This window comes from Moorena sp. SIO4A1 (assembly GCF_010672065.1).
Classification (GTDB): domain Bacteria; phylum Cyanobacteriota; class Cyanobacteriia; order Cyanobacteriales; family Coleofasciculaceae; genus Moorena.
On sequence record NZ_JAAHHX010000057.1, the window covers coordinates 1 to 42,455 of the forward strand.

Sequence of the window (42,455 nt, forward strand, 5' to 3'; positions counted from 1 at the left end):
CCCTATCCAATTTAGGAATGTTTGGTGTAGACCGGTTTGATGCGATTTTGCCCCCAGGACAGGGTTCTATTTTGGCCATTGGTGCATCCCGTCCTACGGTAGTAGCTACCCCTGACGGCATGATGGGAGTAAAGCGTCAGATGCAAGTGAATATTACCTGTGACCACCGGATTATCTATGGTACTGATGCTGCAGCGTTCTTGCAAGACTTGGCGAAGTTGATTGAAACTGATCCGCAGTCGTTAACTCTATAAGCTTATCCCTTTGGGTTACACCTACTTGTTTTTCATATTATTTAATTACTGAGAGGGGCGCACAACGGTGCGCCCCTCTCAGTAAAATTGTTCACTATTTTGCTTAACAGTGAGATTTTCGCAGTTTCCGATACTTTTTAGCTACCAAAGTCTACCAATATCAACTTTAGCCCGCCAATGCCAGCTGATTGCTCAGCCAGGGGGTATCTCCGCGCTTCACGAAGAAATATTCCTCGTGCGCCATTAAAGTTCATTAACCAGATCCAATGTCACTACAAAACCCTTGGTTTTCGGGAAATTTATTTAATTGACACAAGGTCGTGGCACTAATATCATAGTTAAAGTATAGCAAATTACTTGAGGCTTTGGCAAGCTTTGTGATACTTTTGCCTACTGTCCACTAACCCTCCAGCAGTAAACAAACCACCCAAAGCGATTAGACCAAGCACTGTAGAGGATTCAGGCACATCTTGTGGGTTCGATAAATGCGGTGGAAGAGAGCCACCGAAGGCCAGTTGGTAGTTGCCTGTGTGAGAATACGTGTAATCGTTATTATCGTCAAGGCTGACCAGCCCAGAATCTGTGGCCTCGAAACCATAAAGGTATTGGGTTTTCCCATCGTATTCAACCTTGACCATTTCACTAGCCTGTATACTAGGTGGTAGGAAACCAGCGAAGGCTGGAGTAATTATCTCTGCCAACATATCTCTAGCATTAAAGTGACCTGCTAGCCCAATGGTAATTTGGCCTGTTGTGTCATCTTGGTTGACGTAGGAAATATTGGGATCACTAAATCGTTGCAATCCTCCATTGGCGAGGAATTGTCCATACAGCAAATTATCTAGACCTGACCCAATCAAAGATACAAGACCGTTTGCAGTTAAGGCATCACTGAACCACTTCTGAGCCAATCTGATGCCACCACCAACATCAGTAAACCAGTCAGCGAATGTCAGACTGCTCAAGGTGATGTCCTTACCACCGATTTGACCTGTTAGGCTAGTGACTTCGGTATGGGTAACAAAGTCGCTCAAGCTCAGGGTTTCACTGCTGGCAAATAGCTCTACGTTTCCACCAGGGTCACTAGCATCACCTTGCAAGATAGTTGACAAACTAGCAGTGTCATCTATCTGGGTATACATACCGTCAGATGCAATCTTGAGGTAGTCACTACCGATTAGGGTCGCTCCGGTGAGGCTTCCAGCAACAGCTGGGGTAGTGGCGATCGCACTCATACCGGCAAGAATTGAGGCACCGAGCCACATTTTAATTACTGTGCTTTTCATTGACATGTCTCCCTTTGAGTTTGTTCAGGTTGCTGGCAGCACTTGGTGTCTTTTTTTTAGTATCGGAGTGGGATGTTAGCGATCGCGTTTTTGATGGGGTTTAAGTTATGTTAATCTTTGACATAATCCTGATTGCGTCAGTTCCTCAGTCATGAATAGGGCAATATAGCGCTACGGGCAAGGCAAGAGGCAAAAGGCATGCATGCAAAAGTTTACTACAACAGCGCAGGTGCGCTTTCCGTATTAAGAATTAAATTCGCCACGGGTCGCACCTTTTTCAACTTGTATCAATGTGCTAACCTTAATCCGTAGTGCTATAAATTTTGATTCTTGTAGCGATTAGCGATTACCGATTAGCGATTAGCGATCACCCAAGACCTGATCAGATTATTCACCTGTTCTGGTATCTCATCATGGGGACAGTGTCCTGCTTGTAGATAATATTCCGTTAACTGAGGATAATATTCCCTAAACTTTGCTCCCCGTTCTCTGCTCTTGATCCAAGGATCCCCTTCTCCCCATAGCATTAATAATGGACAAGTCATCTGTTCCAACAACACATCGACTTTTTCCCCTTGGGGTGACTTGAACACAGAAGCAAATACCTGAGCCGCACCAGGATCACAAGACGGGCGATAAATCTCGTCTACTAACTGTTCCGTTACTGCATCCTGGTCAAGATAAACCTTCTGGAGGGTTTTGCGAATAATTGACGGTCGCCGCAGGTACTGGAATAACAGGAAACTTGCCCAAGGTTGTAGAAAAATTGATTTGGTTACCTGATTGAGCACTTTTTTAACAGGATTGACCTTAGTAGCAGGTTGAGTATCACTAAATGGTCCAGCACTATTGAGCAATACTAAACCTGCGGCGGAGCTAGGACGCTGTGCCGCCACACACAAAGCTGCATAACCCCCCAAGGAGTTTCCAGCTAAGACTACTGGTTGACCAATCACCTCTGTAATAAAATCATCCAACTGGTCTCGCCACAAATTGCCACTGTACTCCCCATCTGGTTTAGCAGAACGTCCAAACCCCAACAAGTCAATCGCCCAAACTTCAAAATCCTGACTCAATTGAGCAATGTTTTTGCGCCAGTGGTCTGTAGATGCCCCAAATCCGTGAATTAGTAGTAAGGGTGGGTATCCTGATGGCTTCTGTCCAGCCTGTACATAATATATAGATTCCCCCCGCCACTGCCAGTAAGTTCCAGGGATGGGAGTATTAGAAGGGGTAGCAATTACCTGGGTAGTCACGGTAAACTATTAAGTAATGTTAACTTTTTGATCATAGCGCTCCCTGCCACCTGTCTGATGTTATACTAATGGCAGTATATAATGGGGAGTTTGCGTAAACATATAAAAGAGAGAGGGACAAGCTTTGTCAGTCGAAACCATTGAGAAGCGTTCAACAGTTCGTAAACACGCGCCTCGCTATCGCGTATTGCTCCATAATGATGACTTCAATTCTATGGAGTATGTGGTTAAAACCTTGATGGAAACTGTGACGAGTCTGACTCAACCTCAAGCAGTCAATATTATGATGGAAGCCCATACATCCGGGCTGGCATTGGTGATTACCTGTGCTCAAGAGCATGCTGAGTTTTATTGCGAAACCCTGAAGAACCGGGGTCTGAGTAGTACAATTGAACCTGACGAATAACGGGCAATAGGAGAAATTCTTCCCTTTCCAAATCTTGAAATTATAAAACGTTTTACACCTAGGCTGGCTAGATTATCCCTATACCCAGCACCATTCAGGTTGGGGATGTTTATACTAGCTTTGCTGTTGCTTTGGTTACCCATAGCAGCACCGATATACTTAATTGGTAGCGACCCAAACTCAGTGACAATCCTGACTATGGGGCTAATGTTAGGGGTATTTCTGTACTTAGTCCGAGTTTGGGGAAGGAAGGTTTATCGCCAGCCAGGACTGTTAAAAAAATATGGTTTGCGGCTAACAGCCCAAAACGCTATTGAGTTAATCAGAGGACTAGGTCTAGGTCTGTTAATGACTCTTAGTCTGTTTGGATTACAAGGGTGGCTGGGTTGGGTAGCATTCCAAACCCCTGCACTGCCATGGTCACGGCTGATTGTAGAGGGATTAATCAGTGCTTTGGCCATAGGCTTCGCTGAAGAATTGGTGTTTCGGGGTTGGTTGCTTGATGAGTTGCAACGGGATTATAGTTTTAGGACATCACAGTGGATTGGTGCGATCGCATTTGCGCTGCTGCATTTCCTTAAACCAATTCCAGAGATGATTCGCGGCTTACCGAGATTTCCCAGTTTATTGCTGCTAGGGTTAATCTTGATTTGGGCCAAGGGATCAACTCAAGGACGGCTAGGTTTATCGATTGGTCTCCATGCTGGCTTAGTTTGGGGTTATTATATTATTGATGTTGGGCAATTAGTAGTCTATTCGGGCAAGGTTGCTCCCTGGATTACTGGCATTAATCGCGATCCTACTGCTGGGATAATGGGATTGCTATTTCTTGGTTTGGTTGCTTGGTGGATGAAGCGCAATCATAACAGTGATTAGTGATATAAGGGAACAGGGAACAGGGAACAGGGAACAGGGAACAGGGAACAGGGAACAGGGAATCGGGAATCGGGAATAGGGAATAGGGAATAGGGAATAGGGAATAGGGAATAGGGAATAAGGAATAGGGAATAAGGAATAGGGAATAGGGAATAGGGAATAGGGAATAGGGAATAGGGAATAGGGAATAGGGAATAGGTAGCAGGGCAAAAATTATGTGTACCTCATTAGTATAAAAACCGCTATAATTGGTGATTAGTAATTATTAATGATTGCTATTGAGACGTCCGGAATAGTTTTATCTTCGCTATATTCACTACTTAACCTTATATACCAATCCGTGTAGGAATTGTGAGAATTTTTGTTCCCTTTTCCCTAATCCCTGTTCCCTGTTCCCTGTTCCCTTTGGTATGGCAAAAATCCCTTGCCTTGTGTACCTCCCCTATGATGGAAGCAAAACAATTCGGAGCATAGGAGATAGCGGGTGAGTTTGGCAAGAATTTGGGCGATCGCAGCTAATGGTTTTCGGGAAGTGATACGCGATCGCGTTTTATATCTGATCGGCTTTTTTGCCCTAGCCCTAGGCATAGCCCTGAGGCTGTTACCGGAGGTAGCAGCAACCACAGAAGAGAAAATTTTTCTGGATTTGGGTCTAGCGGCGATGGGTATCCTGGGTGTAATCGTGTCAGTATTTGTTGGTACGGGGTTGATTAACAAGGAAATCGAAAAGCGTACTGTCTTAGTCTTAATTCCCAAGCCCCTAAACCGCGCTGAATTTATCATTGGCAAACACTTAGGGTTATCGGGTGTATTGGCTGTGCTGGTTGTGGCTATGACCGCCATTTATCTGCTGGGCTTACGTGCCTCTAGTATTGAATACCCTGTGGTTAGCATCCTGGTTTCGGTGGTTTACCAATTTCTAGAACTGTCTCTAATCACAGCAGTAGCGCTGATGTTTGGTGTATTTACTAGTTCACTGCTAGCAACCTTACTTACGTTTGGGGTTTATATGATGGGACACTTGAGCCGTGATTTAGTGGAGTTAAGCAAGTTGAGCGAGAATCCTGGCATTGAGCGGATGACTGAAACTCTATACTTGGTTATCCCGGATTTATCACGGCTCAATTTAAAGAATGATGCCGTGTATGGTGTCTTACCCCCGTTCCCAGAACTGTTTTTAAATGGACTTTATGGATTACTTTACATCGTGCTACTGCTAGCGATCGCTATCCTAATCTTCTGGCAACGGGAATTCTGAGTTATGCCAAGACCTATCAGCTATCAGCCCTGAGCATAATTTTTTTTCCCTGTTCCGGTGATCCGCTGTTCCCTATTCCCTGTTCCCTATTCCCTGTTCTCGACAACTACCACGAAGTCTAATCATGATAAATGGGGCATGATAGTAAATGGGGATAGTGCTAAAAATAGGGAAAATTATTTATCAAAACCATGCTAGAGCAGAAACTCAAGCAATTAAAAACTATATTTGCTGAGATGGAACGGGCTTTGATTGCCTATTCTGGGGGAGTCGATAGCACGCTAGTTGCTAAAATTGCTTACGATGTTTTAAGCGATCGCGCTTTAGCGGTCACTGCTGAATCCCCCTCACTATTACCAGAAGAATTAGAAGACGCTCGCATCCAAGCCGCTACCATTGGCATTACCCATGAGGTTGTCCAAACCCATGAGATGGATAATCCCAACTATACCTCTAACCCGGTCAATCGCTGTTATTTTTGCAAAAGTGAACTCCACGACACTCTCAAACCTCTAGCCCTGGAGCGAGGCTATCCTTATGTAGTCGATGGGGTGAATGGGGATGATTTAAGGGACTATCGTCCAGGGATTCAGGCGGCAAAGGAACGAGGTGCGCGATCGCCTTTAGCGGAAGTGGGGGTAACTAAGGCGGAAGTGCGCCAACTCTCGAAACAATTAGGACTGCCCTGGTGGGATAAACCTGCCCAACCTTGTCTGAGTTCTCGCTTTCCCTATGGGGAAATGATTACAGTAGCTAAGTTACAACGGGTAGGACGAGCAGAGATCTATTTACGGAAGTTAGGTTTCTCCAATTTGAGGGTTCGTTCAGAAGGAGATACTGCACGGATTGAGTTACTACCGGAAGAGATTAAGGAATTTGTGGTAACCACAGATTTACCGAAGTTAGTGGCAGAGTTTCAGGAGTTGGGTTTTGTCTATGTGACCTTGGATTTAGAAGGATATCGCAGTGGCAAATTAAATCAAGTTTTGGGCCAGGATGTGATTAGTATGAAAGCTTTATAAGTTTGGCTTTTTGTAAGCATTCAGTTATTAGCGAACAGCGATTAGCGCTACGCGCACGCGTGCGCGTTCAGCTATCAGCTATCAGCTATCAGCCTTTGTCTGACTGCTGACTGCTGACTGCTGACTGCTGACTGCTAAATGGTTACATTGCTCCAGCAATTGCTCAAAATTACGACAATATACCAATTGTTGGTAGTCATGCCATGCTTGTTTGTTACTGTAGGGAATTCGGTTCAATGTTGCTTGCTGAATCTTCTCCATTAAGGGACGACGAAGAGATTCGTAGTTAAGGCAAGCATTGGCGATTGCTTGGATATTATCAAGATTATTTTTCTGTACAATATTAGCGATCATGGTAGCTACAACCAGAGCATCTTCCAATCCTTGATTAGCCCCTTGAGCCATGAAAGGAGGCATCCCATGGGCGGCATCACCCACTAAGATAACTCTACCTGAACTCCAGGGATATAGAGTTTCTGCACGGTGAATGTAATAGGGACGGGATTTGATTTTGACAGGAGGAGATAAAGCCACTAATTGTGTGAGAGCTTTGGGAAAATTAGCGTTTTCCAACTCTCGCAATGCTAAAGCAATCAAGGCACTTCCAGATTTTTCTGTCAACTCTTCCTGGTTTAAAGGAAGATGGAGCAAATACCCAAACTGAGCATTGGGACGGCGAAATAGGAGCATCCGTGGGGATTCCATAGAAGCCGAATCCTCTGAGATTTGATCATTAGTGATGGTGAGAATCCGTTCCTGCTGAAAAAATTTGTTTTCAAGCTCTGTGCTTAGCTCTGGAGGAATATCCGTGATTTTCATACAGAATAGGGCGGCAAATCCGGAATAGTCAGGTCTGGCTAAACCACTGTAGGGACTATCCTTATAAAGAATCCGACGAATGGTAGAGTTGATACCATCTGCAGCAACAACTAGCCTAGCCCGGATTGATTTTTTTTTAAATTGTTGGCCACTATGCTCTGAATTGAAGGAGACTGTATCTTGATCGTTCTGTCTGTTTGACCAATGAGCATAGGGATTTGCTTCTATGGCTGCATCAGAAACAAAATCTAGCCGAACATATCCGGTGTTTCCTTCATCCACTACATTAATACAACGATGATTCGCTTTAACCTGTTCAACGGGAAGTTGGTTTCTGAGAGTGGTCTGTAAATCGTACCAAGATATAGAGACTCGACCCTCTCCATAATCATTGAACCAATCCTCATAGCTAAGAGGAAAAGAATGAATTTGCTCTCCCTTAAAATTTTTGTAAACCCATTTTTCATTGGGTTGCACTTTCTGAAAAAACTCCAGATCCGTTTTTTTAACTGCTTCGTAAGCAGAAGGGGCTATGTGCTTAAGCGCTTTTAATCCATTGGGCAGAAGGTCGATAACTTGACCCACTCGACGAAAGTCACGAGTTTGATCAAGGACTAGAAAATTAGAGATACCTCGCTGCTGTAAGCCAATGGCAGTGGCTAATCCCACTGGACCAGCACCAACCACAACAATATCATAAGTGTCGATCATAATTATATTTTTGCGATCGCGTAGCGTAGCCCTTCGGGCTAATCGTTTTTGCGATCAGCTTCCCTACTGCTGTTCGGACAATTATATTACCTTAACAACTATAGCAATTTTGTACTTAATTAAGTACAAAATTAGCTTTTTTAGGGAACAGGGAACAGGGAACAGGGAGCAGGGAAGAGGAACCCACCCCTACTGCTCCCAGGAGGGGAAGGGAAGAGGGAAGAGGTAAAAAATAATGTGTACCTCATGAGTCCTATGAACGCTATATCCGGGCTGAATGCTAGTTAAGCCAATTTTCTAAATCAGTTATGTTATTGAAATCTAAGAAGTCTTCTCCCAAATTTTCCAACTCTTCAATTGTTAAATTTTCTATTTTGCTAATGTTTTTTTGATCAATTTCCCCAAAACGCTTTTTCAGTTGACGCATTATTAAGGCTATCGCCTCATTTTTTCTTCCTATTTCTTCAGCATAAGTTAGTTTTCCTCTTTCATCTTGTAATGCCATAGCACGGCGATCGGCAATTTCTAATTCTTCTGGTGTCATACCAGCTTGATTAGCAAGATTTAACGCTGATTCTATCTCTGATACTTCTCCTAAAGAAGGAGGAATATTATCGAGACTAGAAGCTTCTTTGATGAAATAAATCCATTTATCGGCTAAAGTTTCTAATTCTGAGAGTCTTTTATGGAATTTCGGTAATTCTATAAATATTAACTGCAATTCCTCTTCCAGACATTCAAACTTTTCTGTTTTTTCTTGAAACACAAATTGATTAATAATTTGCTGAGTTTCGTCAAACAAAATAAAATCCGTAATTGTGACAGCTATAACAGGTTTAAGACGAATATAGTCCTCTGCTGTTTTTAACTGATTAACATATCCTTTCACCATATTATAAAGTACCCGTTTGCTAAAACCAGTGATGGATGAGACTTGCATTTCAATTAGGACAATTTCTCCATCCGCTAACACTGCTTTTACATCCAAATAAGTGTCTTTTAAAGTCAATACTTGACCGGGATTATAGGGATTAATAATGGTTAAAGATTTAATGATTGGTTCGCCATTGTAAATAATAGCATTAAGGAAACTAATTAATATAGTTTGACTTTCTTTGGAACCAAATATTTTTTTGAAGACATAATCTATTTTTGGGCTGATAAATCTCATAGTTTTGGCGTTCCTGAATTAAGGAATAAATGCGCGATAATCTGGTTTTATTAAAGCCCCCGTTGCTCCTCGAATTCTGAGGGACTTTGAAAGTTTTGTTACCCCCAGAATTGGGAAAACCATAGCCAGAATCAGCAATGCCCTTAGGATCAGACACTAGCGGGAAAACTACCACCAATGAAATGAACATCACTGAAGGTTTCGATCCATAGGCGAGCACCACAACGCAGTGGGTGATCGGGCTGATAAACAATCCGACATGGACCAAGAATTTCGATCTGGTTGCCGTATAGATTGTTGCCGCTTCGTTTTACCGAAATCACTGGCTGACGGTCTTCAGGAAGTTTACCATTGTTGCTGCCAATTCGATTACGGTTGACATTGATCGTGGCTAAAGCGGGAGGACGACTGGTACGCCATTTGCCCTTGGGTCCACGGGTACCTTTGGTGATTTGTGGTAGGTGGTTGAAAACAGGAATAATCCAGAATTTGCCGCTTTTAGAGCTGATTTCTAAAGGTAGTCTAAAGAAATGGACTACAACTGTGGTAGTCGAAGTAGATTATTACCTTGACTTCCTCTGGCATTTCTCCACGAGCCGCTTACCTAAGTACGCCGGGGTAAGGGTGGTAAGGATCGCTTGGTTTATTTACCAGAGAGTGCGATTTCTTTGGTAGTGAGTTGGCTTAAAGTTAGGGGTGATGCACCAGGGGCGCTACTATGTCCTATTAGGAAAGGCGGTGAGGTGCAACTGCGGCAGATGTGTCCTGATGCGGTACTCAAGATTGTTAGGAGAAGGGCTAAGCAAGCTGGTGTGGAGTCGTTTTCTCCCCATGATTTTAGAAGGACATTTTGTAGTGATTTATTAGATGTAGGAGTTGATATTGTGACGGTGCAAAAACTTGCTGGTCATGCAAGCCCTGTGACTACGGCTAAGTATGATCGTAGAGGGGAGGAGACTAAAAGGTTGGCGGTGCAGAAGCTGGGGTTTTGAGGGGTCAAAGGTGAAATTGTGCGGCGGTAGATGAGCTTGAATGCTTCACCAATATCTTTAATCCGTCCTTATAACAATCTGCTGCTGCCTAACGGTGTGGGTCACCGGCGCGATAGAAGGTCAAAAACACAACATGGCAGTGTGAGCCAAGGGTCCGGTGCAACCATGGGTTAGCTACCCTTACTCAAAAATAGACTGACAAGACCTAAAATGATTGTTACTGCAAGTAGTAAGGCCGCGTAGGCTCCCTTTGAGTACTCGACTACTCTCCATGCAAAGCCTCTCAGGACTAATAAGCAAGTCTCTAGCATAATGATTAGCACTACAAGCCACAAAATCAAGCCGACAGATTGTACGACAATCCAAAAATAAGTAAATGCTGGCCAAATCATCAATAGACCAACCACGTAAGTTAATTGCTGCCAAGATCCTGCTTGGAATAAGAACTCAAGCGAATTGAAAAACCCTCCTTGGCCAATAACTAATGAAATTAGAGATATCAACAGTAACAAAAATAATTGATATGCACCTCCTATCACGTATCCAAAGACAATAAGTCTAAGAAAACGACATAAAAATTGAAGTGGTCGTTCGTCTTGGAGAAGCCAAGACATTGTCTTAGGACCAGTCTTGAAAATAAAAGGTAAAGACAACCCACTTAAGACTAGGGCTAATAATTGGGTTAAAATAAGAGATAAACCAAAAATATTATCATCAACGGGATCAAGTCTCTGAAGAGTAAAAGCCACTACCATTACTATAACAAACTCAATAACTCCAACAACAATGATCCAGTGCTGTGCCTTTTGAGTTGTGAGAGGACGAAGCCAAGAAATAGGTCGAAGATCATCAAGATATATAGTTATGGATTCGCTAATATCTTGAACTTTCTGCTTTTGCGATTCCCTAAGGAATAAGTCTCCACCCTTGACAAGATTGGCAAGGATACCAATAACCAGTAAGGCATCAACAAATTCTTCCATAGAAGAAGATACTCATAAATTTTAAATGCAAGATTTATTTACAGCTAACTATTAAGAGCTGATTTCTAAACAGAACCTTAAACTGTTGCCAGTCGTTTTGTCATCAGGCGAATGAGAGAACCATAAATCATCGCCTCACTCATCTGTGTATACTGTTCATAGTCCGTGACTCAAACGGCGAAATCGATTCAACCACACAAACGTGCGTTCCACGATTCCTAGCTTTGGCAATATCTCAAACTCCAATGACAAAGCGTTCTATGACTTCTACTTGCACTGACTCACCACACACTTGTTTGACCGCATGGGCAAAATTCTTTCCCGAATAGCCGCACAGCCACCCAAACCACTTTCAACTTGGAGAGAGCTTCTTTCGACTCATTAAAAACAACAACAGATCCCAATCGCTCTGACATGTTTGCTTCGGTCACTAACATTCCCTACAGCAAACCTTGCGAATCTACGACGATATGGCGTTTACGGCCAAAAACCTTCTTGCCACCGTCATAGCCGTAGACATCCCCCTTTTTTCTGTGGTCTTCACCGATTGAGAATCGGCTATCGCCACCGTTGATTGTTCGTCACGTCCTGATTCGGTGCGTAACTGGCCTCGTAACAAGTCAATAATCCCTTGCCATATGCCAAAGCGGTTGCCACTTGCGAAAGTATTTATAGACAGTAGAATAGGGCGGTAAATCATGAGGCAACATTTCCCATTGACAGCCCGTGCCTTGTACGTAAAATATCCCGTTAAGAACAATACGAAGATTAACCGTTCTGGAATGACCGAACCCTTTAGGGCAAGGGTTTGTAGGGTTCAATGATGCTCCATTCCGCATCACTGAGGTCACGCTCGATAGTTTGGGCGATGGGGGTTAGCAATCTTAGGTAAGCGGCTCATGGAGAAATGCCAGAGGAAGTCAAGGTAATAATCTACTTCGACTACCACAGTTGTAGTCCATTTCTTTAGACTACCTTTAGAAATCAGCTCTTATAGGCACCCCTGACCCTACCCTTCTCCAGGAGTTGGCGCAATCGTCGAGAAGAAATACCTAATAAAGATGCAGCTTCGGTAGTACCAACGCAGTGGTTCATGTTCAAATTCCTTAACTATTCCTATAAAACTACTATAGCAAAAATTTATTTCTGGACGCCTTAATGTAAAGTTATGTAAAGTTTTGCCAAACTGACCAGACAACTAGGGGGAAATAATTTTTCATGATTGATATCTAATCAAAACGGATTTAGTATTACACAGGACTTACGCGGTGAAGTTTATTTCGCCCCCCTATCCCCCCAATTCTGGGGGGGAATGATGTCAAAGTCCCCCAGAATTGGGGGACCAACGGGGGCAAATGCGTAAGTCCTGTTACAGCCACCTAGCTCTGCCCTGTAAACCGCTATATGACTACCAACCAATTGTTAGAATCAAACCTTGAATCTCTAATCAATACAGCTGCTCAAAATCATCAATTAGGTAAATTAGATCAGGCTGAATCTATCTACAGACAGGTAATACAGATTCAGGGGGATAATCAGGGTGAGGAAAAGCTTTTATCGAAGCCCTATAACGTGATAGCCATTGCTAATCTGGCAAGTATATTTGAGGAAAAAAATAAGCTAGAGGAAGCGGTAGGGTTGTACCAACAAGCTTTAACCCTAAAACCTGACTTTGCTGAAGTTCATAACAATTTGGGAAATATCTTCTGGGCACAAGGAGAGTTAGACAAAGCGGTACAGTCTTACCAAGAAGCGATTAGGGTTAAACCTGACTATGCTCTGGCTCATAACAATTTAGGAAATTTACTTTATAGTCAGGGTAAGTTATCGGAAGCGGTACGGTGCTACCAAGAAGCGATTAGGGTTAAACCTGACTATGCTCAGGCTTATTGTAATCTGGGAAATGTACTGCAGGTACAGGGTAAGTTAGATGCTGCACGAGAGTCCTACCAGGAAGCGATTAAGCTTAAAGCAGATTGTTTTCAGGCTCATAACAATTTGGGGACTCTATTCCAAAAACAGGGCAAGTTAGATGCTGCAAGAGAGTCTTACCAAGAAGCAATTAGGCTTAAACCTGACTATGCTGACGCTCATAACAATTTGGGAACAATACTCCAAAAACAGGGCAAGTTAGAGGAAGCGCTACAGTCCTATCAGGAAGCGATTAGGCTGAAACCTGATTTTGCTGAGGTTTATAACAATTTAGGAAATACACTCCACGAACAGTGCAAGCTAGAAGAAGCCCTACAGTCTTACCAGCAAGCATTAAGTATTAACCCTAACTTGGCTGAAGCTAAACTGGCCATGTGCGTGTGTCAGATTCCGATCATTTATTCAAGTGTTGATGAAATCAAGGTAACGCGAAATAATTACCAAGCTAGTCTGAAAAAATTAGCGGATAGCTATACACAGAGCGATACAGAGCTAAGTCCAATGGAACTGCTAAGTGCTGCTAAGGCGGTGGGAGCGTTTCAGCCTTTTTATCTGGCCTATCAAGGGTTAAATAACCGAGAGTTACAGCAAATTTATGGAGCAATGATTTGCCAGATCATGTGGAAGTGCTATCCCCGGTGGAGCCAGAAAATTCCTCTACCAAATTTAGCACCTCATGAAAAAGTTCGGATTGGGGTTATTTCGGAATTCTTTTGGGATCATTCTAATTGGAAAATACCGATTAAGGGCTGGGTAGAAAATATAGATAGATCGAATTTTGAACTATTTGGTTATCACACCGGGTTAAAACAGGATAAGGAAACAGCAATAGCCGCGAAATCATTTGTCAAATTTGTTCAAGGTTCTTTGACTATGGAAGAATGGTGTGAGGTAATTACAAAAGATAAATTACACATCCTGATTTTTCCGGAATTCGGGATGTCCCCCACTACAGTTAAGTTGGGTTGTTTAAGACTGGCTCCGATTCAAATGACATCTTGGGGACATCCCGATACTAGTGGAATGCCGACGATTGACTATTACTTGAGTAGTGATTTAATGGAAGCAGAAAATGCTCAAGAGCATTATAGTGAGAGGTTAGTTAGATTACCGAATCTCTCTATCCATTACACCCCTTTGGAAATTACACCGGAAGCAATTAGTAAAAAGGACATAGGCTTAGAGGATGATGAGATTATGTTCTGGTGCTGCCAATCTTTATATAAGTATTTACCTCACTATGATGATGTTTTTCCTAGAATTGCTAAGGAGTTAGATTGTCGATGTAAGTTTGTATTTCTTAAATATGTTAAAAGTGACCAGGTTACTGAGATATTTACCCAGCGTTTAAGGGATGCTTTTAATAAATTTGGCCTCGATTATACAGACTACTGCATATTTTTGCCATTTCTGGATAACAGCAGGTTTGCTGGAACCTCAGCCATAGCGGATGTATTCTTGGATAGCATTGGTTGGTCTGGATGTAACTCTAGTTTGGAATCGATTGCCCATAATATTCCGATTGTGACATTGCCAGGAGATTTGATGCGTGGTCGGCATACGATGGCAATTCTAAAAATGATGGGTCTGGAAGAGACAATTGCTGGGAGTAAAGAGGATTATGTAAAAATTGCGGTACGGTTAGGTCAAGATGCTCAATATCGTCAATACATATCTAATCAAGTTGCTGAAAATAAGCATAAGTTATATGGTGAATTGAAACCGGTAAGAGCATTGGAAGATTTTCTATTAAATGTAGTCCATAAACCAAGACAATTTGCGATGGAAACTGTTTCTGAAGCACTACAACTTGCTGTTCAACATCGTCAAGCCAATCGCTTAAACAAGGCTGTACAGGTTTACTATAAGATTTTGGAACAACACCCTAATCATCCGGAAGCTTTATATGGCTTAGGGGTGCTGGCACAGCAAACAGGTCAGTATGAGATGGCCGAGAAGTTGTTCAGAGCTACTGTGGAAGCGGAGCCGAATTCTGTTAAGGGTTGGTTTAGTTTAGGTAATTTGTGCCAAGGTCAAGGTCAGTTGTCTGACTCGGTGGAGTATTACCAACGAGTTTTAACAATACAGCCGAACTTAATAGCGGTTCACAACAACCTTGGGTATGCTCTGCAACAACAAGGTAATTGGGACGATGCGATCGCATCTTATCAACAAGCTTTGGAGATTGACCCTACCTGCACTGAAGCTGATGTGAATCTCGGCAATGCACTCCATGCTCAAGAGAAGCTTTCCCTAGAAAAACAAGCACACTACGCACAGTTGAACCATGAGCTAGGGGTTACCCGGCAAAAGGCAGGAGATTTGACTAATGCTGTGGCTTACTATCGGCAAGCGGTCGCGATGCAGTCAGATTGGGTAAGCGCTCATTACAATTTGGGAGTGGTGCTTCAAGACCAAGGTGAGTTTGAAAATGCGATCGCATCTTATCAAAAGGTTCTGGAGCTCAATCCTAGTTATGGGGAAGTCTACTTTAACTTAGGCAGGATTTATCAAATTCAGAAGCAGTTAAAGGAGGCAGCATCTGCTTATCGACAAGGGCTAATGCTAGTCAATCCCCGGTATGGGAAAGTAGTAAATCCTGACAACGGTTCTAGAGTATCTCCTGAGACACTAACGCCACCGCAGGTAGAACAACCAGACGTTACTATCGGGGGATATCAGTTTCCAGGGATTCCGAAGGTATCGGTAAATGAAGACAAACGACCGTTTTGGACAGTAATTATTCCTTTATATAACCGTACTGACTATCTTCTGGAATGTCTGGCGAGTGTATTGGCTCAATGGCAGGGCGAGGAGGAGATGGAAATTTTGGTTATGGATAATGCCAGCACACCTCCTCTATACGATTTGGTGAATTCGATTGGGGGAGGGGTAGTTCGCTACTACCGCAATCCAGAAAATATCGGTGCGCGACGCAATTTTAATCTTGGTATTGCCCTCAGTCGCGGTCAGTGGATTCATGTGCTTCCTGAAGATGAATATGTTCTTCCAGGTTTTTATTCCCGCTTGAAGAAGAGTCTAGAAACATGTAGTGATTCTGTGGGAGCAGCATTTACGGGTTATGAAAATATCGATGAGAAAGGAAAGATAATTTTCTCCCAACAAGTGTATGGAAAAGATACGGGTATCCATCAAGATTGGCTGTGGAAGATTGGCACCTCGAATGTCTTGAATCCTTGTGCAGTTGTGATTCGTCGCTCTACTCATGAACATCTGGGGTGTTACGATCCGGGGAACACTTATACTCCTGATTGGGAACTTTATAAGCGTATTGCTAGTTTTTATGATTGGTGGTACGAAGGCGATATTTTGGCACGTTACCGTGAGCATGATAATAATATGACCAGTGAACTGATATTATCTGGAGCTCAAGCAACGTCTATCCGCCTGGGGATTGAAATTTCCGAGAGCTATCTTCCTGCTGAGCATTGTGCAGCAATTACAGCCAACGCTCGTAACCATTACTTTAATTATTGTCTAAACCATATGGTAATTCCCCTAAAGACAGGGAATCTTGCTGGTGCGTTTCGTCTGCTCCAAGAGGCACTCAAAATTGATCCGTCTCCTCAAGCTGTGGAGAAACTATTTACTTGGCTGACTCAAGCCGAAGCTGCTCCCCTACGGGATGAGATTGCTTCAAAGTTGCGCTCGATTATGTTGAATCATAGTTCAGAAAGTTTTTACTTTGCTTATCCCTAGTTATATATAGCGTTTGTATTTGATTTATGAACATAAGAGGGAGCAGGGAGCAGGGAGTAGGGAGCAGAATGAAAGAGCTTGGAGGATTGTTTGGTGTTCTTAAAAATCCCTAAATACTTGATTAAAATTTGCCTCTTGCCTCTTGCCTCTTGCCTCTTGCCTCTTGCCTCTTGCCAATACCCAAGCGCGAGTATGTTCACAACTCTATACAATTACCAATTACCAATTAAAAACTAAAAATTGAGGATTACAACAGTGACACAACTTTCTGAAGCACTTCAAGTTGCTCTTCAATATCATCGAGCCAATCGCTTGGTGGAAGCTGAGCAAGTTTATCGTCAGATTCTAGCAGCAATACCTAACCAACCAGATGCCTTGTATGGGTTAGGAATGCTAGCACAACAGATAGGTAAGTACCAAAGTGCTGAGGAGTTTTTCAATACAACCCTCCTTGTAAATCCGGAGTCTTTCAAGGCTTGGTTCAGTTTAGGCAATTTGCGTCAAGCTCAAGGTCAATTGTCAGAAGCAGTGGAAGCTTATCAGCGAGCGTTAGCCCTACAGCCTAACTCGGTAGCGCTTTACAACAACTTTGGCTATGCTCTACAACAACAAGGCAAGTGGGAAAATGCGATCGCATGCTATCAAAAAGCTTTGGAGATTCAGCCCAACTGTGCTGAAGCTGATGTGAATTTGGGTAATGCTCTCTATGCTCAAGGGCAGCTTTCCCAAGAAAAACACGCCTACTACGCTGCCTTAAATCACGATTTGGGCGTTACTCGGAAAAAAGGGGGCGATTTGAAGACTGCGGTGGCTTACTACCAGAAAGCGATCGCAATACAGCCAGACTTGGTCAACAGTCATTATACCTTAGGAGTTGCTCTCCAAGAACAAGGCAAATTAGATGATGCGATCGCGTCCTATCACAATGTCCTCAAACTTCATCCCAGTAACACTGAAGTCTACACCACTTTAGTGCGCAATAAATTAGCTAGGATTGACCGAGAGCAAAACAAATTAAACAACAAATTAAATCATCAATTAAACGGAGCAGATTCTAAGAAACGATTAAAGATAGCATTTGTCTGTCAACCCTTTGTGATGACATCGTTTCCAAACCCGATGGATTCTATCGGAATTTTGACCTATGAATTCGTGCGTCTTTTAGTTCAAGATTGTGATGTTATTGTCTATACACCAGGAGAACGCTTTAATACGGCAAGTCATGATGGAGTAGACTATCGATATATTCCCATAGGCCGGGATAAAAAAATGCTAAACTATCTGGAAAAAAATCCAGGATTACAGAATCAAAAACGTCCTATATTTGGCTCCCAACTCTATTACCTCGGATATATTTTACAAGTAGCTAATGACTTGATAAAACAGCAATGTGATGTTGTTCACATTCACAACTTATCTCAGTTTATTCCAGTGATACGAGCCTTGAACCCAGGAATAAAAATTGCCCTGCACATGCATTGTGAGTGGTTGATCCAACTCGATCACAAAATTCTAGAAAAGCGGCTTAGTAAGGTAGATTTAGTTATTGGTACTAGTAAGTATATCACAGAAGGGATTCGCCAGCGTTTTCCTAAATTTGCCGAGCGCTGTCAGCCGGTTTTTAATGGGGTAAACCTTGATCGCTTCATGAATTTCTATGTCAGCCATAATCAGCAAAATGGCAGCACCAACAATCCTGCTAAACGATTACTCTACGTGGGGAGAGTATCTCCAGAAAAAGGCTCCCATGTCTTATTAGAGGCTTTTAAAAAAGTGCTCGAGCGCTGCCCTCAAACCAAACTTGATCTCGTTGGTCCTGTAGGTGCATTACCCTACGACTATATTGTCGGATTAAGTGATGACTCCAAAGTCGCAGAATTAGCGTCATTCTACGGTGATGAAAGTTGGACAGGTTACGTGAGACGATACCTGTCCGAATTGAATGATCACTTTGGTGCTGATCTAGCCAGCCAAGTATCCTTCACTGGCTCCCTTCCTCAATCTAAGTTAGTCAATTATTATCAGCAGGCAGACATTTTTGTATTTCCCTCAGTATGTCACGAAGCATTTGGGATGCCAATTGTGGAAGCTATGGTCGCAGGTCTTCCCGTTATTGCTACCCAAGCTGGTGCTTTTCCCGAGATTGTGGAAGATGGTAAGACAGGTCTGCTGGTTGAACGGAGTAATGCTGATGCTTTAGCAGACGCCATCTTGCAACTTCTTTCTGACCAAGAACTTAAAACATCCATGGGACAAGCTGGACATCAGCGAGCGGTTGAACTATTTTCTTTCGAGAAAGTTGTTGATGATTTACTTACGCAGTACAAGACTATTCTTTGAAAGCCAAAGGCAGAAGTGTTGAACTTCGGATCAGAGAATAGTAACAAGTGACAAGTTAAAAATGAGCAATAAATTATCCTTAAAAACTCTGGTACGCCAGTTTTATCGTTTTCTAATCCATAGAACCAGAGTTGAGTATGACAGAAATAATCTAAGACGCTCGGCGATTATTTTTTCACCCCATCAGGATGATGAAACCCTGGGCTGTGGTGGAACAATTATCCGTAAAAAGCAAGCCGGAGCCGATGTAAAAATTGTTTTTATGACAGATGGATGTCAATCTCATGCTCATCTGATTCCAGAAAATCAAGTAAAATCAATACGTGCTAATGAAGCCTTAGCAGCCGCTCAAAAACTTGGTCTGCAACAGCATGATGTCAGCTTTCTGGAATTCAAAGATGGAACATTAGATAAAACCAGAAAATTTGCTATCCAAAACGTTGCCAAAATTATTCTTAACTATCTTCCTGAAGAAATTTTTATTCCCTACTACAACGATGGTGTATCTGACCATAATGCTACTAATGAAATTGTCGTAGCTTCACTCAAAACAATTAAATTTGATGTGACAGTTTATGAGTATCCTATATGGTTTTGGAATCACTGGCCTTGGACAAGGGTGGAAGGGAGTAAACCAAACCTGGTTTCCTTTTTAAAAAAAACCATCATGTCAGGGTTTAGTTTACTGAATGATTTTAGATTATCTGTCTATATTGGTGATGTTTTTGATATCAAACGTACTGCCCTAGACCAACATCAATCTCAAATGAAACAACTCATTGATAATCCACGCTGGCTAACCTTAAAGGATGTGTCAGAGGGTGAGTTTTTAGACTGCTTTTTTCAAAAATATGAATTATTTCGTCGATATAGTTTGAATCATAATTCTGAATAGTTATAATAAACGCTATAGCAAAGGGAATAGGGAGTAGGGAGTAGGGAGTAGGGAGTAGGGAACAAAAATTATAACAATTCATTTAGGATTGCTATAGACTTCAAATTTTATATAACAATGCACTTGATTTTTAGCCTGTGCTGTTTTACCCCTATTTAATAACTATATAGCCGTCTATAGCCTTCTAAGTAAAGGTTAAGACATATTTTTGTTATCTATTCCCCTTTCCCAGATCCGCTGTTACCTGCTCCGAAGTCCCTGCTCCCTAAAACCCTGGAATTTGTACCTATCACAATTTATAAATTGTCTAAAAAATAGCGATAAATTAGCCAATTTGGCAACTTAATTCAAGATAATCATGAAATCATAATTAATAAGAGTGTTCAAGACCTTTATCAGTCAGTCATATCAGTTCTGGATATATGGGACATCATATATCCATTTTATTTTTTTTGTTGTTCTTGACAATGTCAGCTATCATCTAAGCTGGTCTTCATTTAAATTTAATGGTTCTGAAAGCAAGGGAGCAGGTGAGATAGGATTGGGTGCATCTCCTAAAAGCTGTTTGAGCGGGTGGTGCGTTACGGGGTGGGCTATTTCAACCAGGAACGAAGAGGCGGAAAATCAGGGCAATCCCACCCCTAACGCACCCTACGCAAAATTTACAAAAGTGAGATACACCCGATAGGGTTTGACATTGCTTATTTAGCATAACACCAAAAAAAACTCGAGGATCTTTCCTACTGTTACCTGTTATATATTCCCTATTACCTACTCCCTACTCCCTACTCCCTACTCCCTAGGATGAAAGTACCTCACCCAATTTAAAACACTATATAAACATTAAGCAACAACATGCAACAATTAACTCCACCAGAAAATTTAGTAAACAAATCCTTCACAGACACATTCTCAGACAACTGTTGTGCAGGTAAAACCATTGGTACTAAAACTCCCAGTGGTGCAGTTCGTAAGGGTATAGATGTCGAAAAGCTGATTGGGATTGACAATGGCGCATTACGTCTCCAGCCTCTGCTAAAACCTGCGTGGGGCAGACAGGGCATTGCTTATGGTCCGTACACCCGTACCAATGGACTCGCCTTTGGAGTGTTTCTGAGCAATGGTCATAATACATCCCAGACCGAAAGGATTGAGCCCCTAACAGAACGACTCCATCGGTGGATGATTGGTCCTGAGACAGATAAACCGGCTAAACGACTTTTGCGTTGGACTTCCAGTCAGGGAAAAAGCAGGATGTTGCGAAAGCTCCTATGGTGGATTCGTAGTACCTCCAGAATTTCCAGATATTTCAAACCGTTTAAATTGCCAAATATTGATGAGAATCTAGCAGTGGGTTGGTTCCCCAGGGAAGTTCCTGTTGACCCGACTGCAGAGGGAAATGCCTTTATTGTTCATGCCACTGGGGCAGAAAATGGAGAGTTGTGGACTCGGTTGGGGGGATATCTGCTCTCAGCATTTAGGGGCTTACAAAATCTCCAGGTTTATTACATCGTTGTTCTGCGGGAAAAGGGAGCTGCCTATTATGCTGCTTCTGTTCCTAATGCTCATGGTCTTGCCGCTTACCCTAACATGCGTCCCATTGCTATTGATTCTTTCAATGATGATGCCACAGTATATGCTGGTGTATACCAAAGTATTCTGGGACAGAATGGTTTTGAAGTCGATACGCGAATCTATGGCGCTAATGTAGCCCAAATTTCAGACATCGCCACCTGGTACGGTACAGCTCAGGCAGCAGATGACCTGATTGGTGATGGTTTGCTAGATGGTGCTGAAGCGGACAAGGGTGGTTTGTGGAGTGTCTCTCAAGGAAGTTATGAGTTAACAGCTGATGGTGCTAGAGCCACTCAACCAGATAGCGTCGCTATGTTGGAGTGTCCCACACCCTCTGGGCTAATCCATTTGTTGATTGAAACCTCTACTCAGATAACTGGAGTCCGCATTGTGTGGCGTGTTCAGGATAAAAACCAATTCTGGAGTTTCCTAGCAGACGGGGACAAATGTCAACTTATGATTCAAGACCATGATAGCTGGGAATGTTTAGCTGTTAGCGATCTATGGTATTTACAGCCAACAGCGATCAACTCTTTACAGATATTGGATGATGGTAAGACCTTCAGCCTGTATCTCAATGGCCAGTTAGTCTTTAACAAGTGGTTTACAGATACCCGCCTGGAAAACGCTACCGGTGTTGGCATTGGTGGGATTAACTCTAACCATAGTCTGTATTTTCGCTCCTTTGAGGCTCACCCACGCACTATCCCTATTCCTTCTGAACTCGACCTTGGCTCCCCTTGGGTAGTAGAGGGTACCGAAATAGCTATCACTGAAGATTTTGCTGGTGCAGCTGGGGACTTGATGGGAAAAACCACCACTAGTGGTAGCAAAGTCTGGCATCGGAATATTGGGCTAGGGGTAATTGAGCTGACTGGGAATAGTACAGCCAAAGTCCAAGCTGATGCTAAACATCCTAATCCAGGTCGCACTGCCTACACCATTGATTGGGATCACCCAGACATAGCGGATTTACAGGTAGACATTACTCCCCCTGGAACTAGACGAGGACAGGGAGAAAAAGGTCGTGGAGGGTTTATCTTTTGGCAGGATGCTGACAATTATATCACTATCAATAACTGGTTAGATGACTGTTACGGTGGTGCTTCAATGTCTTCCTTTTTCTATCTCAATGGCTTTGAAGAATTATTTGATGCTGTCTGGACAAATGTGGGGAAACGCATTTACTGGGGTGTTTCCCATCGGCTCCGCATGATTTTTGATGGCATGAATTACATGATCTTCATCAATGATGAACCAGTATTGTATCGTGCCCTTACAGATGTTTATCCAGATGCGGTGCGTCTTAGAATTAACCGAGTTGGGATTGTTGCTAACTGGGAATGGGGAAATGATACAGGAAGTGTATTTCAAAATTTTGTAGCAAAGGTGTAGACTAATGAATTTAAGCAATCAACAGGTAACCCTTAACAATGGAGTAGGTGCAGGACTAAAATTCCATGGGGATGGTTCTAATCCTGATTTTGCACGTGGTACCTATGAACTTCCGCTTCAGAAAGCCTTAGCAAGCTGCTTAAACCACGATCATATCTTCTATGATATCGGTGCCAATATTGGCTTTTTTACTATTATTGCTGCGAAGCTAGTTGGGCCATCTGGACAGGTTTATGCGTTTGAGCCAGTTCCAAACAATGCTGACATTATTCTACGGAATGTGGAGCTTAATAGTTTCTCCAATGTTACTGTTTTCCCACAAGCAGTTTCTGAATCAACCGGAACCGGAGAATTGTTGCTGGCCCATCATTCAGGGGGAGCTACTTTAGCTACAGCGGGTACACCTCCAGATCTCAGGGGTGAAATGACAGTTGACCTTGTATCTATTGATGATTTGGTGTCCCAAAAAACTTTGAAACCCCCAACAGTCGTGAAAATCGATGTGGAAGGAGCAGAAATTAATGTTTTAAGGGGGATGATTCAAACTATTAAAGACTATCACCCCATCCTGATTTATGAAGTAGATGATGGGAATCAAGACTCCTTTAAACTGAAGAATCAAACCATTGAGATGTTTATTGACTCTCTAGGATATAAAATCATGCCCCTGGAACCAGCTTATCCCAATATTTCCTGGTATGTTGGACATGCGATCGCGTTTTCAAATCTAAATTGAAAATGCTATATAGCGGTTTTAAATTTGGTGAGGTACAGAGTTCCTGGTTTTAGGGAACAGGGAACAGGGAACAGGGAACAGGAAAGAGTAACCCACCCCTAACCCCTCCCAGGAGGGGAAGAGGGAACAGAGGAAAAATCCTGTGTACCTCATTAGGCTAAAAACCGCTATACTCCTGAAGCTATAGCAATCCTAAATCAATTGAGAGAATGTTTGTTCCCTGTTCCCTACTCCCTGCTCCCTGCTCCCTGTTCCCTGTTCCCTGTTCCCTGTTCCCTTTGCTATATGCCGAATTCTAGGCGAATTCTAAAATATGCTCAGCAGTAACTTGAGCTTGTTCCAAGTGAGGCACATGACCACAGTCTTTAATCCAGATTAATTGAGATTGTGCGATCGCATCCTTAAACTTGCTAGCAGCAGCAGTGCCTAAAATTTGGTCATGGTCACCCCATAAAATTAGAGTTGGCTGGCTAATCTGAGCCAGCTTATCCCCAAAATCACCATAACCACCACTTTTGGTAAACGCAATCAAGGCTTGATTCCAACCAGGCATTTCTAGGTGCAATGCAGCACAAATTCGGGCATCTTCAGACGCCCAACCTTTATCATAGTAAGCGTTTTTGCTGATACTTTGCCTTACCTTGGGATTAGCCAAAAATGCTGTCGCTAGGTAGCCTAAGGGAGGAAATAAGAACTTCCCAATCGGGGGAGCCTTGGTGCAGCCAGCGCTATCTATTAATACTAACTGTTTAACCACCTGGGGGTAAGTGAGGGTAAAATCAATCGCCGCTGCACCTCCCATCGAGGCTCCGACTACAATGACTGGTGTTCTAATCAGGGTTTTCCAGAAATAATAGAGATGGGTTGCGATCGCATTGGGACTAAATGGAGTCCCTGCCATGCGATCCGTAAACCCAAAACCCAACAAATCCACTGCCCAGGTTTCATTGTCCTGAGCCAGCAGTGGTAGCAAGCGGCGGAGTTCTAGCAGGGAACTATCGAAGCCATGGAGTAACAGAATCGGCGTGCCACCCTTACCCTGATTAACGTAAGTTGTGGCAATGGCCTGTGGGCTCAGGGGAGTTGAGATAGCTTGACGCTGGATACTTTGAGCAAGAACAATTGAGCTAGACTCAACTAGCTGCTGGGTATTGGAGGGCAGAAAATCAGGAAACATCAGTTGAATTGCTGTAATCAGAGGACAATCCTGATTTTCCCCCTCACAAGCGCAATTATGTTAGTCAGTGCTTACCCGAGCGGGGTTTAATTCAATAGCCTACCCTGATTCATAGGAACTAACAGACCTATGGATTGATGCAAGGGTAACGGTTGCAGTAAACCCTGCCTACAAAGCGCCAAAATTGTGATTTTGCTGATTTTACAAATGATTTAGAATTGCTATAACGTTTTTAGGACTCATGAGGTACACATAATTGTTTGACTATTGGCTCTTGCCTCTTCTCTTTTATCTGCTCCCTGCTCCCTGCTCCCTGCTCCCTACTCCCTGCTCCCTAAAACCTAAATATTTGTACCTCACAAGTCCTAGAATTGCTATAGATCTCATTACTAAGAGAAACGCTATAATTTTTTTTGACTGTGTTAAGAAACTGAAAGTTACTCAAACCGTTGCTGTTCCTTATTCCGAGATCCGAAGCTCTCAAGTCTTAACAGTTAAATTTAATTCTTTACGACTCCTTAGCTATAGAAAAAGAACATTTTCAACCAGACTCTCCCAAGTCCTGATTGGCTCTGATCAGGATTTCTGGGAAAACTTACGATAAGATTCAAATGGATATCAGAGGATAACTGTGTCTCAAGACCTATTGCAAAACCGAGACTACACCATAATTCTGGCAAGAAATGCCTCTAAAACCTTTGGAACCCTGCCTGGACTAGACAAGCAGTGGTTGCTAGCTCAGGAGTCTATTATCGCCTTGGCAAAGAAATGTGAGGAACTCGATCCAGACGGACTCACTATTTACATTGCATCTACTCCCTATCAAAAATATGACAACACCACTAGTCAGGCATTAGTTGACCTCTTTGAGCAGCCCTATGGTTCAGACAGCATCAATCTGGTTGAGCCGCTCAAAGTTGCAGTTGATGATCACTTTAGCCGTAAATCCCGCCAGCAGACAAAAGCAAACGGTGACATTATTATCGTCATCCTCGATAGTGAACCAAAGCCACGGATGGCTCTAGTCAAATTGCTAGTGGCAGCAACTAAGAAGATGGATTCTCAGGAAGAACTGGGTGTGATGTTTGCCCAAGTGGGGGACGATCCCATTACTCGTGGTTTTCTAACGGCTTTAGATGATGATTTACATGCTGCGGGCGCTAAGTTAGACATTGCGGACACTAAGCTTTTGTCAACGATGGAGGAAAGTAAAATTACCAAGTTTTTGCTCGATGCCCTATATGATTAGGATGTAAGCATTCAGCGGTCAGCTCTCAGCCGTCAGCTATCAGCTATCAGGTTATGGGTATTAGCTGATTGGTTTGATGAAAATGAAAGCTTACCACTGAAAACGGTTAAAATCTCAAAAGTATGTCTAAACCGACCAATATCAATAAGATTCTGATTGAACGTCCTAGCGAAGAGCATCTTGATAACTTAGGTGTCTCAAATTGGCCAATTTGGACAAAGGAAGTCTCGGAATTTCCCTGGACTTATGATGATCCAGAAACTTGTTACTTGCTAGAGGGTGAAGTAGTTGTCACCCCAGATGGCGGTGAACCAGTTCAAATTGCCAAAGGAGATTTGGTAACTTTCCCAGCTGGAATGTCTTGCACCTGGAAGATTCTTTCTAATGTTAGAAAACACTATCAATTTGGCTAAAAGTTTGAGGGAATTTTGTCTAAGATTTTAGGGAGTAGGGAGTAGGGAGTAGGGAGTAGGGAGTAGGGGGAATAAAAACGAAGTAATTAACCAGAATTGAGCTCCCTACTTGATATACCTACTTTATTGTTTCACTGATATGCTTCTCTAATTCTTCTAATAATTGATCGACATCTTTACCAACTTGCTCAAAGCACTCCGGTGGTGAAAGTTCAGGTTCAAATTGAATCAGTTTCAACTGTCCATTACCAATACCAATAATCAAAACTTCTTGCTCAGGTTTATGAGCATCCACCACTCCCAAAATTTCCTGAATTTGGTGATTAACCTGACGATTTAGGGTCTCTATTGCTTCCCTAGGACAGTAAACAAAATGTGGCTTTGGTTTCATGTCAAGTCCGAGGGTCTCATCACTTTCTCCTTTTTCCAGAAATAGCCCCCAAGCTAGTGCAGCTAATTCTTTTTGATTGGCTTTAACAAACTGATCTAACTGATGTTGCCACTTGTGTATTGCTAAGTCTTGCCGATTACTACCGAATAAGTTCATATCGTATTTATCAATCTGGATTTTAGGGAGTAGGGAGTAGGGAGTAGGGAGTAGGGAAGGTTGGCAAGTTGAAGGGTTGCCAAGTTCCGTAGCGTGGCCTATTGGCCAAGGTTCAACGGAAACTAACCTTTAAGCAATAGTACATAGTTAATATATTCGGCAACTTTGACCTGCTCTGTGGGGATTGTCTAGAGTTAAACAAACCACAAACTAACTCAACAAACTAAGGTAGATGGGTGGTTTTTACCGGAGAACGACACCATGATATCATGTCCGGTACCGCGCACCACCGGACATGATATGAATGATTTTTGGACAGATATTCTCAACTTTGCCAAGGACACCACAAACCGTGTCGGGAATCGGCACCTTCAGGACTTTGGTCAGGTACAAGGGTCCGAAAAAGCGGATGGTACGTTAGTGACCCAGGCGGACAGGTGGGCAGATCAAGAAATTAGAGATGCGATCGCATCTCATTTCCCCAGCCATGGCGTACTGAGTGAAGAAGCATCCCACCAATTTCCTGAGTCTGAATGGTGCTGGATTATTGACCCTCTTGATGGCACCACCAACTTTACTAGAGGAATTCCCCTGTGGGGGGTTTCCTTAGGCTTGTTGTATCAGGGAACTCCAGTGTTTGGTTATATTCATTTTGCTCCTGTCCAGCAATCTTTTCATGGTTTTTGGCTGGGGAAATCGGAGCTCAGCGGTGTAGAAAACGGTGCTTTTCTCAATGGACGTCCCATCCACAGCAGCCAGGATTCCCCTAGCCAAAACCACTTTTTCAACCTGTGCGCCCGTAGTACCTCAGTGATGAAGCAACCCTTCCCCTGCAAAATTCGGATGCTAGGGGTTGCCAGTTACAACTTTCTGGCCACTGCCAACGGTGTCACCTTAGGAGGAGTGGAAGCAACCCCTAAAATTTGGGATTTTGCTGGAGCTTGGGTGATTATTCACGCAGCTGGGGCAGTTTGGGTACCCCTAGATTCTCAGCCAATTTTCCCCTTGGAAGTAGGCCAAGATTACGGTCAGCGGTCCTTTCCGACTCTAGTTGCAGCACGTCCGGAATTAGTGAGTGTATTTAAGCCCTTGGTAGAATTTTTGGGGGCTAAGGCAAGTTGAATGAATTAAGAATTAAGAATTAAGAATTAAGAATTAAGAATTAAGCATGGAGAATGGAGAATTAAGAATTCTAAATTCCCAATTCCCAATTCCCAATTCCCAATTCTAAATTCTAAATTCCCAATTCCCAATTCCCAATTCCCAATTCCCAATTCCCAATTCCCAATTCTACATTATAAATTCCCAATTCTACATTCTACATTCTACATTCTTAATTCAAAAGAGATGTTCCCATAAATAATCTGCGATCGCATTTTCTCCTGCCAGTTTCTCTGACTGAACACCCAACAAAACGGAAATTTGTTCCAACTGATTATTGAATCGTCGAGCAACCCGACTGGGTATACCGTAGCCATAGATAATATGACCTTGCCCAGCAATCACTACTACTTGATAATCGGGGTTAGCTTGGGCAAACAAAGCAATCTTCTCTGCCATGGTTTCATCCCATAACACTTGGGCAGTGAAAAAATTGTCGAAGTTGCGACTATTGCTATGACCGGCGTGGTGATGTTGTTGGTAGAATCCCTGAATCAGGTTGCGGTAATCAGCATTATCTGTGCGAATTTCCGATAATGGGGGAATATGTTCCTGCTCAGCAGATGTTAAACTCTCTAAACCCCTACGGGCTACTTTACGAGTGACCTCAGTAGGTGTATTTAAGGCTAACACAGGCAGTTGATTAGTTTTAGCAAAGCGTACTAGGGGAGCATAATATTCCCAAGGAAAGCCCCAGCGTTGTTCATACTCACTTTGCTTAACCAACTCAGCTTCTGTGATTTCTCCTGCTAGGTATTGATCGAGGATATCCTGAGCTGGGCGCTGGAACATTTCCATTGCGATCGCAATTTTGGAATTTTCACGGGTTAGTGCTTTAATAATCGCTAACTGCGCCTCATGATCTTTTTGGCTGCTGTGAGTTTCTCCTAAATAGATAACCCGGGCTTTTTTCCATTCCGGTAATACCTCCGGTAGGGATAGTAGATTAACCGTTTCTATCTGTTGTTGCTGGCTAGTGGCAGTTGAACTATTATGTTGAGTATGTTGAGCAAAAACTGGGGTAGTACAGAAAAAGAAAAGTCCCAGGGAATAAACAACGACTTTGGTAATTGTACCCATATAAAATTGATAATAGCGACTCAAAAATCCAACTGGTCATGTTTAGCTTAACGTGATTCAGGATTGCCAGGAATTAATTGAGCATCACAAAATTCCAAAAGCCGATTCAAAGCCCAAAATTCATCCACATCACCTTTGCCTGTACTAATGTGAGCCACATGACCCCCTTGGGCAGTTAAAATCAAGTTGGCATAGGGATTACTACTCGTGCGCTCTTCCAATTCTGGAATAATAGTAGGGTCAAAAATCGGGTCATCCGCAGCATAGATGATCAAATAGGGCAAAGCTAACCTGTCCAACAGGTAAAGTCCACTAGTCTTCTGATAGTATTCATTAACGCTAGCAAACCCGTAGTAATCAATCACCATATAGTGGTCAAAGCTCCGCATTGAGTTAATGCACTCCACTACACCAGGTTTGACAGCCTCAGGAAAGTTTTCTAACCGTTGTTGAGATATTTTCCTGAGTTTATGAGTGAACTTCTTTTCGATCAAGCGTCCTATTGGCGTAGATAGCAAATAATCTATGGAGCGATTCGATTCGAGATTAGGACCCAAAACTGTTCCAAACCTGACCAGAGAACAATTGTTATCAACTGCTGCCTTAAGTCCCCACAATGCCAACTGTCCTCCCATGGAAAAGCCCACCAAACCGACAGGTTCTGGGCAACCCATCTTTACTAATTGCATGGCTAGCTGCAACTGATCTTCCCCTTCTCGCCAACCGTCAGAAGATGGGACTGGGGATAGTTGTGCACTGCGTCCGTTACTGCGCCAATCATAAATTAACACTGCCCAACCATTGCTGTAGGCTTTACGAGCAAGGGTACGACTATACCAACCATTATCGACATCCCCTGTAAGGGCATAGTTAACAATCAGGGTACCTTTGGCATTGTCAGGACAACTCCACAATCCGCGCAACGGTACCTGATCCGCACCAGTAAATATGTGTTCCTGCCAGGGCATCAGGGGCAAATGGGAAAGCCAAGGTACTCTTTCCCCCCACCAACTCCAGGTCGTGCCGTACCAGTAAGTGGTAGCAATACTTTGAAATAAGCCATTTCTTAGGTACCAGGGAGCTTGGTAGTCTTGCATCAGGTTTCGTGCCTATTTGTGATTACACATCGGACTATAAGCCCTTCTAGTTCTCCATTGGTGTGGGCAGACAAACATTTGTTGCTCTAATTTTCGATATCTTATTCCATCCAGCGACGAGTCCCAAAAAACTGACAGGAATTGGAAGCTACCTTTGCTGCGGCGGCTAGGGCATCAGTAAACTCGTTCTGTAGAATATAGTGACAGAAGGCACCGTGAAACACATCCCCAGCTCCCAAGGTATCTACTGCTTGAATCTGGGGTACGGGTACTTCACCGGACACTCCTAAGCTACGATACTGAATTGGTTTTTCTCCTTGGGTAATGGCAATGTGATCAATCCCAGCGTCTAGGACATAAGCCATCACCTCTTCTTGGCGAGAGCACCCTGGTGGATAGAAATTGGCTGAGCAAATGGCGTAATCAACATAGGGCAAAATTGTTTCAAATCCTGGCTTCCAGCTACCGCCATCCATGACTACAGGGATATGATGAGTTTTGGCAAATTTTGCGATCGCATTACTAACCACCATCTGATGACCATCAATGAGCACCACATCCACCATCAAGTCTAAATCCTGAGGTATTTGTGTACTGCTGGCTTGGATTTTAGTAGCATTAATCGAAATAACTGCGCGATCGCCTGTGGATTCCGTAACAATGATCGAAGATACTGGTGGTGGTTGGGGGTTAGCTGGATCAAGGTCAGCGATGATTACGCCATGACTGGTCAAATCGCTGCGAATTAGCTGAGTAATCGGATTAATTCCCACCACACCGAGAATTTTAGCTAGATTCCCTAGATAGCTAAACGTTACTGCTGCATTCGTTGCTGGTCCCCCAGCCGCTACTGTATAGTCAGAAGCAGTTATTTTTTCATTGCTGCTTGGTAGGTTGGTGCTGAGGTATACCAGGTCTAAGGTAACCATCCCCACAAAAAGACCAGTGCTCGCCATTTAACAACTACCTTTAGTATGATTTTTCATCAGCCTTGTAAAGGTAAAATTGTTGACAGATCCCTACAGTTTCAAAGGAGTATGAAGGGATCAGCGTACTAACATCCAGGTCAGTGCGGTAAATACTAAAGAGCAAAAAATTTTCTCGCTTTGTGGTCTGGGCAACAACTTGCTTAATTTGGGGTCGTCCTGTATCCACCAGTATGGTACACTGACGGCGCAGGAAACTGCCTAGGGTTTCCGGTGCTTGGGGACAAACTTCTTCTTTTAGATACTTGCTCAGTTGCTCAACCGCATAATCTTCATAGGTAGCTTGTCCAGGATTGGTCACCACCATTGAGCCTCCCACCACCGCAAGTACTATAGTTCCAAAAGCGGTGACAACCTGTGAAATCTTCATCTGAATTTTTTAACGATATATTATATATTACGATGCCTATCAAGCCTTCGAGTTCCAGGTTAACTGCAAAATGGTGGTAACGTCTTGCATGTTTGATGGAAATCCCTCAGGGCAAGACAATTGCCGCCATGGTCAGCAAACCTCAGGACTCTATTCATTCCTGACTGACTGAGTAATTACCATCAAAATTTTATAGATTGTTGATAAACCAACAAATAAGATGCTATAATAAACAACGGTAAGATTATGGCGAGCGTAGCCAAGTGGTTAAGGCAGTGGATTGTGGTTCCACCACTCGCGGGTTCGAGTCCCGTCGTTCGCCCTAAAAGTCCGTGGCATGGAAATCAGTCGTGGAACAGGCATCTTGCCTGTTTCGACTTCCGGGCATCAGGGGTGGAACAGGCATCTTGCCTGTTTCAACTTCGGGGCATCAGGGGTGGAACAGGCATCTTGCCTGTTTCAACTTCCAGGCGGGCAGGATGCCCACTCTACTCCTATTCAGCGCGAAGATTCAGCAATGCCAAAAAAATGCAGAAGTAGATTCACATAATCACTTCTGCCTAAATCCTCTCAAGACCATTGACTAGACACCAATAGAGTCTACATCCACAGTCTTGACTTCAGGGTCTTGAGAGTCATTGGCAATCTTTTCGCTTTGGCGGGCTTTGGCAAAGTCAATTAGCCACTGAGACAGCTCTGAAACGAGCAGGGTTATAACTGCGATATCATCAATTTGCCCAATGATGGGAATAAAGTCTGGGGAAATATCAATGGGGCTAAGAAAGTAAACTAGGGTTCCCAAGATGATCCACCAGCGGTACTTGGAATGGCGGATAGTGTTGCGATACCAGTTGTAAAAAGATTGAATTGGATTGTTCATCAAAATTTGCGGCTGAATACCTCATCCCATACCAAGTTGCGTGGGTAGGAAAGCCACACCTCCAACTAATGGTTTAAACGACTGGTTTTAAATGCTCATAAGCCGAGACCAGCCAAACTCGTTATCCCCAAGGGCCACACTTGTTAAGATTTCTTCCAATTAGAAGCAACCACAAAAGGGGTTTTTCCTATAGACCGGACTGGGGAACTCTCCGGCTCTGATGTACCAAACAATGGCTCAATACTCTATAGCTACTATTTATAGTGCCAGATTCTTCCAGAAACCGACTATGGGGATAACCACCCGTTTGATTAGAGTTTTTACTAGAATTTAGGCAGTTGAAACGGGCAAGATGCCCATTCCACCATGAAACGGGCAAGATGCCCATTCCACCATGAAACGGGCAAGATGCCCATTCCACCATGAAACGGGCAAGATGCCCATTCCACCATGAAACGGGCAAGATGCCCATTCCACCATGAAACGGGCAAGATGCCCATTCCACCATGAAACCAAAAATTGAGGCTTTACCTAATATCGAATTTGCTTATCGTGATCAGACCTTAGCCCCATGGAAATGAAATTCTTCCCCATCTCCCCATCTCCCCATCTCCCCATCTCCCCATCTCCCCATCTCCCGTTTCTCCCCATCTCCCCATCTCCCCATCTCCCCATCTCCCGTTTCTCCCCACACTCCCCGCACTACCTAAGACACTCTGTACCGGATATGCTAAAGTCCAAGTGTAAATTTCCTGACCTAATCAGTTAACTCGTGGAGAATAGGATCAGTTTCTTGGCAAGTGGTTGAAAATCAATAGAAGATTGATAAACCACTGAGTTATTTGGAAGTAAGGGCAAGTCGTGGATATTGTCGAACTTATTGCAAAAGGTGGGATCGCCATGTGGCCTCTGTTGGCTCTATCGATCCTGACTATGGGTACAATCTTTGAACGGATCTGGTTTTGGGCAACTATAGCGTTGAGGGAAGGCATAATTGTTAATCGTGTTCTAGAGGCAGCAGCTGGTAGCTGGCATGTTGCTAGACAGATTGCCCTAGAGTCACGCCGACAACCCATCGGTAGATATTTGTATGCTCCTTTACGACTGAATAATCCTGACCCAGAAGTATTCCGACTGGCTCTAGAGTCGGCTGCGGATGATGAATTAGCTGCTATGCGACGGGGAGACAAACTCCTGGAAGCTGTGATTGCTCTAGCACCACTGTTGGGATTACTTGGTACAGTGTTGGGCTTGATTAACTCATTGGGTTCCATTCGCATTAGTGACCTTGGCACAGCTTCCACCGATGGGGTGACTCAGGGGATTGGAGAATCACTGATTAGCACAGCTACAGGTTTGATTGTGGCGATTATCAGTCTGGCTTTCTATCGACTATTTCAGGCTTTTTGGTTTAACCAAGTTAAAGTGTTCCGCAAAGCTGGAAGCGAGTTGGAATTGCTTTATCGACAAGATTGGTTACAACAAGAAGAAAGCTCTTAGTCACAGGAAAAATTTATGACGAAAAAAAAGGATTCAGCTCCTTCCCCCATGGCAGTCCGTCCTCTAAGACTGCGAATGGATAGCTCGCCGGAAGAGGTTCGGGTTGAGATTGTTCCCCTGATTGATGTGATTTTTTGTATTCTGACCTTTTTCATTTTGGCAGCTGTTACTTTATCTCGCCAGCAAGCCCTGAGCGTGGATTTGCCTAAGGCAAGTACTGCTAAGGCTCAAGGACGGGAAATCTTAATGGTTAGCCTTAATGAATTTGGTCAACTCTACGTTGAACAGGAGCCAGTGGTAACCCAAGAGCAGTTCAAAAAGAAACTGCAGGCATATCGTCAAACCAATCCTTATGGGTTGATGGCTCTTTATGCTGCCAAGGAGGCTAGTTACAACGAGGTCGTTCAGGTATTGGATGTGCTACGACAAGTGGGAGGCGATCGCGTAGCCCTAGCTACTCTACCGGGATCCTCAGGTCAATCCATTGACTTTATTCCTTCCCTGCCATCGGGAACAGGTGTCCCTAAGTTTAACTCCCCTGGAAACAACTCCTCTGATGCTCTTAATGACATATTAAAGTTCTTGCCTGGAAATAAATAAGGTTGTTGGTAAGTGTGGGGAGATGGGGAGATGGGGAGATGGGGAGATGGGGAGATGGGGAGAGTGGGGAAATGGGGAGATGGGGAGATGGGGAGATGGGGAGAATTTTAGGCAAATAGTCAGGATTTTCGCGCCTATTTATCGAAACATCCCCTCATATCCGAATCACGAATTGTTAGTCATTGTCTTGATGCAAAGCGCGAGTGGGGGGAACCCCCATGAGCGACTGCATCAAGAAAGGAAATTTTGGTTTATCCCCCTATCTCCCTATCTCCCTATCCCCCTATCTCCCTATCCCCCTATCCCCCTATCTCCCTATCTCCCTATCCCCCTATCTCCCTATCCCCCTATCTCCCTATCTCCCTATCTCCCTATCTCCCTATCCCCCTATCTTCCCACACTCCCCCCTCTCTAGAGTCCTAAGCTGGAACCTCGATTTTTTGGCTTCCAGCAAGACCAAAGGCTTTATGAATAGCTTGCAATGCTCGCACTCCTTGGTCTTGGGCAACAACACAGCTAATCTTAATTTCTGAGGTGGCAATCATTTGAATATTGATTTGTTCCGAAGCTAGGGCAGCAAACATTTGTGCTGCGATCCCTGGTTGTCCAACCATGCCAGCACCGACAATACTGACTTTGGCAATATCGGCATCCAGGAGAATTTCACTACACCCAATCACTGGTGCGATCTGTTGTAGGGCTTTCTGAGCCATTTCTGCTTCGGCTTGAGGTACTGTGAAGGCAAGATCCCTGGTGGCAATTCCATTAATGATTCGACAGCGTTGGGACTGGATAATCATATCAATACTAATATTGTGCTCTGCCAAGGTTCCAAATATCTTGGCTGCCATGCCTGGACGATCGGGAATTTGACGAATGGCTAGACGGGCTTGCTTGATGTCTAGGGCTACACCTCGAACGGGGGGATGGGTGATCTCGCTGGAGTGGTCACTATCTGCTGCTTGATCTCGAATGGGTAGATGAATGGGGGTATTGTTGATATCGAAACAGTTACACAAGGCCGCGATCGCGCGATCGCATTCGAGGGCATCAATCACACAGCTGACTTTGATTTCGGAGGTGGAAATCATCTCAATGTTGACACCGGCATGGGCTAAAGCCTGGAACATCTGAGCTGCAACCCCAGGACGTCCAATCATCCCTGCTCCAGTGATCGAGACTTTAGCAATATCCCTACCGACCATTACTTCTGCTTCTTGGGTATCGGGGGTGGTTTGGCGACGCAGGGCGGGAGCAATGGCTTCGGCTACTGCTTCCGCTCGATTGATCATAGGGGTATTGACGGTAAAGGCAATATCATTAGTATTCTGTTCGTGAATGGACTGGATAATCAAATCTACATCTAGGTCTTGAACTGCAATTTCACCAAACAACCGTGCTGCTACACCAGGGGAATCGGGCACTCGTAATAGGGCTATTTTTGCCTGGTCGGTGTCATATTCTACGCTATTGACTGGTCGAGCAATTTCTAACCCCTCTAAGGAACGGGGGGGAGAGCTTGGGGAAATTACCCTAGTGCCAGGTTCATCGCTCCAGCTGGATAGGACTACTAAGGTTAAGCCATAGTTGCGTGCAATTTCTACGGCACGGGGATGGAGGACTTTTGCCCCTAAGCTAGCTAATTCCAGCATTTCATCAGCGGTAATTTCTGGCATCAGTTGAGCATCCGGTACGATCCGGGGGTCAGTGGTTAATATCCCCGGTACATCGGTATAAATTTCACACCGAGATGCCCCCAGTGCTGCGGCTAGGGCTACGGCTGAAGTATCAGAGCCACCCCGACCTAGGGTAGTGATTTCTAATTCATCAGTGCTGGTGATGCCCTGGAAACCAGCAACGACTACAACTTTCCCGTCGTTCAAACATCGCTCCAATCGCTGGGTTTCGATTTGCAGAATCCTAGCGCTACTGTGCTTAGCTTCTGTTACAATACCCACTTGAGCGCCAGTGAGGGAAATAGCTGGTTGCTCTAATTCCTGTAGGGCCATGGATAATAGAGCAATGGACACTTGCTCACCGGTGGATAGCAGCATATCCATTTCCCGACGACAGGGATTAGGGGATATGGCTTTCGCTAGTTGTACCAAACCATCGGTAGTCTTACCCATAGCGGACACCACCACTACCACGGAATTGTTTTGTTGGACTGTTTTGAGAATTCGCTGGGCAACGGCTTGTATGCGTTCCACAGAGCCCACCGAGGTACCACCGTATTTTTGGACAACTAGCGCCATAAGCTTATTCCACTATTTGTTTTTTTGTTTGACTCCCGTTTCCAGGATTGAGTGAATCGTAATGTAAGCTATCAGCTATCAGCCGTCAGCTATCAGCCGTCAGCTATCAGCTATCAGCTATCAGCTATTAGCCGTCAGGTATCAGCTGATGGGCTACGGGCACAGCCAAAGGCTTGTCGCCACGCTACTTATCGGTGCTTTTGAATAAAATAAGCTGACCGCTGACTACTGACTGCTTACATCGTAATTCCCTGGATACGTTAACAAAATCATCAATAATTGTCAACAAACAAAAATTTTTTCAGTCTCTTGTTTCTAGGGAAGCATTCAGCTTTCAGCAATCAGCTTTCAGCAATCAGCTTTTGTATCTGGGTTGTCAAGTCATCGATTGCCGAAAAATGCAAGAGGCAAGAGGCAAAATGCAAAAGATATCCGGAGTTTTATTGGACATAAAAAAAAAGACCATACAGGTTTAAAGCAAGATAGCTGACCGCTGACCGCTGACCGCTGACTACTGACCGCTGACCGCTGACTGCTTAGAAACCTTCACCAAATTAAATCAAGATACAACACAAAACCAGGCAAAACTTCTTCTCCCGATAAACTACTGGGAGACTCTAAAACTTCAACATCTCTACTTGGTCGATAAATTTCCAATTGTCGCTCTTTACGATTAATCAACCAACCTAAACGAGTGCCATTGTCTCGGTATTCTTCCATTTTTTTTCGAATTGCTGTTATGGGATCACTAGGAGAACGTAACTCAATCACAAAGTCAGGACATAGGGGCAAAAATTTCTCTTGCTGTTGAGGAGTTAAACTATTCCAGCGTGCTAAGGGTATCCAAGAAGCATCGGGAGAACGGTCTGCTCCATTGGGGAGTTTAAAACCAGTGGAAGAATCGAAAGCAATTCCCAACTTGTTTTGACGACTCCAGGCTTGAAGTTGGTAGCCTATTTCTAGATTACGGTTTCCTGTGCTGCCGCCAGTAGGTGACATAATAATTAAATCTCCATTAGCATTGCGTTCAAATTTTAAATCGTCGTTGTCTTGACAAAGCTGGAAAAATTGCTCGTCGGTAAGGTTAATTGATTGGAGATCAAGGGTTAAAGTGCTCATGATTGTTTAGGAAAGGGAGTGGGGAGTAGGGAGTAGGGAGTAGGGAGTAGGGAGTAGGGAGTAGGGAGTAGGGAGTAGGGAGTAGGGAGTAGGGAGTAGGGAGTAGGGAGTAGGGAGTAGAAACCTAAGTGTATTTTATAATTATAATTAACGCTATAGAATTGTTTTAGCGATTGACCTTTGCGACCCTAAACTATTCCGATGTTGTCCTCTAAAAATTGACTACTAATAGAATAGCTAGTGTAGGTACCTGGACAAAAATAAACCTCACAGTATTAACTTGTGTAAAGTTGCCAAAAGTCCCTCTGCTTCCTACTCCCTGCTCCCTGCTCCCTGCTCCCTGCTCCCTGCTCCCTGCTCCCTGTTCCCTGTTCCCTGTTCCCTGTTCCCTAAAAGTTGTACCTCACCAAATTGAAAACCGCTATAGTGTAGCAACTCCAATACCATAGTTTGGTCAAAAAAGACAGAACCAACGGCTGGGTTTTTTGGCGAGTTTCAACGATACCTTAGCGATAGGCGTTAAATTTGAGTAGGAAATACCACCACTATGTCTAAAACTATGACCTCTGCTGTTGTGCCTAATACTCCTCCTATACCGCCAACTCAATATGAACTTCCTTGTGATGACGGTATTCCCATGGAAACGGAACGACATAAACTTCAGATGGAATTGCTGACTGACCCGTTATACCCTTGGTTAGCCCAGCGGGAGGATGGCTATTTTGGGGGTAATATGTTTCTTTATTTCAGTACAGAACAAATTAAGAATCAAGACTTCCGAGGTCCGGATGTATTTGTAGTGCTTGGAGTTCCCAAAGCCGAACGACTAAGTTGGGTAGTTTGGGAAGAAGGTAAAGCACCTGATGTGATTATTGAGCTAATTTCTGACAGTACAGCTAACACGGATAAAACTACTAAAAAAGTAGTTTATCAAGACCAAGTCAGAGTACCAGAATATTTTTGGTACGACCCGTTTAATCCAGAGGATTTTGCCGGATTTAGGTTGCACAATGGCGTCTATCAGCCTTTAACTGAAGATGAAGAAGGACGACTAATTAGCGAAAGGTTAGGATTAGCCTTAGTCCGTTGGCAAGGGGTCTATAAAAATAATGTTGATACTACTTGGTTACGTTGGGCTACTTTAGAGGGAATTGTGCTACCTACTGCTGAAGAAATAGCAGTGCAAGCTCAACAACAAGCAGCTCAAGCTCAACAACAAGCAGCTCAAGCTCAACAACAAGCTACCCAAGCTCAACAACAAGCTATCCAAGCTCAACAACAAGCTACCCAAGCTCAACAAGAAGCAGCTCAAGCTCAACAACGAGCTGAGCAACTGGCTGCTCGTTTACGAGCTATGGGAGTAGATCCTGATCAAGTATAGCGCTACGCGCAAGTCAGAAGTTAGAAGTCAGAAGTCAGGTGTAGGGTGCGTTAGGGGAGGGATTGCCATGATATTCAAGGTCGTAGCCAGTAGCCCCGTAACGCACCACCAAAAGGTAGGAGATGCACTGAGTTTATCATCAATAAATTGGAACGAGTTGCTCGATTTTCCCGATTCCCGATTCCCGATTCCCTGCTCCCTATTCTTCATTATCAGCTCAGGTAAACGTTTTACAATGGTTCAGCAGCTACAGCCAACTACTGATGATAGTTTTTATCCCGAAAGTGACGGCAAACCTTTGGCGGACAATACTCTTCAATTTGAACTAATTACTACCATTAAGTCTGGCCTAGACCTTAGATTTAAAGATGACCCCAATGTGCTTGTAGCGGGAGATTTGTTGTGGTATCCAGTAGAAGGACAACCAAAAATTAACCAAGCACCGGATGTGATGGTGGTGATCGGTAGACCGAAAGGGCATCGGCGTTCTTACAAAACTTGGGTTGAAGATAACATTAATCCCCAGGTAGTTTTTGAAATAGCCTCACACACAAACACTATCAAAGAATTAGAAGAGGATAAACTCAAGTTTTACCAAAACCATAAAGTAGAAGAGTACTATATCTATGATCCAAATCGGACAACACTAAAAGGCTGGTTGCGTTCAGGAGAAACCTTAGAACCAATCCCCCAGATGCATGCTTGGGTTAGTCCCCGTTTAGGAATTACCTTTGAGTTAGTAGAGTCAGAATTGGTACTGTATTATCCTAATGGTGAGCGGTTTGCGAGCTATTTGGAAATTGTTGAACTCAAAGAGCAAGCGGAGAAAGCTCTAGATCAAGAAAGAAGTCGTATGCAATCATTGCTGGAACAATTGAAAGCGAAAGGGATAGATCCAGAGGATTTTGAGCTTTGACTGCTTTTAAGCTTTCACCAAATTAAATCAAGATACAGCACAAAACCAGGCAAAACTTCTTCTCCCGATAAACGAGTGGGAGACTCTAAAACTTCAACCTCTTTACTTGGTCGATAAATTTCGACTTGTCGCTCTTTGCGATTAATCAACCAACCTAAACGAGTGCCATTGTCTCGGTATTCTTCCATTTTTTTTCGAATTGCTGTTAAGGTATCACTAGGAGAACGTAATTCAATCACAAAGTCAGGACATAGGGGCAAAAATTTCTCTTGCTGTTGAGGAGTTAAACTATTCCAGCTTTGTAATGGTATCCAAGATGCATCCGGAGAACGGTCGGCACCATTGGGGAGTTTAAAACCAGTGGAAGAATCGAAAGCAATTCCCAACTTGTTTTGACGGCTCCAGCCTTGAAGTTGGTAGCCTATTTCTAGATTACGGTTTCCTGTGCTGCCGCCAGTAGGTGACATAATAATTAAATCTCCATTAGCATTGCGTTCAAATTTTAAATCATGGTTGTCTTGACAAAGCTGGAAAAATTGCTCGTCGGTAAGGTTAATTGATTGGAAATCAAGGGTTAAGGAAGTCATGATTGTTTAGGAAAGGGAGTCGGGAGTCGGGAGTCGGGAGTAGGGAGTAGGGAGAAGAAACTTGACTGTAGATTATAAGTATAGATAATTATACTTGACGCTATAGAGTTGTTTTAGTGATTGACCTTGGCCTTTGGGCCACGCTTGGCCATAGGCCAAGCTGCGCGAACGCGAATGGTCACGCTACGCTCCGGAAGCGTTTCGGCAAAGCCGACGCTACGCGAACGCAAAGCGTGGCCTATGGCCTCAGCTTCCGCGCTTATGCGAACGCCTCATCACTACCCAGCCCAAATAAAAAAACATATAACCAAACAGTAAAATAAAGTCAGGAAATGCGATTGACCTTTGGTCACGCTACGCTCCGGAAGCGTTTCGGCAAAGCCGACGCTACGCGAACGCAAAGCGTGGCCTATGGCCTCAGCTTCCGCGCTTATGCGATCGCATTTCCCTACTCCCTACTCCCTACTCCCTACTCCCTACTCCCTACTCCCTACTCCCTACTCCTTACTCCCTACTCCCTACTCCCTACTCCCTACTCCCTACTCCCTACTCCCTTACAAAAAAAATAGCCGCAGAAATACTATCCACGGCCAGATGAACCGATACTTTTTAGCTACCAAAGTCTACCAAGATAAACTTTAGCCCGCCAATGCAAGATGCTTTCACATCCAGGGGGTATCTCCCAAAGCTCTCAGGAATATCCCACGAGCGCCATAAAAATGTCAACAAAGTTGGTTCCACCGGGATAGAGAGCGCAACTATTAAACCCTTGGTTTTCGGCTTTAATTTAAGTTACATAATAATCCCTGTCGGTGTTACCCTAATTTAAGTCTAACAAATAAGCAGTAAGATTTTTTGGTAGACTCTGCGACATTTTCTCTAGCTGTTTACTAACCTTATGTAATTCAGATTTCGCACCATTCCAGACATGCTCCCATGGGAGCAAACCCGATGGTTTTGCCAGGGGGCTTTGCCCCCCAGCAAGTTAATAGCTTAACCCAGAGTTAAGTATTTCGTCATCATCGTAATAAATTCTCCAGGAAGTCCCGTCGGCTGCAGAGGAGTCCACTCGACAATTTCCGCATAACCCACTACATGGAGAGTATGCATGGTGTTGATTATGGCCTTGCGAGACCCCTTCAAAATATGCTGAACCGGGTATTTTTTTGGAAAGGATTCTTGAGGATTATTACTAGGAGTTATATCCTCGGGATTAGTCTCTGGGTTTGGGCGAAATTCGGAATCCATAATGGTCACCTTTTGCTTGTTGTTAGTATATGATAATCATAACTATTATAATTGTAGTTGTCAAGGGTTTTTAGAAATTTTTTTTACAGCAAATTTCGCCCACCGCTAAGTTGAGTTAAAGTCCCCCAGAATTGGGGGATTTAGGGGGCAAATTCGTAAGCCCTAAAAATTAGAGACGCTCTATTGAACGTCTCGAAAAAGCTACTCTTTTCTCGCAGTTATCAGGTACGCTTTTCCACCTCAAAGTCCCCCTTATTAAGGG

General features: G+C 43.6%; 47 protein-coding genes, 1 tRNA gene and 3 pseudogenes. 28 read left to right on the forward strand and 23 right to left on the reverse strand.

Annotated features, from left to right (window positions below):
• A partial coding sequence (locus tag F6K53_RS27385; RefSeq protein WP_293082831.1) for a 2-oxo acid dehydrogenase subunit E2 occupies positions 1-254 on the forward strand: 254 nt, incomplete at its 5' end.
• 353 nt (positions 255-607) lie between these two features.
• On the opposite strand, the gene F6K53_RS27390 is transcribed toward F6K53_RS27385, so the two are convergent.
• Positions 608-1,540, reverse strand: coding sequence for an NF038130 family PEP-CTERM protein (locus F6K53_RS27390; protein WP_293070783.1), 933 nt, complete (start codon positions 1,538-1,540; stop codon positions 608-610).
• A gap of 353 nt (positions 1,541-1,893) precedes the next feature.
• A complete protein-coding gene (locus F6K53_RS27395; RefSeq protein ID WP_293045490.1) occupies positions 1,894-2,796 on the reverse strand; it encodes an alpha/beta fold hydrolase in 903 nt (300 codons plus the stop codon).
• 124 nt (positions 2,797-2,920) lie between these two features.
• Between F6K53_RS27395 and clpS the strand changes: the two genes are divergently transcribed.
• Positions 2,921-3,202, forward strand: coding sequence for an ATP-dependent Clp protease adapter ClpS (clpS, locus tag F6K53_RS27400; RefSeq protein ID WP_293070781.1), 282 nt, complete (start codon positions 2,921-2,923; stop codon positions 3,200-3,202).
• A gap of 105 nt (positions 3,203-3,307) precedes the next feature.
• A complete protein-coding gene (locus F6K53_RS27405) occupies positions 3,308-4,078 on the forward strand; it encodes a CPBP family intramembrane glutamic endopeptidase (RefSeq protein WP_293070779.1) in 771 nt (256 codons plus the stop codon).
• Here the strand turns inward: F6K53_RS27405 and F6K53_RS27410 are convergent.
• The gene (locus F6K53_RS27410) at positions 4,025-4,288 is read right to left on the reverse strand and encodes a hypothetical protein (RefSeq protein WP_293070777.1); all 264 of its coding nucleotides are present in this window, start codon (positions 4,286-4,288) and stop codon (positions 4,025-4,027) included. The two genes, F6K53_RS27405 and F6K53_RS27410, sit on opposite strands and share 54 nt — an antisense overlap.
• Positions 4,289-4,429: 141 nt before the next feature.
• Between F6K53_RS27410 and F6K53_RS27415 the strand changes: the two genes are divergently transcribed.
• From F6K53_RS27415 to larE, 3 genes are all read left to right on the forward strand, one after another.
• Entirely contained in the window at positions 4,430-4,552 is a 123-nt protein-coding gene (locus F6K53_RS27415; protein WP_293044278.1) for a hypothetical protein, read from the forward strand.
• 10 nt (positions 4,553-4,562) lie between these two features.
• Positions 4,563-5,336, forward strand: a complete 774-nt coding sequence (locus tag F6K53_RS27420; RefSeq protein ID WP_293044274.1) for an ABC transporter permease — start codon at positions 4,563-4,565, stop codon at positions 5,334-5,336.
• A gap of 191 nt (positions 5,337-5,527) precedes the next feature.
• Positions 5,528-6,358, forward strand: coding sequence for an ATP-dependent sacrificial sulfur transferase LarE (gene larE / locus F6K53_RS27425; RefSeq protein ID WP_293023721.1), 831 nt, complete (start codon positions 5,528-5,530; stop codon positions 6,356-6,358).
• Positions 6,359-6,439: 81 nt separating this feature from the next.
• Here larE and F6K53_RS27430 read toward each other — a convergent pair whose 3' ends face one another.
• The 3 genes from F6K53_RS27430 to F6K53_RS27440 form a co-directional block, all read right to left on the reverse strand.
• A complete protein-coding gene (locus F6K53_RS27430) occupies positions 6,440-7,888 on the reverse strand; it encodes an NAD(P)/FAD-dependent oxidoreductase (protein ID WP_293070774.1) in 1,449 nt (482 codons plus the stop codon).
• A 280-nt stretch (positions 7,889-8,168) separates the two neighbouring features.
• On the reverse strand, positions 8,169-9,059 hold the full coding sequence (locus F6K53_RS27435) for an Rpn family recombination-promoting nuclease/putative transposase (RefSeq protein WP_293023716.1): 891 nt from the start codon (positions 9,057-9,059) through the stop codon (positions 8,169-8,171).
• 149 nt (positions 9,060-9,208) lie between these two features.
• On the reverse strand, positions 9,209-9,541 hold the full coding sequence (locus tag F6K53_RS27440; protein ID WP_293070795.1) for a DNA-binding protein: 333 nt from the start codon (positions 9,539-9,541) through the stop codon (positions 9,209-9,211).
• Here F6K53_RS27440 and F6K53_RS27445 point away from each other — a divergent pair.
• Complete coding sequence (locus F6K53_RS27445) at positions 9,447-9,734, forward strand: hypothetical protein (protein ID WP_293070797.1); 288 nt, start codon at positions 9,447-9,449, stop codon at positions 9,732-9,734. The genes F6K53_RS27440 and F6K53_RS27445 overlap by 95 nt on opposite strands.
• Positions 9,728-10,051: a tyrosine-type recombinase/integrase gene (locus F6K53_RS27450; protein WP_293070793.1), complete on the forward strand. Its 324-nt coding sequence runs from the start codon at positions 9,728-9,730 to the stop codon at positions 10,049-10,051. The genes F6K53_RS27445 and F6K53_RS27450 overlap by 7 nt, the downstream gene beginning before the upstream one ends.
• A gap of 170 nt (positions 10,052-10,221) precedes the next feature.
• On the opposite strand, the gene F6K53_RS27455 is transcribed toward F6K53_RS27450, so the two are convergent.
• The 3 genes and pseudogenes from F6K53_RS27455 to F6K53_RS27465 form a co-directional block, all read right to left on the reverse strand.
• Entirely contained in the window at positions 10,222-11,034 is an 813-nt protein-coding gene (locus F6K53_RS27455) for a hypothetical protein (protein WP_293070772.1), read from the reverse strand.
• Positions 11,035-11,111: 77 nt separating this feature from the next.
• A pseudogene (locus tag F6K53_RS27460) lies at positions 11,112-11,904 on the reverse strand (IS5 family transposase).
• 117 nt (positions 11,905-12,021) lie between these two features.
• Positions 12,022-12,129, reverse strand: a pseudogene (locus F6K53_RS27465) (DNA-binding protein); the annotation flags it as partial.
• Positions 12,130-12,438: 309 nt separating this feature from the next.
• Between F6K53_RS27465 and F6K53_RS27470 the strand changes: the two are divergent.
• Positions 12,439-16,686: a tetratricopeptide repeat protein gene (locus tag F6K53_RS27470; RefSeq protein WP_293082834.1), complete on the forward strand. Its 4,248-nt coding sequence runs from the start codon at positions 12,439-12,441 to the stop codon at positions 16,684-16,686.
• Here F6K53_RS27470 and F6K53_RS27475 read toward each other — a convergent pair.
• Entirely contained in the window at positions 16,683-16,886 is a 204-nt protein-coding gene (locus F6K53_RS27475; RefSeq protein ID WP_293070768.1) for a hypothetical protein, read from the reverse strand. The two genes, F6K53_RS27470 and F6K53_RS27475, sit on opposite strands and share 4 nt — an antisense overlap.
• A gap of 55 nt (positions 16,887-16,941) precedes the next feature.
• On the opposite strand from F6K53_RS27475, the gene F6K53_RS27480 reads away from it, so the two are divergent.
• The 4 genes from F6K53_RS27480 (at position 16,942) to F6K53_RS27495 (ending at position 23,627) form a co-directional block, all read left to right on the forward strand.
• On the forward strand, positions 16,942-19,026 hold the full coding sequence (locus tag F6K53_RS27480) for a glycosyltransferase (protein WP_293082837.1): 2,085 nt from the start codon (positions 16,942-16,944) through the stop codon (positions 19,024-19,026).
• A gap of 61 nt (positions 19,027-19,087) precedes the next feature.
• Positions 19,088-19,921 (forward strand): PIG-L family deacetylase, encoded by an 834-nt coding sequence (locus tag F6K53_RS27485; protein WP_293070764.1) that lies wholly within the window; start codon positions 19,088-19,090, stop codon positions 19,919-19,921.
• A gap of 855 nt (positions 19,922-20,776) precedes the next feature.
• Positions 20,777-22,891, forward strand: a complete 2,115-nt coding sequence (locus tag F6K53_RS27490) for a nucleotide-binding protein (protein WP_293082840.1) — start codon at positions 20,777-20,779, stop codon at positions 22,889-22,891.
• A 4-nt stretch (positions 22,892-22,895) separates the two neighbouring features.
• Positions 22,896-23,627 carry an FkbM family methyltransferase gene (locus F6K53_RS27495; protein ID WP_293070760.1) on the forward strand — a complete coding sequence of 244 codons (732 nt, stop codon included), beginning with the start codon at positions 22,896-22,898 and terminating at the stop codon, positions 23,625-23,627.
• Between the two features lie 18 nt (positions 23,628-23,645).
• Here F6K53_RS27495 and F6K53_RS27500 read toward each other — a convergent pair whose 3' ends face one another.
• A complete protein-coding gene (locus F6K53_RS27500; RefSeq protein ID WP_293023704.1) occupies positions 23,646-23,780 on the reverse strand; it encodes a hypothetical protein in 135 nt (44 codons plus the stop codon).
• 142 nt (positions 23,781-23,922) lie between these two features.
• Positions 23,923-24,804, reverse strand: coding sequence for an alpha/beta hydrolase (locus tag F6K53_RS27505; RefSeq protein WP_293082843.1), 882 nt, complete (start codon positions 24,802-24,804; stop codon positions 23,923-23,925).
• Positions 24,805-25,060: 256 nt separating this feature from the next.
• On the opposite strand from F6K53_RS27505, the gene F6K53_RS27510 reads away from it, so the two are divergent.
• From F6K53_RS27510 to F6K53_RS27520, 3 genes are all read left to right on the forward strand, one after another.
• Positions 25,061-25,408 carry a hypothetical protein gene (locus F6K53_RS27510; protein WP_293073408.1) on the forward strand — a complete coding sequence of 116 codons (348 nt, stop codon included), beginning with the start codon at positions 25,061-25,063 and terminating at the stop codon, positions 25,406-25,408.
• A gap of 27 nt (positions 25,409-25,435) precedes the next feature.
• Complete coding sequence (locus tag F6K53_RS27515) at positions 25,436-26,053, forward strand: hypothetical protein (protein WP_293023696.1); 618 nt, start codon at positions 25,436-25,438, stop codon at positions 26,051-26,053.
• A gap of 122 nt (positions 26,054-26,175) precedes the next feature.
• The gene (locus F6K53_RS27520) at positions 26,176-26,466 is read left to right on the forward strand and encodes a cupin domain-containing protein (RefSeq protein ID WP_293023693.1); all 291 of its coding nucleotides are present in this window, start codon (positions 26,176-26,178) and stop codon (positions 26,464-26,466) included.
• A gap of 118 nt (positions 26,467-26,584) precedes the next feature.
• On the opposite strand, the gene F6K53_RS27525 is transcribed toward F6K53_RS27520, so the two are convergent.
• Positions 26,585-27,013, reverse strand: coding sequence for a hypothetical protein (locus tag F6K53_RS27525; protein ID WP_293023690.1), 429 nt, complete (start codon positions 27,011-27,013; stop codon positions 26,585-26,587).
• A gap of 261 nt (positions 27,014-27,274) precedes the next feature.
• Between F6K53_RS27525 and F6K53_RS27530 the strand changes: the two genes are divergently transcribed.
• The gene (locus tag F6K53_RS27530; RefSeq protein WP_366511370.1) at positions 27,275-28,135 is read left to right on the forward strand and encodes an inositol monophosphatase family protein; all 861 of its coding nucleotides are present in this window, start codon (positions 27,275-27,277) and stop codon (positions 28,133-28,135) included.
• 216 nt (positions 28,136-28,351) lie between these two features.
• Here the strand turns inward: F6K53_RS27530 and F6K53_RS27535 are convergent, their stop codons facing one another.
• From F6K53_RS27535 to F6K53_RS27550, 4 genes are all read right to left on the reverse strand, one after another.
• Positions 28,352-29,254, reverse strand: a complete 903-nt coding sequence (locus F6K53_RS27535; protein ID WP_293023191.1) for a ChaN family lipoprotein — start codon at positions 29,252-29,254, stop codon at positions 28,352-28,354.
• A 47-nt stretch (positions 29,255-29,301) separates the two neighbouring features.
• The gene (locus tag F6K53_RS27540; RefSeq protein WP_293082848.1) at positions 29,302-30,351 is read right to left on the reverse strand and encodes an alpha/beta fold hydrolase; all 1,050 of its coding nucleotides are present in this window, start codon (positions 30,349-30,351) and stop codon (positions 29,302-29,304) included.
• Positions 30,352-30,452: 101 nt separating this feature from the next.
• On the reverse strand, positions 30,453-31,307 hold the full coding sequence (locus F6K53_RS27545; protein WP_293082851.1) for a sugar kinase: 855 nt from the start codon (positions 31,305-31,307) through the stop codon (positions 30,453-30,455).
• Between the two features lie 13 nt (positions 31,308-31,320).
• Positions 31,321-31,707 carry a DUF4359 domain-containing protein gene (locus F6K53_RS27550; RefSeq protein ID WP_293023185.1) on the reverse strand — a complete coding sequence of 129 codons (387 nt, stop codon included), beginning with the start codon at positions 31,705-31,707 and terminating at the stop codon, positions 31,321-31,323.
• A gap of 249 nt (positions 31,708-31,956) precedes the next feature.
• On the opposite strand from F6K53_RS27550, the gene F6K53_RS27555 reads away from it, so the two are divergent.
• Positions 31,957-32,029 (forward strand) — tRNA-His (locus tag F6K53_RS27555).
• A 10-nt stretch (positions 32,030-32,039) separates the two neighbouring features.
• Positions 32,040-32,294: a hypothetical protein gene (locus F6K53_RS27560; protein WP_293082854.1), complete on the forward strand. Its 255-nt coding sequence runs from the start codon at positions 32,040-32,042 to the stop codon at positions 32,292-32,294.
• Here F6K53_RS27560 and F6K53_RS27565 read toward each other — a convergent pair.
• Entirely contained in the window at positions 32,291-32,587 is a 297-nt protein-coding gene (locus F6K53_RS27565; protein ID WP_075897075.1) for a YkvA family protein, read from the reverse strand. The two genes, F6K53_RS27560 and F6K53_RS27565, sit on opposite strands and share 4 nt — an antisense overlap.
• A gap of 187 nt (positions 32,588-32,774) precedes the next feature.
• Positions 32,775-33,095 (reverse strand): hypothetical protein, encoded by a 321-nt coding sequence (locus F6K53_RS27570; RefSeq protein ID WP_293082857.1) that lies wholly within the window; start codon positions 33,093-33,095, stop codon positions 32,775-32,777.
• Between the two features lie 353 nt (positions 33,096-33,448).
• Here F6K53_RS27570 and F6K53_RS27575 point away from each other — a divergent pair.
• From F6K53_RS27575 to F6K53_RS27585, 3 genes and pseudogenes are all read left to right on the forward strand, one after another.
• Positions 33,449-34,057, forward strand: a pseudogene (locus tag F6K53_RS27575) (MotA/TolQ/ExbB proton channel family protein); the annotation flags it as partial.
• Positions 34,058-34,102: 45 nt separating this feature from the next.
• On the forward strand, positions 34,103-34,687 hold the full coding sequence (locus F6K53_RS27580; protein ID WP_293023180.1) for a biopolymer transporter ExbD: 585 nt from the start codon (positions 34,103-34,105) through the stop codon (positions 34,685-34,687).
• Positions 34,688-34,733: 46 nt separating this feature from the next.
• Entirely contained in the window at positions 34,734-35,102 is a 369-nt protein-coding gene (locus F6K53_RS27585) for a hypothetical protein (RefSeq protein WP_293071464.1), read from the forward strand.
• 4 nt (positions 35,103-35,106) lie between these two features.
• Here the strand turns inward: F6K53_RS27585 and F6K53_RS27590 are convergent, their stop codons facing one another.
• Positions 35,107-36,942, reverse strand: coding sequence for an aspartate kinase (locus F6K53_RS27590; protein WP_293071463.1), 1,836 nt, complete (start codon positions 36,940-36,942; stop codon positions 35,107-35,109).
• A gap of 51 nt (positions 36,943-36,993) precedes the next feature.
• Between F6K53_RS27590 and F6K53_RS27595 the strand changes: the two genes are divergently transcribed.
• A complete protein-coding gene (locus tag F6K53_RS27595; protein WP_198954250.1) occupies positions 36,994-37,146 on the forward strand; it encodes a hypothetical protein in 153 nt (50 codons plus the stop codon).
• A gap of 342 nt (positions 37,147-37,488) precedes the next feature.
• On the opposite strand, the gene F6K53_RS27600 is transcribed toward F6K53_RS27595, so the two are convergent.
• Complete coding sequence (locus F6K53_RS27600; protein WP_293047888.1) at positions 37,489-38,061, reverse strand: Uma2 family endonuclease; 573 nt, start codon at positions 38,059-38,061, stop codon at positions 37,489-37,491.
• Positions 38,062-38,351: 290 nt separating this feature from the next.
• Between F6K53_RS27600 and F6K53_RS27605 the strand changes: the two genes are divergently transcribed.
• The 3 genes from F6K53_RS27605 to F6K53_RS27615 all read left to right on the forward strand — a co-directional run bounded on the left by F6K53_RS27605 (position 38,352) and on the right by F6K53_RS27615 (position 40,358).
• Positions 38,352-38,510 (forward strand): hypothetical protein, encoded by a 159-nt coding sequence (locus F6K53_RS27605; protein ID WP_293071462.1) that lies wholly within the window; start codon positions 38,352-38,354, stop codon positions 38,508-38,510.
• 98 nt (positions 38,511-38,608) lie between these two features.
• A complete protein-coding gene (locus tag F6K53_RS27610; RefSeq protein WP_293071461.1) occupies positions 38,609-39,442 on the forward strand; it encodes a Uma2 family endonuclease in 834 nt (277 codons plus the stop codon).
• A gap of 235 nt (positions 39,443-39,677) precedes the next feature.
• The gene (locus tag F6K53_RS27615) at positions 39,678-40,358 is read left to right on the forward strand and encodes a Uma2 family endonuclease (RefSeq protein WP_293071470.1); all 681 of its coding nucleotides are present in this window, start codon (positions 39,678-39,680) and stop codon (positions 40,356-40,358) included.
• A gap of 14 nt (positions 40,359-40,372) precedes the next feature.
• On the opposite strand, the gene F6K53_RS27620 is transcribed toward F6K53_RS27615, so the two are convergent.
• Entirely contained in the window at positions 40,373-40,945 is a 573-nt protein-coding gene (locus tag F6K53_RS27620) for a Uma2 family endonuclease (RefSeq protein ID WP_293071460.1), read from the reverse strand.
• Between the two features lie 126 nt (positions 40,946-41,071).
• Here F6K53_RS27620 and F6K53_RS27625 point away from each other — a divergent pair, with 126 nt between their 5' ends.
• Positions 41,072-41,263, forward strand: coding sequence for a hypothetical protein (locus F6K53_RS27625; protein ID WP_293082860.1), 192 nt, complete (start codon positions 41,072-41,074; stop codon positions 41,261-41,263).
• Between the two features lie 14 nt (positions 41,264-41,277).
• Complete coding sequence (locus F6K53_RS27630; protein ID WP_293082863.1) at positions 41,278-41,514, forward strand: hypothetical protein; 237 nt, start codon at positions 41,278-41,280, stop codon at positions 41,512-41,514.
• 424 nt (positions 41,515-41,938) lie between these two features.
• On the opposite strand, the gene F6K53_RS27635 is transcribed toward F6K53_RS27630, so the two are convergent.
• On the reverse strand, positions 41,939-42,193 hold the full coding sequence (locus tag F6K53_RS27635; RefSeq protein ID WP_293023148.1) for a hypothetical protein: 255 nt from the start codon (positions 42,191-42,193) through the stop codon (positions 41,939-41,941).
• Positions 42,194-42,455: the final 262 nt, after the last annotated feature.

Bases quoted from the DNA above. Each gene is read 5' to 3' on its own strand.
- F6K53_RS27530 (WP_366511370.1), top strand. From the start codon at position 27,275: ATGATATCATGTCCGGTACCGCGCACCACCGGACATGATATGAATGAT.
- F6K53_RS27435 (WP_293023716.1), bottom strand. From the start codon at position 9,059: ATGAGATTTATCAGCCCAAAAATAGATTATGTCTTCAAAAAAATATTT.
- F6K53_RS27550 (WP_293023185.1), bottom strand. From the start codon at position 31,707: ATGAAGATTTCACAGGTTGTCACCGCTTTTGGAACTATAGTACTTGCG.
- F6K53_RS27565 (WP_075897075.1), bottom strand. From the start codon at position 32,587: ATGAACAATCCAATTCAATCTTTTTACAACTGGTATCGCAACACTATC.
- F6K53_RS27585 (WP_293071464.1), top strand. From the start codon at position 34,734: ATGGGGAGATGGGGAGAGTGGGGAAATGGGGAGATGGGGAGATGGGGA.
- F6K53_RS27470 (WP_293082834.1), top strand. From the start codon at position 12,439: ATGACTACCAACCAATTGTTAGAATCAAACCTTGAATCTCTAATCAAT.
- F6K53_RS27525 (WP_293023690.1), bottom strand. From the start codon at position 27,013: ATGAACTTATTCGGTAGTAATCGGCAAGACTTAGCAATACACAAGTGG.
- larE (WP_293023721.1), top strand. From the start codon at position 5,528: ATGCTAGAGCAGAAACTCAAGCAATTAAAAACTATATTTGCTGAGATG.
- F6K53_RS27635 (WP_293023148.1), bottom strand. From the start codon at position 42,193: ATGGATTCCGAATTTCGCCCAAACCCAGAGACTAATCCCGAGGATATA.
- F6K53_RS27505 (WP_293082843.1), bottom strand. From the start codon at position 24,804: ATGTTTCCTGATTTTCTGCCCTCCAATACCCAGCAGCTAGTTGAGTCT.
- F6K53_RS27390 (WP_293070783.1), bottom strand. From the start codon at position 1,540: ATGAAAAGCACAGTAATTAAAATGTGGCTCGGTGCCTCAATTCTTGCC.
- F6K53_RS27580 (WP_293023180.1), top strand. From the start codon at position 34,103: ATGACGAAAAAAAAGGATTCAGCTCCTTCCCCCATGGCAGTCCGTCCT.
- F6K53_RS27455 (WP_293070772.1), bottom strand. From the start codon at position 11,034: ATGGAAGAATTTGTTGATGCCTTACTGGTTATTGGTATCCTTGCCAAT.
- F6K53_RS27540 (WP_293082848.1), bottom strand. From the start codon at position 30,351: ATGCAAGACTACCAAGCTCCCTGGTACCTAAGAAATGGCTTATTTCAA.
- F6K53_RS27600 (WP_293047888.1), bottom strand. From the start codon at position 38,061: ATGAGCACTTTAACCCTTGATCTCCAATCAATTAACCTTACCGACGAG.
- F6K53_RS27610 (WP_293071461.1), top strand. From the start codon at position 38,609: ATGTCTAAAACTATGACCTCTGCTGTTGTGCCTAATACTCCTCCTATA.
- F6K53_RS27520 (WP_293023693.1), top strand. From the start codon at position 26,176: ATGTCTAAACCGACCAATATCAATAAGATTCTGATTGAACGTCCTAGC.
- F6K53_RS27570 (WP_293082857.1), bottom strand. From the start codon at position 33,095: ATGGTGGAATGGGCATCTTGCCCGTTTCATGGTGGAATGGGCATCTTG.
- F6K53_RS27430 (WP_293070774.1), bottom strand. From the start codon at position 7,888: ATGATCGACACTTATGATATTGTTGTGGTTGGTGCTGGTCCAGTGGGA.
- F6K53_RS27535 (WP_293023191.1), bottom strand. From the start codon at position 29,254: ATGGGTACAATTACCAAAGTCGTTGTTTATTCCCTGGGACTTTTCTTT.
- F6K53_RS27405 (WP_293070779.1), top strand. From the start codon at position 3,308: ATGTTTATACTAGCTTTGCTGTTGCTTTGGTTACCCATAGCAGCACCG.
- F6K53_RS27485 (WP_293070764.1), top strand. From the start codon at position 19,088: ATGAGCAATAAATTATCCTTAAAAACTCTGGTACGCCAGTTTTATCGT.
- F6K53_RS27490 (WP_293082840.1), top strand. From the start codon at position 20,777: ATGCAACAATTAACTCCACCAGAAAATTTAGTAAACAAATCCTTCACA.
- F6K53_RS27590 (WP_293071463.1), bottom strand. From the start codon at position 36,942: ATGGCGCTAGTTGTCCAAAAATACGGTGGTACCTCGGTGGGCTCTGTG.
- F6K53_RS27545 (WP_293082851.1), bottom strand. From the start codon at position 31,307: ATGGCGAGCACTGGTCTTTTTGTGGGGATGGTTACCTTAGACCTGGTA.
- F6K53_RS27615 (WP_293071470.1), top strand. From the start codon at position 39,678: ATGGTTCAGCAGCTACAGCCAACTACTGATGATAGTTTTTATCCCGAA.
- F6K53_RS27620 (WP_293071460.1), bottom strand. From the start codon at position 40,945: ATGACTTCCTTAACCCTTGATTTCCAATCAATTAACCTTACCGACGAG.
- F6K53_RS27630 (WP_293082863.1), top strand. From the start codon at position 41,278: ATGCGATTGACCTTTGGTCACGCTACGCTCCGGAAGCGTTTCGGCAAA.
- F6K53_RS27500 (WP_293023704.1), bottom strand. From the start codon at position 23,780: ATGAGGTACACAGGATTTTTCCTCTGTTCCCTCTTCCCCTCCTGGGAG.
- F6K53_RS27495 (WP_293070760.1), top strand. From the start codon at position 22,896: ATGAATTTAAGCAATCAACAGGTAACCCTTAACAATGGAGTAGGTGCA.